Source organism: Shewanella sp. 125m-1 (assembly GCF_052977065.1).
Map to the genome: position 1 here is coordinate 1 of NZ_JBRILT010000021.1, position 57,671 is coordinate 57,671.

Below are 57,671 nucleotides of genomic sequence, written 5' to 3' on the forward strand. Positions count from 1 at the left end.
CAGAACAGTAAAACCAAGGCCTCAACGGTATGCCAAAAATAAAAATGCCGTTCACCTTAAGTGAACGGCATTACAGCCTAGGGCTGCTTTTTATTACACTTAAAACTTTCCGCAAAATTTTAGCTTTTTAACTCAAGAAACCTTTTCAACTGTCACAACCTGACTTGAATCATCTTCAGATTTTGGTACCGGCCAAGCGTTAATCACGGCCTTAACTAAAGAAGCTAAAGGTATTGCAAAAAAGACTCCCCATACTCCCCATAATCCACCGAACACCAACACCGCAGCGATAATAAATACTGGGTGTAGATCGACCGCATCAGAGAACAAAATAGGCACTAACACATTACCATCTAATGCTTGAATGATCCCATACCCTACCATCAGGTAACCAAACTCAGGACTGAAGCCCCACTGGAAAAAAGCCACCAATGCTATTGGAAGTGTGACTAAAGTGGCGCCTACATAGGGAATAAGTACTGACAGTCCGGTTAATACACCCAGTAAAGCTGCATATCGTAAATCCATAAAAGCAAAGAAGATGTAACTGACAACACCAATAATCACAATCTCAATCACCTTGCCTCTAATGTAATTGAAGATCTGCTGATTCATCTCATTCCAAACTTTACGGGCTAACTCTCTATTGGTTGGAAAGAAGCGTTTACTGCCTTGAATAAGTTGATCTTTATCTTTTAAGAAGAAAAATACTAATAGAGGGATCAAAATCGCATATACCATCAACACAAGTAACGATGCTGAATATCCTATCAATTGCTTACCGATATCAAGTAAGTGTTGGGTATCCAACATCTTTTTCAACTCTGCAACCATGGTATCTAACTGGCTGGGGTTCACAAATTGGGGGTACTGATTGATATAACTTTGCGCAGTAATGAGGCCTTTATCAATCATACTCGGAAGATCGGCAATTAGACTCACGCCCTGCTTCCAAATACTTGGCATTAAGCCAAAGCTAATCAATAGCATTAAGCCAATAAACAATACTAAAACTAAAGATGCTGCCGTTGTTCGATTGATACCTATTCGCGACATTTGTGCAACAGGCCACTCAAGTAAAAACGCTAGAACGAGTGCAATTAATAATGGAGCGAGTAAACCACCAGCAAAATAAATTGCTAAGGCTAAACCCGCAAGGATGAGGACTAAGGTAACGGCTTGTGGATCACTAAAACGTTCTTTATACCAACGGCTTAAAACAGATAACATTCAAACTCCCTAGTTCGACGACCTTTCTAGTCCTTGGTAGCCATCGTTATAATGATATTTACTTTATGTAAAATTTTATAAAGTCTCTTTTACTTGGTCACAGTTAGCGACAAAATGGTGTCATTATCTTCAGTTACTGTATAACAGAATCCCACTTTTTTTAAATAGCGGGGAACATCTTGCCTAGAACCGGGGTCGGATAATAAGACACGCATGCACTCCTCCGCTGAAAGTTGCTGCAACGCAAGTTTGACTTTGACTAACGGTAACGGACAACGGTATGGAGTTAAATCAATAATAATCATAATGAACTTGCTATAAACAATCTAAGGCTATTATCCTAATAAGCGACACAAACCACAAGTAAGCATTGTGACTAAGTGATAACAGAAGCATAGCCCAAATTAAGGATCCGCTTGAGTAAATTAACATTGTCTAAATCCGTCATTGCTGGTGCCCTTTCATTTATTTTATGCACTAGTTCACCTGTAAGTTATGCAAATAACGATTTACCTGACCTAGGTACAGCGGCAGTTAATACATTCAGCTTAGAAAAAGAAACTGAGTATGGTGACGCATATATGCGAGTTATCCGTGGCTCAGCGCCTATGCTTAATGATCCCGTTTTAAATCAATACCTAACTGAACTTGGTAATAAACTGGTAGCCCATGCAACAGGTGTAAAGACGCCATTTTATTTTTTCTTGCTACGAAATGATGAAATTAACGCATTTGCATTTTTCGGTGGCCACGTGGGTGTTCATACAGGATTATTCTTAAATGCCGACACCGAAAGTGAGCTAGCTTCAGTACTTGGGCACGAAGTAACTCACGTTACTCAACGTCACTTAGCACGCTCACTAGAAGCGCAGCAAAAAAGCTCCACTGCCACTATCGCTGGTATGCTTGGCGCTATCTTATTAACCATTGCCTCTCCGCAAGCGGGTATGGCGGCATTAGCAACAACTCAAGCCTTGGCCACTCAGTCTCGAATTAACTATACCCGTTTACACGAGAAAGAAGCTGACCGAATAGGCATGCAGATCATGGTCGACGCCGGATTTGACCCTAATGGCGCTGCTGACTTTTTTGGTAAACTGGCCACACGCTACCGATTTACCACTAAACCGCCACAAATGCTTTTGACTCACCCGTTACCTGAGTCTCGCATCTCAGAAGCCCGTATTCGTGCCGAACGCTACCCTCTAAGGCATGTACCAGATAACCTAAACTTCCAACTTGCTAAAGCACGGATCCAAGTGCGCTTCTCCGGCTATAGTGAACAAGCTGCCCTTTCTATATTTGAAAAACAGTTAAAACATAACCGCTACAGTTACAAAAGTGCAGCACAGTACGGTAAAGCATTGGCTTTATTTAGATTGAAGAAGTTTACAGAATCTGAAAAAATTATTGATGAGTTATTAGCTAAGAGTCCTAATAACTTATTTTACATTGATACTAAGACCGATCTGCTCAGCCAAAGAGGTGCTAATAAGGATGCGATTACCTTATTATTAGCGCAAAAGCAGCTAAAACCGACCTCTTCAGTTGTGAATACCAATCTGGCCAACATTTACCTGGAAGATAATCAGGTCAATAAAGCGATCCCCTTGCTTGAAGACCTTATTTTCCTCGATAAACAAGATCAGCTTGCTTATATCTTGCTACATCAGGCATACAAGAAAAATGGTAATAAAGCGATGGAGTACTTTGTTAAAGCAGAGTCTCTAGCGCTCGTAGCGGATTATAAAACCGCTATCGACCAACTCAATTTTGCATACCGAGAAGCTAAAGGAGATTCTCTGCAGCTAGCTCGAATAGAAGCCCGGATCAGGCAATTTAGACAAGCTGACAGGGCACTAGAGCAGCTACAATAAGCACAGTTAATTTGTGACTCCAGTCACAAATTAACGTATCATTAGCGCAACTTTTAATAACAATAAAAAGACTATGACAAACGTTAGTATTTATCACAACCCAAGATGTTCAAAAAGCCGCCAGACCTTGGCGTTATTAGAAGATAACAACTGCCAAATCGACATTATTGAGTACCTGAAAACACCAATATCAGTAGAGCAAATTACCGATATTTTAACAAAGCTCAATATCGCGCCAAGAGATATGATGCGGGTTAAGGAAACTGAATATAAAGAACAAGGTTTAAGTGATCCGTCTTTAACTCAAGCGCAGTTAATTCAGGCGATGATCAATACCCCTAAACTTATTGAACGCCCTATTGTTCTCGCCAATAATAAGGCTGCAATTGGACGTCCGCCAGAGAATGTTCTTACAATTTTATAAACGAGGTAAGTAATGAACTCGACCACCCTATTTAAGCTTTGCCGCACTGGTTATGTGGCATTGGTAATGTTGTTAGGGGCATGGTTCATACGCCAAGGGTTAACCGGCGAATACTCCATGCTATTTAGTCTACTCTGGCTTATTCCTCTATTGTTGCCACTGAAAGGCATTTTAACAGGTAAGCCATATACCTATGCTTGGGCAAGTTTTATTCTTTGCCTTTATATGTTGCATGCACTCACTTTGGTTTATGTTACCGAAACCGACACACTTTTTGCTGTCGTGGAGTCCTTGCTGATTGGCAGTTTACTCATTGGTTTTCCTTTTTACGCCAGGATCCGAGGGCGTGAGCTAGGGCTTGGATTGAAAAAGAAAAAGTAAGCTTTTTAGCACTGGCGGTTCCGGACCTACGCCAGTGCTCTATTCACCAATACTTCATCTTCTCTCGTTATAAAGCCTTGTTATACTCTTGTTCCCCTTGATCTTCAGCATTCAACATTCAATATTCAATATTCAATATTCAATATTCAACATTCGATATTCGATATTCGATATTCGACAACAATTTATTAAACAACACTTTGTTTGCGCAACAACTCACATGCTATATTCAGATGAATAAATTTAAAGCTTGTCGCTGAACATAATAAGAATAAAGGATAAATAGATGAAAAGGTCCTTAGGTTACGTGTTAATCGGTGTCATTAGCCTTACCGCATGTGGTGGCAGTAGTAACAATAATGACTCCTCTGGAGAGCTCACTCCTCCTCCCGTCATTCCTCAAGGTTTAGCTAGGTGTGATATACCCACTGAACTCAATCCTGTTGCAACAACCTCAGCGATTACCTTTTATACTGAAGACCAATACCTTGCCGAGCAACCAGGAGCAATAACGGTAACGCTTAACGGAAATAATGTGAGTGACTTTAGCTTTAACTGGACTCAACTATCCGGCCCTACGTTAATCTTAAAAAGTATTAAAAGCCCAGTATTAGCCTTTACCGCCCGCGAAAGTGGTAGTTACAAATTTGAAGTAACGGCTAGTAAAAATGACATAACCTATATTGAGTCAATCGAAATAAATTTAACTGCTGCCAGTGCAGAACAATTATCAGCTCGTGTTGATCATCAAGCAAGTGAAGGTAACTCGGTTAGCTTTAGGCTTGATACTCCAGAGACAAATCCACCCACTGAGATTAATTGGTGTCTAGCAGCGGGTCCAAGCTTAACAGTCGACATCAGTACGCCGGAACAAGCCTTACTTACCGCTCCAAGTGTCAACGAAGACACCATCAGTATCCTTAGAGCCACTGCTGTCATCAACGGCGAAACTGTAACCGATGACGTGCAACTTTTAATCACGAAAGAGGCCGCTATTACGTCCTCTTATTTCGATGAGAGAGTGGCTAAGACCTTTGCCTATAATGCTGATTCTCCCTATAAAAACGAACTACAACCCTGCGTTTATTCAAATCAGTTACAGCAGAGCTGTAACATTTCACGCCTGCCTCTGATTGGACAAAAATCAGGGATAGATAAACAAGCAATCTTAGACAGAGTATTGGTTTCGCACCAATGGATGGGGGAGAATTTCGAGCACTTTCTTGAAAACCTAGATCCGAATAGTGATTTTGCAACACTATTACAGTCGGTAACCGCTGTAGTTATTAGTTATGATGTAAGGCCATCATTTTATTGGGTAGTCACTGGGGCAATTTATCTAGACCCAAACGATCTATGGTTACTTGCACAAGAGCGGGACACCATTAATGAAGCGCCTGATTATCGAAGTGCCTTTGGTAATGATTTGAATTTTTTAATGCCATGGCGATATGTTAAAAACAACAGCTATACATCCTATATAACGCCTAGAAATGTAAGAGTTGACCGCACGGCCGAACAAATGATGCCGGATTTAGCATCCTTGCTCTATCATGAATTGGCTCACGCCAACGATTTCTTCCCAAATAGTGTACATGCCAGCCTATCAGGTCCAACATTACTCGATGATTACTTCCGTCGAAGTGATGCAAAGCAGTTAGTATCAGATCAACTTACTGCTCTTTACCCTCTAAATAGCCAGGAAATGACAAATTTAGCAGAGGTCAGCTTTAAAGGGGAAACGGCTAATGATCCCCAAAAAGCCTACATCGCTGCAGATATCACCAGTTTCTTCTCTCCCGATAGAGCCAGTGACTATTACGCCTATTCGACCAAACGCGAGGATGCCGCCATGCTGTTTGAAGAAGCCTTAATGAGTCATAGATACTCAATCCAGCGTGATGTAGCCGTAACAGATAAACCTGATAATCCCACAGCAAGCTCAATTAGTGTTAACTGGGGACAGCGTGGACGAATTGGTGATGCAAAACTTGAAAATCGCGCTGCATTTGTTATCAATCAAATGATGCCTGACCTTGATGGTGCAACATTAGTGAACCAGCTCCCAGACCCCATTGCCATGAAGCAAGGACAATCATGGGCGGATAACTTAGCCATATCACCAGTCAATAACGCATTAGAAAAATCTTTAGCCTTAAGTGGTAACGTCTCAGAGCCTACTTTTGTACACAAGCTTAGATTTAGTGGAGACCGACACACTAAGCCCATGGATTAGAACTTGTATTTGAGCAATAGCAGACACAAAAAAGCCCAGACATCTCATCTGGGCTTTTTGTTATATCTGTTCAGTCTCATTAGGCAGAGGCTTTAATATCTGTTTATTAACTATTAACCTAATGCTTAGTAGCACAAAGTTAAGTTTAGCAAACTCAAACCCATCAAGCTTATGTTCATCAAGCTAGGTTCTCAGTTTATAAACGCAGCATCTCTTTAATAAAAGGGATAGTCAATTTACGTTGATGCACCATAGATGCTTTATCGAGCCTATCTAACACGTCAAACAATGTTCTTAAATCTCTGGCTAAGCGGTTTAATAAAAAGCGCCCTACATCTTCAGGTAACTGTAAGCCTCGCATCGCAGCACGGCGTTGCAGTGCCGCGAGTTTTTCTTCATCAGCCATAGGTTGTAGCTGGTAATTAAGCCCCCACTGCATTCGAGAGACTAAATCCGGTAAAGAGAAACCGCTATCACTTGGTGAAACACTTGCACTAACAATCAGCGAGCAGGTCTTCTGCTCAGAAATCCGATTATAGAGATCAAATATCGCCTCCTCCCATAAAGGGTGTCCTGCAATCGCATCGACATCATCAATACAGACGAGATCGAGTTTCTCTAAGCCTTCTAATAACGCTGTAGAAATACTCGCATGGATCCCTAAAGGAATATAAAAGCTACTTCGGCCTAGATCATTTGCATGAGCACAGGCGGCGTGCATAAGATGGGTGCGTCCGGACTTTTCTGGACCCCATAAAAAAACTGCACCTTCTGACCTACCCTCGGCACAAGCTTGTAAACTTTGAATAAGCTCATCGTTACCCGCTGCAGGATAATAACTATTGAAGGTTTCATCATCAGGTAGATGAACTGGTAATGATAACTGTAAAGGAGAGTTTGACTTCACTCAGGTGCTTCTCAACGACGCAATATTTCTATATTAGACATACATGGTAGCATGTGTGTCACTTGATTGGGAGTTATTGACCTTTCCAATAATAGATCTGTGTCTCTTTCTGAGCTTGAACTTGGGTCTCTATTGTTGAATAGTCCAAGTTTTGCTGGCTATTGCTCGATACCGACTCAATTCGAGGGTCAAGAGCCATTAATCGATGCAAGTCTGCTTCATTACCAAAAAGGCGCAAATTAAATTCAATCGTCTGTCCTTCAATACGGCTAATGCTTGCCGACTTAATGGCACTTAGCTGATCTAAGTAACGCTCAATCGCAACTAATTGCTTCATATCAGATATATCAGCAAAAGAAATCTTGGTGGTTTTCTGCTCCCCAGAGTCGGCTATCGCATACTGCCCCACATAATACTCACTGGTCGCTGCAACCATAGCGGCAACAGCCTCATCAATCGTAGCAGCCTCGCCACTCTTATTAATAACAGCTGTTAATTGCAGCGATTGAGCCGCTTTTTCACGTGGGTAAAGACTCATTTGATAACGGTATGTACTGCCTTGTGGCTCAATCGCAGCCATGATGAAGTAATTGGATTGATAACGTAAAGAGGCATCAGCCACATTGTCGCTAAAGTTACCACGAATATCATTTACACCGACCTTCATCGAGTCATCAAGATCCATTAACGGAAACAACACTGGCGCGCCTCGAGTCGCTGACTCACGATCAAAAACCTGGCGGCTAACATTGCTAGATGCATCACTTATTATTTCACGTTCACCATGTTCATTGATAACTAACCAGACTAAAGTCAACGGTCTCTGTTTGCCCCAAACTGGCAACCCCGCTTCTCGTAACAGTGCAATAATACGTTTGTGGTCAAAGTTTACTTTCAAGAACAGTTCACCATTATCTTCAAAATAACCGTATTGCGTCATCAATGAGCTCGCATTACCAAGCTGCTTTTTTATTGCTTCGTTTGAAAGCGCGCTCTGAGTCCCTGAATTTTTTAAAATCACTTCTTCAAAGGCTTGTTTGATCCCTTGACTTCTAAGTGCCGTAGATCTTGAATCGATGGGCACAACACCTTCATCGAGGAACTTTACCTCGGCCGCAGTAACATGCGTTGAGAAGCCAACGAGAAAAGAGACAGTAATAAAAGTACGTAAAATGAGTTTTAACATGTTTTAGATTCAAAGACGGCTCGATAAATAAAATTGTATCACATCTATTATCACTTTTGCCGAGATAAAGAGACATCCTCATTAAAGGCTAAACCCCACTTTCATGTTCCACTTCACATACCAAAACATTAAAAACAGTTATCATTGATAGGTTTACTTAAAATAAGAGAGAAATAATGAAAAACCTGACAATGCCTTTGCAAGGAGCACAAATGCTGTTCGTAGCCTTTGGCTCGCTGGTATTAATGCCCTTGCTAACAGGCCTAGATACTAACGTTGCACTCTTTACCGCTGGTATCGGCACTCTGCTTTTCCAATTAATCACAAAACGTCAAATCCCCATCTTTCTAGCGTCTTCTTTCGCTTTTATCGCACCTATTATGTACGGCGTACAAACTTGGGGGATCCCATCGACCATGGGCGGTTTAATGGCTGCAGGTGTTGTTTATGTAATTTTAGCAACCGTCATTAAAGTTCGTGGTGGTGGCTTCATTAAACGCTTGTTGCCTCCAGTTGTTGTAGGGCCAGTCATCATCGTTATTGGCTTGGGCTTAGCGCCTGTTGCTGTCAACATGGCTGTCGGTAAAAGCGGCGACGGTAGCCTTGTGCTTATCGAGCAAAATACTGCATTACTTATCTCTCTAGCATCTTTATTTACCACCATCGCCGTCGCTATATTTGCCAAAGGCATTTTAAAACTAATGCCAATATTAGCCGGCATTACGGTAGGTTATGGATTAAGTTTGGCTTTCGGTATTGTTGACTTTACGCCAGTTAAAGAAGCAGCTTGGATTGCTATGCCCAACTTTGTGGCGCCAGAATTTAACTGGCATGCTATTTTATTTATGATCCCCGTTGCAATTGCCCCAGCGGTTGAACACATTGGCGATATCTTAGCTATCTCAAATGTAACAGGTAAAGATTACCTCAAAAAGCCAGGCTTACACCGCACCTTAGCAGGTGACGGTGTGGCGACTATTGCCGCATCAGCATTTGGTGGACCGCCAAACACAACCTACTCCGAAGTGACTGGCGCTGTAACACTTACTAAGAATTTCAACCCAGTGGTAATGACATGGACAGCTGTTACAGCCATTTTATTCTCTTTTGTCGGCAAGCTAGGTGCACTACTGCAAACGATTCCAGTACCCGTTATGGGCGGGATCATGTGTTTGCTATTTGGCTCTATTGCTGCTGTCGGTCTTAACTCTTTAATTAAGAATCAAGTAGACATGAATGAGCCACGCAACCTTAGTATTGTTGGCGTGACGTTAGTGTTTGGCATTGGTGGTATGGCATTTGGTATCGGCTCATTTAGCTTAACCGGGATCAGCCTTTGCGGGATCTTAGCTATCGTTATGAACCTCGTACTGCCAGATAATGCGGCCTCGCATACAAAAATTATTAATGAAGAGATCAATCCATCTTTGTAAAAGTCTAGACGTTTGCTCATATACGTTTAAGCCATAAAAAAGCCCCTAACGACTCACATCGTTAGGGGCTTTTTACAGACATAATCAAAGTTAAGCTTGATCGTCTTCTGTTTTATATTTAGCAGCAGTTTCTTTAATAAGCGTTTGTAGCTCACCTTTTTGGAACATTTCAGTCAGAATGTCACAACCACCAATTAGCTCGCCTTCAATCCAAAGCTGAGGGAAAGTCGGCCAGTTAGCATATTTTGGTAGTTCAGCACGGATATCTGGATGCTGGAGGATATCAACAAATGCAAATTGCTCTTCACAATTAATCATGATTTGAGCTACTTGAGAAGAGAAACCGCAGCTTGGTAACTTTGGTGAACCCTTCATATATACAATAATTGGATTTTCGGCGATTTGCTGCTTGATCTTTTCTACTGTTTCCATTTTTCTTTCCTGATTAGAACTTCATTACAATCTCGACATTGTACGCCAGTCTTTGGCAGAACAAAAACCTACTTTTAATAGGGACAATAACTAATAGAAATAAACGATTAAGATAATCGCTCAATTTGAATAAACAATGATACACTTCACAAGTTTATTAGGTAAAATGTTCCGCAGTGAGCAAGAACGCACAAATAACAAACTAGAAGTTAACGGAGAAAACTAATGGCTTTTGAATTACCAGCATTACCTTACGCAAAAAACGCACTTGAGCCACATATCTCAGAAGAGACCATTAACTACCACTACGGTAAGCACCACAACACTTATGTTGTTAAGCTTAACGGTTTAGTTGAAGGTACTGACATTGAGCAAAAGAGCCTAGAAGAGATCATTAAGACCTCTACTGGTGGTATCTTTAATAACGCAGCTCAAATCTGGAACCACACTTTCTACTGGAACTGTCTATCTCCAAATGGCGGTGGTGAAGCAACCGGTCCAGTTGCAGATGCAATCGTAGCGGCTTTCGGCTCATTTGAAGCATTTAAAGCACAGTTTACTGATTCTGCAGTCAACAACTTCGGTAGCGCTTGGACTTGGCTAGTAAAGAACGCTGACGGCACTGTTGCTATTGTTAACACAAGCAACGCAGCGACACCTCTTACAGATGAAGGTGTAACTCCAATTATGACTGTTGATGTATGGGAACATGCTTACTACATCGACTACCGTAACGTGCGCCCTGACTATTTAGCGCATTTTTGGGAACTTGTTAACTGGGAATTTGTTAACGCAAACTTCGCTGGTTAATCATTTAATTTCTCAGATAATAAAGAGGAGCCTTTAGGCTCCTTTTTTATTGTGTATTTACATCCCCTGCTTGCTTTATCTCAAGTGCAACTATTGCAAATGCAACTATTTCTTATTGTTTTTATTTACTTTTTTACTACACGGCTCACATTTAACGTCTAACATTAAAGATAGGGGGCCAAATTAATTAGCCTCTAAACTTACCATTTGTGCGTTTCAGGGGGCCGGTTATGAGTATATTTGAGCATTACCAACAGCGCTATGAGAGAAAGCTTGATGAAGAATATTCATTAGAAGACTTTTTAACCATTTGTAAAAATGATAGAAGTGCATATGCATCTGCTGCAGAGCGCTTATTAATGGCTATTGGAGAGCCAGAATTCGTAGACACATCTAAAGATCCCATACTTAGTCGACTATTTTCCAATCGACTTATTTCTCGTTATCCAGCATTTAAAGATTTTTACGGTATGGAGGAAGCGATTGAGCAGATCGTTGCTTATTTAAAACACTCGGCTCAAGGTCTTGAGGAGTCAAAACAGATCCTTTACTTACTTGGACCAGTAGGGGGTGGTAAATCTTCACTTGCCGAAAAACTTAAAGCTTTAATGCAAGATGTACCTATATATGTACTGACTGCCGATGGCGTGCGCAGTCCTGTTAATGATCACCCATTTAGTTTATTTAATCTTGATGAAGATGGAAAGCTGTTAAAAGAAGAGTACGGCATTCCCGATCGGTATTTAAAAACAATCATGTCTCCTTGGGCCGTCAAGCGCTTACATGACTTTGGTGGTGATATATCCAAATTTAAGGTGGTAAAGGTCTACCCTTCTATCCTAGATCAACTCGCCATTGCTAAAACGGAACCCGGCGATGAGAACAACCAAGATATTTCATCATTAGTTGGTAAGGTCGATATTCGACAGTTAGAACACTTTGCTCAACATGATGCCGATGCCTACTCTTATTCCGGCGCATTATGTCGAGCGAACCAAGGTATGATGGAGTTTGTAGAGATGTTCAAAGCCCCCATCAAGGTGCTTCACCCATTACTGACGGCGACACAGGAAGGTAACTACAACGGAACAGAAGGGTTATCAGCCCTACCTTTTAGTGGCATTATTCTGGCTCACTCGAATGAATCTGAGTGGACAACCTTTAGAAACAACAAGACCAACGAAGCGTTTTTAGACAGGGTCTATATTGTTAAAGTACCTTATTGCCTCAGAATGACAGAAGAGGTACGGATTTACCAAAAGCTGTTGTCCAATTCAGAACTGGCTAACACCCCTTGTGCACCTGGTACACTAGAAACCCTCGCACAATTTAGTGTCCTTTCACGTGTAATTGCACCTGAGAACTCATCAATCTATTCAAAAATGCGGGTTTATGACGGTGAAAGTCTAAAAGACACCGATCCTAAAGCTAAATCCTATCAAGAGTACCGCGATTACGCAGGTGTAGACGAAGGGATGCAAGGTCTATCAACGCGCTTTGCCTTTAAAATCCTCTCTAGGGTGTTTAACTTCGATCATACCGAAATTGCCGCAAACCCAGTGCATCTGTTTTATGTATTAGAACGACAAATAGAGCAGGAGCAATTTCCATCAGAAACTGCTGAGCGTTATTTAGAGTTTCTAAAAGGTTATCTCATCCCTAAATATGTGGAATTTATCGGCAAAGAGATCCAAACGGCTTATTTAGAGTCCTACTCAGAATATGGTCAAAATATCTTCGACAGATACGTGACTTATGCAGATTTCTGGATCCAAGACCAAGAGTACCGCGACCCTGAAACCGGTCAATTATTCGATAGAGCAGCGCTAAACTCAGAGCTTGAAAAAATAGAGAAACCAGCAGGAATTAGCAACCCTAAAGATTTCAGAAATGAGATCGTTAACTTTGTCCTGCGTGCTAGGGCCAATAATGAAGGCACTAACCCATTATGGACAAGTTATGAAAAGCTCAGAACGGTCATCGAGAAAAAGATGTTCTCAAATACTGAAGATCTGTTACCCGTCATTTCTTTCAATGGCAAAACCTCTACTGATGATCAACGTAAGCACGATGACTTTGTGAATCGAATGATGGAAAAAGGCTACACCCAAAAACAAGTAAGACTACTCTCAGAATGGTATTTAAGAGTTAGAAAGTCTTCTTAATAAGCCCTAAGGGGAGTTTACTCCCCTTCTAATAGGCTAGGAGGTGCGCATGACAAGTTTCATTGATAGAAGACTCAATGCTAAAGGGAAAAGCACTGTTAATCGACAGCGCTTTATTAATCGATATAAGAAACAGATTAAAAAGGCGGTAAGCGACGCCGTGACTCATCGTAGCGTTACCGATGTTGATAAGGGCGAGAAAATTAGTATTCCGACCCGAGACATTAGTGAACCCACTTTTCATCAGGGTAATGGCGGCGTTCGAGAACGAGTCCATCCAGGAAATGACAAGTTTGCCAAGGGTGATCAAATTGAGCGACCACCTTCAGGACCGGGGCAAGGTGCAGGTCCTGGAGAAGCATCTGACTCTGGTGAAGGTGAAGATGACTTTGTATTTCAAATTTCAAAAGATGAGTATTTAGAATTGTTGTTTGAAGATCTTGAGCTACCTAATCTTCAAAATAACCGCTTAAATAAATTAGTAGAGTACCAAGTTTACAGAGCAGGCTTTACTAATGATGGCGTGCCCGCAAATATCAATATTGTACGATCTCTTCGTTCATCACTTGCACGAAGAACCGCAATGACGTCAACGAAAAGATCTAAATTGAAACTTCTAGAACAAGAGCTTAATGAATTGGAAAATACGCCAGGCTCTGAAGCTGAACGAATTTTAGCTCTAAAGTGTGAAATTAAAGACTTAAAAGAACGTATAAAGAAAGTACCTTTTATTGATACTTTTGATTTACGTTACAACAACTATGCCAAACGTGAAGTGCCTTCAAGCCAAGCGGTAATGTTTTGCTTAATGGACGTGTCTGGGTCAATGGATCAAGCAACCAAAGACATGGCAAAACGCTTTTATATTCTACTTTACCTTTTTCTCACCCGTACCTACAAAAACTTAGAAGTGGTATACATACGTCACCATACCCAAGCAAAAGAAGTTGATGAGCACGAGTTCTTCTACTCTCAAGAAACCGGCGGAACGATTGTATCGAGTGCACTTAAACTTATGCATGAAATTCAACAGAAGCGTTATCCAGAAAATGAATGGAATATTTACGCAGCTCAGGCATCTGACGGGGATAATTGGGCCGATGATTCCCCTTCATGCCATGAACTCTTAGAGAAGAAGTTACTACCTGTTGTTAGATACTTTAGCTATATAGAGATCACTAACCGCGCCCATCAAACACTGTGGCGCGAATATGAAGATCTTAAAAAGTCTCATGCCAATATTGCAGTACAACACATAAAACAGGCAGAAGACATTTATCCCGTTTTTAGAGAGTTATTTAAGAAACAGGCTGTTTAGGGGGCGTTTATGGATAGTCCAAATAAAAGAACACCAATGGATGATGGACCAGATTGGAACTTTGATCTGTTACAGACCTACCTTACCGAAATTGAACGAGTAGCGGGTATTTATCGTTTAGATGCATACCCAAATCAGATTGAAGTTATTACTGCTGAGCAGATGATGGATGCCTATGCCGGTATTGGTATGCCTATTGGTTACACACACTGGTCATTTGGTAAACGCTTTATAGAGACCGAGCAAGGTTATAAACGTGGCCAAATGGGGCTCGCCTACGAAATTGTTATCAATTCAGATCCATGTATCGCCTATCTAATGGAAGAGAATACCATCACTATGCAAGCGCTGGTGATGGCACATGCGAGTTTTGGCCATAATAGTTTTTTTAAAGGTAATTACCTTTTTAAAACCTGGACCGATGCAAGTTCGATCATTGATTACTTAGTGTTTGCTAGAAATTACATTAGCGAATGCGAAGAGCTCTATGGCATTGAAAAGGTCGAAAGTATCATCGACTCTTGCCATGCACTCATGAGTTACGGTGTCGACAGGTATAAGCGCCCTAGTGAAATCTCATTCAGGGAAGAAAAGATTCGCCAAAAAGACAGAGAAGCTTACCTACAAAGCCAAGTCAATGAACTATGGCGAACCATACCCGAACTTCCGCAAGAAGAAGCAGAAGAGAAGCAAGCTTGCTTCCCTGCTGAGCCGCAGGAAAATATACTCTATTTTATAGAGAAAAATGCGCCTCTGCTTGAGCCTTGGCAACGGGAAATAGTGCGTATCGTCAGAAAAATGGGCCAGTACTTCTACCCTCAAAAACAGACGCAAGTCATGAATGAAGGCTGGGCCACTTTTTGGCACTATACCATTCTCAATCACCTATATGACGATGGACTGGTAACAGACCGTTTCATGTTGGAGTTTTTACAAAGCCACACTAACGTTGTCGCACAGCCTAGCTACAACAGCCCTCATTACAGCGGGATCAACCCCTATGCACTAGGCTTTAATATGTTTGTCGACATTAGACGGATCTGTGAAAACCCAACAGATGAAGATAGACAGTGGTTCCCGGAAATTGCTGGAAGTGATTGGTTAACCACGCTGCATTTTGCAATGGAAAACTTCAAGGATGAGAGCTTTATCAGTCAATACTTATCGCCAAATATTATTAGGCAATTCAAGTTATTTTCTATATTAGACGATGATAGGAAAAATCATATCAGTGTTTCAGCTATTCACGATGAAGAGGGCTATAAAGAGATCAGGCACAAACTATCTCAACAATATAACTTGTCCAATCTGGAACCTAATATTCAAGTTCAAAAAGTTGAAGTGACTGGGGATAGATCTTTAACGTTGAGATATATCCCAAGCGCTAGGATCCCGCTAGCAGGCACTTGCCAAGAAGTCGTTAAACACCTCCACCGCCTTTGGGGCTTTGATGTAAAACTCGAGCAATATAACGATGAGAGTAAAACGACTATCATCGCAGCCTGCCCTGAAGTCCTTGAGGAACAAAAAAGCTAAGCCTAGCTGCAGGTATAAAAAAAGCGCCTAATCAGGCGCTTTTATCAAATCAACTTAAAACTTAAGCGAATTTGAAGTCAACGTGTTCAATCATTGGCTTGAACGCGTGGCGTTGCATGTCTTGAACGCGAACTTTAACATCTTTACCTTCTAGAGCGATAGTTAGCTCAGAAGTGTAGAAATCTTGGTTCTCTTGAATGTTGATGATATCTTTGTGATCAAAAACAATAGCGATAGGCTCTTTACCTGGACCATAGATAACAGCAGGTACTTTGTTCGCGTGACGTAGGCGGCGGCTCGAACCTTTCCCGATTTCAGTACGAACTTGTGCAGCGATAGTGTAAGACATATTTAACTCACTTAATAAAAAATAACATAAAATTTAAGGTTATGATTTTCGACCAACCATGACCTGCTAAACGCGGGGCGGATTCTACCATAGAATATCCCGTTTAACAAAGATGATAATGCCCGTATTCTTTCACCACGCTAAAGCGACCTTACCAGTGTCTTACGGGGCCCGTATCAATATGGACAAAGCCTGAACTTGGGTAGTAACCCACGCCGCCAAGCTTAAGCTCAATAGCAGCCTCGCGTATATCAGCCAACTTTACGCCGGGCAAAGCAAGATCGAGTGCCATACCTTTCATATGGTAGCTCTTTTTCGCTACACCATTGCTTCTTTTCGCTAACATGGCATTCGTTTTTGGCGAACGATAGCCTGATATTACGTGTAATTCATCTTCAAAACTAAGTGACTCTCTCAATTGATAAGCAAAATCAAATAAGCGCTTATCCATTGGCGCAGCTTCATTTTGACGATGATCACGAAGAACTTGACTGAAGTCTGTCAATATTTCGTTTTGATAATCACCATCTATCCAGTAGCTTCCCTGCCCGCGTTCACCTGTATGGCGGTTATAAAAACCTAAATTTCTAACGCCTTTAGTTGAACGACTTGCGTGAGCTTTAGATGGCAACATTGAAAACATTGCAACACCACCTAAACCCAATAATAACTGTCTACGAGAGGAACATACTACTGACACACTTTCACCATCGATTACTTTTCCAACAACTGGCAGGCAAATTAACCCGAAGAATTGAAGAAAGCAAGTAATCAGGGTAAATTAGTTAAAACTGTTTTATAAGTCTTTGATTTCAGCAGTGGCACTGCCCGCAAGGGTATTTGAAGTTTGTAAATGGTAGATGTCATTTCTAAACTGGGCTTGATTGTCATCGTCGATCCAAGCGGTCCAATACACTAAATGAACATTTAATGTCGAATTTAGCGCAAACCACTGCGTTCGCGTTCTCTCTGCATGCCTATCAACCCAAGTCTGCTTATCCTTTATTAAATGAGCAGCCATCCAATTAGCAAGCCCCTCCACATTTTCCACACGTATACACCCTGACGATAGAGCACGATTGCTACGCTCAAATAGCTTGGGATCTGATGTGTCATGAAGAAAGATACTAAAATCATTGGGAAAGTAGAATTTATAACGACCTAATGTATTATTATTGCCCGGACGCTGTACAAATCGATACGGGAATGGACCTCTAGCTAAGTCACTCCATTGCTGAGCAGTCCTTACAACTAAATTATTATTACGGTCAAATACATCAAAATTTCTGTTTGTGATGTAATTACCATCTAACCTCACTTGCGGTAATAAGTCCTTATAAAGAATATTTTTCGGTACTCGCCAACTTGGATTGATCACAACATTTGATATTGCGCCGCTTAGTAAGGGCGTTGCTCTATAAGGTTTACCGACGATGACTCTGGACTCCAGTTCAATTTTACCTTTATTAAACAAAGCCATTTCAAATGCAGGTATATTAATAACTAAAAAGCGCTCATCTCGCTGAGCCATAAATTCAGCCTTCAACACAAAGTTGCTAGCTAACATCCTCGCCCTTTCATTGGGTTGAACATTTATCCATTTCATTGTTTCCGGGCCAATAATACCGTCTGGTTGTAAACCATGCCTTCGTTGAAATCGTTTTATAACCAATGCTAGCTCTTCATCAAGCATAGTAGATGTTGTTGCAGAGCCCTCTGCGTCCCCGAGTAACCACAAACGTTTAGCGATAGTTGGAATACTCGGGTGCTTTTTTCCTGGGCGGATCAGCTCGTCGATGATTATCGGTTGCCACCAGCCCTGCTGCGCTAACCATTGTAAATGACGAATTCTGTTTTGAATCTCAAGGTAACCATTGAGCTCTGGCTCTAATGCCATAGCCCTCATGAATGGATCTTCGAATTGATTTGCTGAGGAATTGCGAATGGGAATATGCCGCGTCAACCAAAATTGCGCAACCTCATGCTCAATCGGTTGCAACTCGGATTGAGAAAGGTCAGGTTGAGAAAGTAGTTGTTTATATTGGTCAAACTTGCTTTCACTGCCGACTAATGCCATTAAAGACACTTGCTGATACAGCATGTTTTGAGCCCGCATGAGTCGCTCATCAGCAACGCTAACAAAGGTGACGCAATACAAGGTAAAACAGCATAAATAACTACAAAAGCGCATCAAGCCCCCTTTCAATATCTCTATTTCAAGTATGGCAAACAATTATGTTTTGTATATGACGTTAGGCAGTATATAAGTAAGCAAATTTTCTATCTGACAAAAAATAAAAAGCCCCTTATATAAAGGAGCTTGATTTTATTAACTTTTAAAGAATATGTAAGCTGATTAAATACTCAAAGCACTTCGACCAACTTCGGTCTTTCCTGTTGCTGGATAGTATTTCAATTCCCAGTTCTCAGCACCTTTAGAGCGGTCATCTGCAATATAGTTGTAGTAGCAGTAAGTATTAGCATCAGTCATAGGCCCACCAGAGTACCAGTAAATAATATCATCGCCTTTATCAAAGGTATTGTTGATGTGGCTTTCTAATGTATATTCATCATTATCAAGCAAGCCCTGCCAAATTTCTTTGCAATTATCACCGTTTAAAAGTGTACCGTTTTTACTGGTAGAAGTATCTGTGCCTAAAGGATAACCAGTAACAGAAGAATCTAGAGTTCCATCACCATAACAAGCTAAATTCATTTGATAACCGCTTTTACCTGAAGTGAGCCAACAGCTATGATAGAGCTTCACCCCCGTGGTAAAACTAGCAAATGCACTCTTGATTGATGCATCGTGAGCATCCTGAGTCAAATTGATAAACCTTGGCGCTGCTACAACTGCTAATATCCCTAAAACAATGATCACAACGACAAGTTCAATTAGGGTAAAACCTTTAGCCATTACTTTCATAACACACTCCACGGCATTAAGATGGACGAGAATTTAACGAGTAAACACCACCATATAGCGTGTAATTAACTCATTTCAGATTAACCTACATGAGATTAAGTCATTTCAAAGTAGGTCATTCTATGTGATTTTAGCAACATAACACTCGCATGAAAACGGTACAAAAACAAACCCAGCTTCTAATGTGTTAGCTTTCTCTGTTGATGACTTGATGAAGACAGTCCCCGTGCCAGACTCGCTTTTATCAAAAAGAGTGACACGTTTATTCAGTGAGGGCGTCTGGATTTTAAGGTATACCATTATTTAACGAGCTAAATTTTAGGTACAAAAAAGCCCCGACATTGTCGAGGCTTATCTGCAACTCTCCGTAGAGAATTATTTGGTACCCGTGGCCAGACTTGAACTGGCACGCTTATTCAGCGAGGCATCTCTTATAAAAAATAAATCCCTTGTCGATTATTTCATGCTTCAGAATTATCTACTCAAACTCTAGACGTAAAATAAACAGCTCAATGGCTGGTTTAGTCACTCTTCGTATGCAGATAGTCCCCGTGGCCAGGCCTGTTTTATCAAATGAGTGGCACGCTTATTCAGGGCTTAATTTGAAATACAAAAAAGCCCCGACATTGTCGAGGCTTATCTGCAACTCTCCGTAGAGAATTATTTGGTACCCGTGGCCAGACTTGAACTGGCACGCTTATTCAGCGAGGCATCTCTTATAAAAAATAAATCCCTTGTCGATTATTTCATGCTTCAGAATTATCTACTCAAACTCTAGACGTAAAATAAACAGCTCAATGGCTGGTTTAGTCACTCTTCGTATGCAGATAGTCCCCGTGGCCAGACCTGTTTTATCAAATGAGTGGCACGCTTATTCAGGGCTTAATTTGAAATACAAAAAAGCCCCGACATTGTCGAGGCTTATCTGCAACTCTCCGTAGAGAATTATTTGGTACCCGTGGCCAGACTTGAACTGGCACGCTTATTCAGCGAGGGATTTTAAATCCCTTGTGTCTACCGATTCCACCACACGGGCAAACTCTTTGACTTTGACGATACGTATTGTCGGTATCAATACTGCCTGACTTCTTAATGATTAAGTGTCAAACTCACCAAACTCTTGTTCTTTATAACTATAAAAAGTTATGGAGGCGCGACCCGGAGTCGAACCGAGATCGACGGATTTGCAATCCGCAGCATAGCCATTCTGCCATCGCGCCATAACTTTAAATTGGAGCGACATATCGGGTTCGAACCGATGACCTATACCTTGGCAAGGTATCGCTCTACCAACTGAGCTAATGTCGCTTTTCAATTTAAACTGTATTCAAGTTCTTGCTTAGTTCGCTTCCCCTTGACTACGGAATGGCATTCTACCGATAAAATACCAAGAGTCAACGCTATATTTATCGATAAATGACTGTTTGCCCACTTATTGATCTCATTATCCCTTTAACGAGCTATTCCGCAGTTAAATCGGCCCAAGCGGCCAAAATATAACTTACCATTGACCAAAATGTCAGTACAGCTGCAATATAGAACAAGCCGAAAGCTGCATAAGTTATCAACTCGTTTGGCTGCCAAATTAAACCGGTAATGGCCGCCATTTGAGCAGCGGTTTTATACTTGCCAATCCAAGAAACTGCAACTGCACCTCGTTTACCTATCTCAGCCATCCATTCACGCAATGCTGAAATGACTATTTCGCGGCCAATCATAAATAAAGCCGGTAATGTTAACCAAATATTGCTGTATTCGGAAATAAGTAAGACTAACGCCGTTGTTACCATGATTTTATCGGCAACGGGATCAAGAAAAGCGCCAAAACGAGTCGATTGCTTCAACTTTCGCGCAGCGTAACCATCTAGTGCGTCAGTCACTGCTGCGAGCCAAAAGACAAATGCAGCGGCAAAAGGAGACCAGGGTTCTGGTATATAAAAAAGTACAACAAAAACAGGAAGCAGAGCTAACCTGAAAAGTGTTAACGCAATAGGAATGTTAAACGGCATTGTAGAACCTAATATTCAAAAGCAGCGCCAATCTTGCCTTAATTTTGTTACCCTCGCAATGCATCATGTATCGTTTGTGCCATTTCTAAGCTAATACCGGGAACTTTTACCAATTCAGACACACTTGCGCCTTTCACTTCTTGCAAACCACCTAAATATTGCAACAAAGCTTTACGTCTCTTAGGACCAACGCCAGCGATGGACTCTAACGTTGAAGTGTTACGCGTTTTTTGTCTTTTATTACGATGCCCTGTGATCGCAAAGCGATGGGACTCATCACGAATGTGTTGGATTAGGTGTAACGCGCCAGAATCTGCAGGTAAAGTGAATGACTCCTCATTCTCGCCATAGATTAATGTTTCTAAACCTGGCTTTCGTCCTTCGCCTTTAGCGACACCAATTAACGTTGGGGCATTGTCCAGTGCCACAAACTTTTCATCTACGACTTTTTGAGCAATCCGCAACTGCCCTATACCACCGTCGATAAACAGAATATCGGGAATTTTCCCGCTGCTACTGATTTTGTCAAAACGACGACTAATAGCTTGCTTCATCGCAGCATAATCATCACCAGGGGTGATACCAGAGATATTATAGCGCCGATAATCAGCCTTGCTTGGTCCCTCTCGATTAAACACCACACAAGATGCTACCGTGCTCTCTCCCATAGTATGGCTAATATCGAAACATTCCATTCGCTGGATTTTATTGGTCGACTCAATTGCTTCTTCTAACAATAAGAAACGTTGCTCTACCGTGTTTTTATGGGATAAGCGAGTATTGACCGCATTGGTCGCATTAGTGAGTGCTAGGCGTAAGAAACTGGCTCTTTCACCACGAACCTGAGTCTTTATTTCCACTTTCTTATGTTGCGCGGCCTCTATCGCCTCGGCCAATTCTGCTTGTTCTTCGAAAGCATTGCTGATCAAAATTTCTTTCGGTGTTATGCGTTGGCTATCCGAGTTTAGGTAGAACTGCAGCATAAACGAGCGTAAAACTTCTGAGACTTCCGTATCAACAGGTACTTTCGGATAATAACTGCGGCTGCCAAATATTTTTCCTTCCCGAATAAATAACAGATGAAAACACGCTACGCCGGATGCATAGTAAGCGCCGATAACATCCATATCACCAGTGGCATTCGACACCTCTTGCTGCTCTGACACCCGTCTTAATGCGGTAATTTGATCTCTAAAGAGTGCCGCCTGCTCATAGCGCATATCACTGGCCGCTTGCTCCATTTTACCCACCAGAACAGACATAACTTGGTGATCTTTACCTTTTAAAAATAAGGTTGCCAACCGCACCTGCTCTTGATAATCCTCAGCAGACACCTTACCTACACAAGGCGCACTACAACGACCTATTTGATATTGCAAACATGGACGTGAACGTGACTTGTAATAGAGGTCATCGCATTGCCTTATGGGAAAGAGTTTCTGCATTAAGTGCAAGCTTTCTCGCACCGCGCCACCATTGGGATAAGGCCCAAAGTACAAACCTTTATCTCGTTTGGGACCACGGTGATAGGCTAAGCGTGGATGCTTATGATTACTGAGTAAAATGTATGGATAGGATTTATCATCTCGGAGCAATACATTGTATTTAGGCATGTACTGCTTGATATAGTCATTTTCTAAAATTAACGCATCAGTTTCACTGTGTGTCAGCGTCACGTCAATATTAGCGATATGTGACACTAAAGCTTGGGTTTTCACATTGGCGAGGTTTTTGCGAAAATAGGAGGAAAGCCGCTTTTTTAAGTCTTTGGCCTTCCCCACATAAATCACAACAGCTTTGGCGTCATACATCCGATAAACACCGGGTGATGATGTCACTGTTTTTAAAAACTCATTTGCATTAAACGCTTCAGGCATAAATTTGTAAGCCAGTTATTTAAAATTGTCCTGTATCCAACATTTTATATCGAATAGCTAAACGAGTCAGCTCTACATCTCCCCCAATACCTAACTTGGCAAATAAGCGGTATCGGTAGCTATTGACCGTTTTGGGGCTAAGGTTTAACTGCTCTGAGATCTCACTCACCTTTTCACCATTGGTGATCATCAGCATTATTTGCAGCTCTCTTTCTGATAAAGACTTAAAAGGGTTCTCTTCAGATTGGTTAAACTGACTCAGTGCCATCTGCTGTGCGATTTCTGGTGACAAATACCTTTGCCCATGAGCAACCTGTCTAATGGCTTGTAGAACCTCTGGTGAAGTCGCTCCTTTTGTTAAATAGCCAGAAGCACCTGCTTGCATCACTTTTGTAGGAAAAGGGTCTTCTGTATGAATAGTAAGTACGATTATCTTAGCATGGGATTGAAAGCGAAGAATTTTGCGAGTTGCTTCTAACCCACCAATACCCGGCATATTCATATCCATCAAAATCACGTCGGCTTCGTTTTTTCGACACCACTGGACTGCGGTTTCGCCATCACCAGCCTCACCCACGACTTTAATGCCTCGTTCATCTTCGAGGATCCGTCTAATACCCGTTCTCACTAATTCATGGTCATCAACTAAATATACAGAAATCAAAGCCGTCTTACCTTTAGATGCTTGATTTAAATCCATGTAAAAAGATTCAAGTCAATAATGTTATAAAGGTTAATTTATCGCATCTAACTGCATATAGAAAGTAAAATCTCTCTAATCCTATAGAGATAGTTACAGAAAATATCACCAAATAACAATGACTTAATATAAAAAGCAAAAAGGCAGCCATAAGGCTGCCTTTTCTAAATGTGGCGGAGAGATAGGGATTTGAACCCTAGATGGGCTATAAACCCATGCCGGTTTTCAAGACCGGTGCATTCGACCACTCTGCCATCTCTCCGAACGAAGTAGATATTATTCGTTTCCGATAATCTTGTAAACCCATTTCCAACAAAATAGCGACTCAACCCGCTCTACCGCTTAACTATTGGACGACAGATAAGAACCGTTATCTGGGCAGCTTAAATGAGCCTAGAGAAAGTTAACCCTTGTCTTAAACACACTGGCAAATCGTTAACTGTCAAAGCCTGTCGAAAAATGTGCTAGTATCACCCTACTAAAAATAGACATATACTTTTATGAACTCAAACGTCATTCCTGCTTCTGCTCTTGTTCCCAGTTTCAACCTTCCAGCTGAACAGGCGTTCACCTCCAGCCCAAAGGCCGATCTTCTAGGTCAAGAACGCAGTCTCGATGCATTTCGACTACTTACTGTAACCGATAATCAGCACATGTTTTTAGCTGATTATTTTGGTTGCAATCGAAAGCGGATTATCGATGCCTTAGTAAAAGAACAAGGCCAGTTCCCTCCCCTTAGCTTAGTACTTGATGATAAAGTTACAGCTTGGGTTGAGCATGATGAACATAGCGACAATCGCCTTGCGACTAAGACTCACGAGTATCAGTATCTGTCCGGTTCAATACGTAAAGTCGATTTAGTCGGTCGCTACCATAGTGAATCACAAACTTATGAAGCTGGCTTACTTGCCAGCTGTCATTATCTGTTTATCTGTGCGGACTCCCTTTGGAAGAGGGAGAATTTGTGGGACCTATTACTTGAGATCCTCGATAAACAGACTTTTCAAGTCCACTCGCAGTTACCGGCTCTAGCATTAAACTGCAAAATCATCCTGATTGGGTCCAGCCATCAATATGGTAGCTGTTGGTTAGGTGAACCTAGCTTTTCAAGGCACTTCCCACTTCTTGGGGAGTTAATCAATGAGGTAGATCTCACTGAGCATTCAGCATTAGAGTACTGCCATTGGTTAGCGAGTATATTTAATAATCTTAATGTCAGTTTGACTCGCTCTGCTTTACTGTTATTACTGCAATACAGTGCAAAACTTGCCGACCATCAGCAGCGCCTTAGTCTAATGGCTGTCAATATTGAACACTTGTTGGCTCAAGCCAAAGCCTATGCTCAAGATTATGAGATCTCAGAGCCGGTATTACTGCACAGTATTACCATGATTAACCAACGTCATAATGCATCTGAACAACTTTCTGCACAAAACTTTGATGACCTATTTATTAACCTACCCACTCAAGATGAAATCGTAGGCCAAATTAACGGGTTGACCGTAATTGAAAACGCAGAATTCAGTTACGGTGAGCCAGCCAGAATCACAGCTTCTGTTCATTACGGTGATGGTGAAGTGGCCGATATTGAGCGTAAGTCTGAATTGGGCGGTAATATTCATGCCAAAGGTATGATGATCCTGTCGGCATGTCTGTACCGGATCTTTGGTAAAGATGCCCCACTCCACCTCAATGCTAATATCGTATTTGAACAATCTTATCAGGAGATTGATGGTGACAGTGCCTCTCTTGCTGAATATTGCAGTTTAATTTCAGCTATTTCAGAAAAGCCAATTAAACAAAGTTTAGCCGCTACCGGTGCCATCGATCAATTTGGTAATGTACAGGCCATCGGCGGTGTTAACGAAAAAATTGAGGGCTTTTTTAAACTATGTAAACGTCGAGGGCTCACTGGCCAACAAGGCGTGATTATCCCTAGCTCTAATATGCAACAACTGAATCTACATCACGATGTTGTTGAAGCCATTACTGCGGGTAAGTTCACCTTATACCAAGTAAAGCATATTGATGAGGCTGTGGAGATCTTAATGCAGACGCAGGCTGGTAATGCTGATGAAGATAATCAGTTTCCAGACGATTCAATCTATGGATTAGTGCAATCTCGCTTAGAAAGCTTGGCGGGCTACCAGGAAGAAGAAAAAGGTCTTTTTGCAAGATTGATCGAAAAACTAAGATTTTCTAGCTGATCGGAGTTGTTTAGCGTACACGTGTTCGCTAACCTTGGCAGCTCAAATTGCTGGAGTATCAAAAATAATGAGTAACGCAAATAGTTTTACCAAAGAAGATCTTATTGCCTGTGGACTTGGCAAACTATTCGGGCCTAATTCTCCGAGACTGCCAAAAGACAATATGCTGATGATCGACCGAGTGTTAAAAATTAACTCTGACGGTGGTGAATTCAGTAAAGGTGAGATTATTGCAGAGCTCGATATTAACCCAGACCTTTGGTTTTTTGACTGCCACTTTGCAGGCGACCCTGTTATGCCAGGCTGTTTAGGTTTAGATGCGATGTGGCAGCTAGTAGGCTTTTTCTTAGGCTGGGAAGGTGCGGAAGGCAAAGGAAGAGCCTTAGGCGTTGGCGAAGTGAAATTTACAGGCCAAGTTCTACCTGACGCTAAAAAAGTCACCTATAAGCTTACCATTAAGCGTAAGGTCTATCGTAAGTTGGTTATGGGTATTGCAGATGCCACGATGGAAGTTGATGGTAGAGAAATTTATAGCGCTAAAGATCTTAAAGTCGGTATATTTACTGATACAACAAGCTTCTAATTCGCTCAAAAACCAAGTTAGATTGCTAAAAGAAAAATGCCCTCTTTAACAGAGGGCATAATATTGTTTAAATCATTCAATTGTTAAAGTGAAAAGTTTATTAGAATAGGTTACTCAGTCTTACTTATTAAATAAGCCGCTCAGCCGACCGTCAATGCCCTCACGCCACCCGCCAAGCCATTGTGATTTAGAATCAAGCGTCGAATAGGGACATATCTCTTTCGACCGGCCTCCAACTCCTGCTTGAAAGCCTTTTGAAAAAGCTCTATCTAATCGATCTCTTTTCTGTCTTTTCATGCAAGCACCCTCTCTTCGATAACAAAAGAAGCTAACGCTTCACCTACATTGATAAAGCTTTTTTAAGTTGAGATCAATCCTAAAAAACGGCCTTGTATACGGTTATTATTTAAGCTACTGAGATATCTTACAAATTTATTGCAAAAAAAATCGAGGCCGTAGCCTCGATTATTGATTACTTAAACAATATCAATTGAATCGACGTCTAAACCACAATAGAGGCAACATCAAGACCCACGCAAAGCTAGCTGCGCCTTTACGCTCATAGTTGTCATTGCTACCATCATCATCAATAACAGTACACGCTTCTGCGCCTGAGACTGCAGGCTGTAATACCACCATACGTGGTAAGAAAGAGGTCACAGGATCGCCATAGCCGTTTAATTCAAAGAATGGTAAGCCATTATCACCAATCACTATGTTGCCTAAAGCATCAAACTTATACGATGGTTTACGGATAAACGCGGTACCAACAATCGTACCGTCTTCATTGATGCTATTGCCTTCAACAACAAGGATTTCGCTCTTATAGGTTAGTGTCTTGCCTGAACCATCTTGTACTTCAACCAGGTGACGTTGCCAGTTTCCTTCAGCGTTCTTCTCATAACCTTTCGACTCACAGGTCAGTAGATTATTGACGTTGTTAAACTCGCCATCAGGAAACTCTCTATTTGGCAGTTGATACAGGAAACCAGCCTTTGGACGCGGCTTTTCCTTGTCATGAGTGGTGTCAATATAACCAACAACCTGGCCCTTATTGTTTATATCACGGCCACGGCTACTTAAATCAGAGATATTGTTATAAAAGTCGTTTGGTGTCACCAGTGCAGTTTCTGGGGTGTTGGTGTCAAAGTAGAAGAATTTATCTCTACGGTAGCCATCGATATATTTGTTATAGCTACCAACTAAGATCCCGGCATCATTGATGTCATAAGCGATAGAGGAATACACATCTCGAGCCTCATCGACATTGACCCAGTTGTACTTGTACTCACCATTAGCATCTTTAGTCCAGTAGGCTGCGTCATAATATAATCTGTCTTTATCATTTTGACGGTATACATAAGAGCGACCTGCAACAACGCCCTCAATATTTACACCAAGACCCTGTGCGCTATAAACACTGTCATTAGTCACTTCAAGACCTAATGGTAGCATGGTCGCTGTCGGTGTATTGTTACCAGCTTCATATTGCCAAACATAGCCACGGATCTGATATTGAATATCACTATAACCATATTGATTTGGAAATTGTGCTGATTGAATACAAATATTCTGCGGCGCGGTATCGCTATTATTATCAACACAAGAATTGATGATATTTGCGCTATTATCACTAATGTCTGTACTGGCGTAACCGGCGACTAAACCGCTATCGTTAACGGCTGCAGCACTTGAGAAACCACCAACGATAATCGTTTGTTCTTCGGCCTCACCCGCTTTATAGACATACTCGGAATAAGCTGGAATTAACGCAATTTCGGCATCGGCTCCTTGTTTTACAAAGCCACGCTGCTCATAATCACGGTAATACCAAAACTCTTGTTCTTCATTACTTCCATCATAAGGCAGTGTTTGCTGCTTTGACGTCATAGCGCCCACTTGAAGGCCACTATCATTGATATCGTAGAAGAAAGTATCAATCGAGTTGACTGTCGCATCATCTTCAGGAAGAGCTGGCGGCGTGGTGCCGTTAACACTTTCAAATGTTGGGATCCAAGCGTTACCATTTGAAGTGAAAGTAAAATTATTTGCGATAATTGGAAGGTTAACTGAATAGGTAATGGTTTCAGAATCGGCAACACCGTCTTCGATATCAATAACACCATCATCATCTTCAGAAACCGTTAGTTTCTTTTTACCTTTAGCGGCACCGACGGCTTCATTCTTAATATTAACGGCCATCCCATAACCGTTACGCGTGTTATCAATAGTGCCGTTTAGGTTATAAGTGTCTAGATCGATATTAATAATTTCATAAACAGGTGCAGCTTGAACACCTTGAAGTACGCTTAATACACCAACAGCTACTAACGATAGGGTTTTATCCAACTTAAACTTCATTAACTCGCTTCCTATTTCTTATTTTTAGCTTATACCAATCATATTAATCATCTGGCCGCTTTTAATCGTTAAAATGGGCTTTGTTACATCGTAAATTCATAACTAGCAAGCTAGTAATTCGAACCACATTGTATATAAGCCCATTTTGTCATCAACACACCATCAGTCTAATTAATTAGTATTACTTCAATGATTCGAGCTCTTCCCATCGCTCAAAGCAACTTTCAAGCTGACTTTCCTTATCGGACAATGCTTTCAAGTTTTCATTCACTATTTTTTGCTCCTGAGCGTAAAACTCAGGTGAACTGACAATGGCTTGTAAATTTTCAAGTTCTTGCTCTAACTGCTCCATCAAAGCAGGTAGAGACTCTAATTCGCGTTGTAATTGATAAGAAAGTTTCTTTTCTACTTTCTTAGCAACAGGCTGTACTACTGGCTTTACTTCAACAACAGGAGCTTTGACAGCATTTATGCCTTGAGGTTCCTCAGAGTAAAATCTTGCACCTTGAGAAACTGCATCTTCGTAACCACCAACGTACTCACTCCAGCCGCCATTGCCGGTAAACCACCAACTACTGGTTACGGTATTATCGATAAAGGCACGGTCGTGGCTGACCAACAACAAGGTACCTTTATAATCCGCAAGCAGAGACTCTAGCAATTCCAGTGTCTCGATATCAAGATCGTTGGTTGGTTCATCGAGAATAATAAGGTTTGCAGGTCTTAGTAATAGACGTGCTAACAACAAACGATTTTTCTCGCCACCAGACAAGGCTTTAACCGGTGTTCTAGCGCGCATAGGCGAGAACAAAAAGTCTTGTAAGTAACTTAAAATATGACGGTCTTGGCCATTAATCGTTACCGTTTTCTTACCTTCGCCAACGTTGTCTTCAACCGTTTTTTCAGGATCTAATGCTTCACGGTATTGGTCAAAATAAGCGATTTCGAGCTTAGTACCGACTTTAACACTACCCGATTGTGCTTCTAACTGACCAATAAGCAACTTAACTAACGTCGATTTACCACAACCGTTAGGGCCAATTAGCGCTATACGGTCACCACGCATCACTGTTGTACTGAAATTCTTAACCAGATTCTTCTCTGGTAAATTGTATTCAAGATTTTCAATATCAAAAACGAGCTTTCCTGAGCGGTCTGTATCAGCAACGGCCATTTTAGCACCGCCTTGGCGATTAAGACGAGCCATACGTTCTACACGCAGATCTTTAAGTGCTCGAACACGGCCTTCGTTACGAGTACGACGCGCTTTAACGCCTTGACGGATCCACACTTCTTCTTCAGCTAGCTTTTTATCGAAGTGGGCATTTTGCTCAGCTTCAACACGTAGCCATTCCGCTTTACCATCTAAGTAAGCTTGATAATTGCCGGGCCAAGAGGTGACTACGCCGCGATCTAAATCAACAATTCGAGTCGCCATACGTTGAATAAAGCCACGGTCGTGACTGACAAATACTATCGCGCCACGGTAGCTCAGTAGAAACTGCTCTAACCACTCAATTGTATCGATATCTAAATGGTTGGTCGGCTCATCAAGAAGCAATAGATCTGGATCGCTGACTAAAGAACGCGCTAGTGCCACTTTACGTTGCCAACCACCTGATAATTCAGATAGTGCCGCGTCGGGGTCTAATCCTAATAGCTCACAGTTTTGATTAATGCGGTTATCAAGCTGCCAGCCATTAAGATGATCGATATCATCTTGCAAACGTTCCATCTGCTTTAGCATTCGATCCATTTCATCTGGAGACGCAGTGCCGACATCATGAGAAAGTTGATGATATCGTTCTAACTTTTCTCCAACCTCTTGCAAGCCAGCAGCAATATATGAATATACAGAGCCCTGCTCAGCTTTAGGGGGATCTTGCTGTAAACGGCTCACCTTAACGTCAGTGGCAATGTTAAACTCACCTTCATCAAGCAGCACATCACCGCTCAATACTTTCATCAAACTAGACTTGCCTGCGCCATTACGGCCTACGATACAAACACGTTCACCGGGTTCAATGGTAAAATCAGCTTTTTGCAATAATGGGGTGTAACCGTAGGCTAAAGAGCCGTTATTAATACGTACTAGACTCAACTTACGCTCCTAAAAATTTTTTTAATGCTGCGAGATCAAACGGCCAATTTAGTTCATTTTGGGTGTCGACTATTTTGACAACAGGAATACGAATGCCGTACTGCTCTGCTAGATTTTGATCATCACAAATATCAATCATGCTATAAGCAACATCGGTTTGCTCAAGCAGCTCAGCTGCCAGCTCACACAGATGGCAAGCATCTGTGTGAAACAAGACTACTGAAACATTACTTGGCATGAGTAATTAGCCAAGTATTATGGATATGCGGGTTTCTCTTGAAATCCATTGGCAGAGTTTGGCTATCAATATTCTTAACTGACATACCAAAGGCTTCAAGTTGCTCAACTTCCATCTTAAATTTACGCTTGTTGTTTGAGAAAATGATTTCTCCACCCGGATTTAGCAACTTAAACACATTCGCTAACATATCCACGTGATCACGTAGCACGTCAAATGAGTCTTCCATACGCTTTGAGTTTGAGAAGGTCGGTGGATCGATAAAAATCAGATCAAACCTGTCGTGTGTGCGCTTCATCCACTGTAGGCAGTTCGCCTGAACAAACTGATATTTATCGCTATTTAAGCCATTTAATGCGAAGTTTTCTTTTGCCCAATCAATATAAGTGTTAGACATGTCAACAGTTGTGACAGAAGCCGCACCGCCTAAAGCTGCGTGTACCGATGCTGAGCCGGTGTATGAGAACAGGTTACATACACTGCGACCTTTTGATTTTTCACCCACTAACTTACGCGTTAATCGATGATCTAAAAATAAGCCTGTATCTAAATATTCTCTCAGGTTTAGTTTGAATTTAGCACCATATTCTGTCGTGATGAGCTCAAGCTTACTCGCGGCTAATTTCTCATATTGATTAGTACCCTTCTTGCGCTCACGGGTTTTCAAAATGATGTGATTAGGGTCAATACCTATCGCACTAGGTAAAGAGATCAATACGTCGGTTAATCGACGCTTAGTCACGGCTTCTGGAATTTCAGAAGGTGCTGAGTACTCTTGAATAACGACGTAATCAAGGTATTTATCAACCGCAACATTATATTCCGGCAGATCAGCATCATATAAACGGTAGCTATCAATACCCTCTTTCTTAGCCCACTTCTCTAACTGCTTAAAGTTCTTTTTAATACGGTTAGCAAAAGGCACTGCGATGTCACTCACATCACCTTCAATCTTGATATTGGTAGGATCGACTCGACGAGTATTTTCAGCATGAACAGTATAAAGGTTAAACGCACACTCTAAAGCGCCGTTATTCATCTTCATCTGCTTATCTGCTTTCAATTTAAGTGCAGATAAAAGCTCTACATCACTATTTAAAATAGCGATACTCCAGCCACCGAAGTCGGCCTTGAACTTATCACCCAGTTGATAATAAAGCTGAAGCAATGAGGTTACATTACCTAAACGTTCACCATACGGTGGGTTAGATATTAGGAAACCAGATTCAGCTGGAACCTTAATATCTAATGCGTTTGCCACGCTGAAGTCGATTAAATCAAGCACGCCTGCATTTTCAGCATTGCGCTTCGCAAGCGCAACGAGTCTAGAATCGATGTCTGAGCCGTAGAACTTAATTTCGCAACGGGTTTTACCGATGGATGCGCGAGCACTTGCTTCGTTTAATAACTCTTCCCATACCTTTTTGTTGTGAGGTAACCAATGGTCAAAACCAAAACGCTCACGGTGAATACCAGGTGCAATATCACAAGCCATCATCGCCGCTTCGATTAAAATGGTACCACTACCACAGAAAGGATCGAGCAAATCTACTTGTGCCGCCTGCCAACCACTTCGGACCAGCATATTGGCTGCAAGGTTCTCTTTTAGTGGTGCTTCACCTGTAGTAGAACGGTATCCACGCTTGTGTAGTGCAGGACCTGAGAAATTAATACCAATAGTGATCTCGCCACGTCTAAAGTGGGCATCAATTCTAAAGTCGGCATCAACTCTTTCAACGTTTGGACGAGAAAAATCATCATCGCGAAAACGATCTACAATCGCATCTTTAATTTTTAACGCACCAAACTGAGTGTTCTTAATAAAACCACCCAAGCCATGGAAGTCGATACTAAAAGTACTGCGATTTGAAAACTGCATCTGCCAATCGATACCGTAAGCGGCGTTATATAGCTGCTCAGGTGACTCGCATGGACCTTTATAAATGACAAAAATGATTCTGCTCGCCAAGCGTGACCATAGCGTAATACGATATCCCAGCTCTAGCGAAGCAGAAAAATAAACGCCCGCTACACTTTCTTTAATATTAGAAGCGCCAAGCTCAGCGAGTTCAAGTGATAACGCATATTCATAGCCCCGAGGAGCTGCAGCAAAAAAATTTAACATTGATTAAGTCGACACACAGTAAAAATTAGTTCGACATTATACCTGTTAGTACTACTAAATGATAAAAGTTATTGGCTAAAGCGAAATTTAATCCCTTAAGCAACTGATTGAGGCAACATATGCCTTGATTCGTTTCTTTCAAATCACCGGCAAAAAAACTGAAAGTTTGGCTTCTAGAAGTTGAGGTATTGCTCAGGTATCAAAGACTTGCCATATCATGTATCTCGCAGCACCTCATAAAGTTCCAAGTTTTATGCAGATACTTGCAAAATATCCAGCTGCCGTGCAATGCACACTTATAAGCAGCGCTGAGCTTGGCTTAATATAACTGACTGCAAGGCCTAACGTTGCCAGCCGCCACCACTAGAACACAGCTAAAAAGAAGGCCAGCCGTTTTGACACTCTCCAGAAATATCCAGAGATACATGATCGCCGAACCCGCAAGGGTATATTGTTAAAACATACGCCGCCAGCTCATTGGCCGCATAAGCCTTACCTCTATTAACACCAAGATGCGACACTTTGTAACCATTACCGGCATTTGATTGATCTATAGACTGAAATAGATAAAATCACACCAGCACCACAATTAACACACAAAAACAACAACAAACACACTTTCACTACATGCGTGGTGCGAGTTTTAAAAGTGAGTACTTTTATGAAAACAACACTTCCTCTACTACTTTGTCTTGGATTAACCGCTTGTGGCGGAAGCGATAGTAATGAAACAACTCCGCCTCCAGTACAAGTGCCTGAGCTACAAGCCGATGCCTGCTATATCATGTCTACAACGATGGGAGAGATGACATTTGCCATCGATTTAACCAATATGCCTATTACAGGGAATAATTTTAAAGATTACGTCGATAGTGATTACTACCCAGGAACACTATTTCACCGCAGCATAAACAACTTTGTGATCCAAGGTGGTGGCTTTAACACTGGCTTAGTCGCCAAACCGGGAAAAGAAGCAATTGTTAATGAAGCTCATGTTGGCATTAGCAATGTACGCGGCACGATTGCAATGGCGCGCACAAACGCACCGGACTCTGCCACGACTCAGTTCTTCGTTAACGTACTCGATAATCCACAACTTGATGCCTCTGCCTCAAATTATGGATATGCGGTATTTGGGAAAGTCATTGAAGGAATGGATGTGGTCGATCAAATAAGCATTGTAAAAACTGGAGCCAATGACGTACCTTTATCAGAAATCTTGATTAACTCAGTTATTGAAACGAGTTGTTCAAGTAATTAAGCAGTAATAATGAGGCGTTTAATTATGCTGCAAGCGCCTCATTAATATTATCGTCAGTTATGTTGGCTCATAATCATTAAGGGAACGGGCAAACAATTTTTGTTATTGGATGGCCAATAATCTATCTAATGGATTAACAGTCAACTGGATTCGACTTTTCATAAGCAAGGCACCGTGAAAGTCTCCTCGGCATAAAAATTCCCCAAAACTATCCAAGCTAATTTTCAAAGCAAACTAGTTATCAGACAAGCTAGTTATCTTGGCTAATTATTAAAGGCTGTAGAGAAAATCCTGCCAAAAAACAGCTTAAGTTCAAGAGTAAATAATGCTATGAATCGTTCTAAGCTGCGTTAACTTGTCTTTGAGTTGACATAGGTGAAAGCCTGTCATGCATCACTTTTATCGTGTCAAATTGATCAAGCTTTTTAGAGTCGGTTAATCGACATTCTGTCGACATAATCATCACCAATGAGGCTTGCAAACCAGACTCGATAACCATAGCAATGACAGTATGCTGACTCGTGGTTAACTGAAAGAGTTTACCCACTTCACTATAAGCACATTGATGTGAGACATTAAAAAACCAAGATTTAGGCATCTGAGGTTTCAGTAAGAAATGAGCAGCGGTAGCATTCAATGCAATTTGCACTAATAGTGCATCATTTAACGACATTGACTTTGATAAACGGTCGACCAAGTCAATATAGAACTTAGCGTGCTCTACGCTAAACTCCATTGTTTCTTTGGCATCAGGTATTAAGGATTTTAATTTATAAGGCGATAAAAATTCCATATCATCCCCTAACGAAACGCTTAATACTCCGTACGCTTCATTATATCCCCACTGCCAATCCCTTTTTGGCATTAATAACATAACGTTTACCTTTATTTAGATACAATTGAATAATAGATGATTATTTCACCAATATCAAAATAAATTTAATTCGAGATAATAATTAATAGTGGAGTAAAAACGATCACTGAGATCCTTTACGGATCTTAATGATCGTTTTATGATCTAATAAATAATATTAGATCGAAGTCAGATTACTTAATTCGATATGCTTCTACAATATCTTTAATTAGTTTTGGTCCTTGATAAATAAATCCTGAATAAATCTGGACCATTTCAGCACCAGCATCTAATTTATCTAATGCATCTTCAGCCGCATTAATACCACCGACGCCAATAATCGGAAGTTTACCTTTCAAACAGTCAGCCAATTGCTTAATAACCATTGTTGACAATGAATTCAATGGCTTACCACTTAACCCACCAGCTTCATTAGCATTCAACAAACCGCTAACACCGTCACGAGTTAGCGTCGTATTGGTAGCAATAGCAGCGTCAAATTCACTCTTTATAAGTGCTTCAGCGATTTTTTCAATCTCTTCAATTGACAAGTCTGGTGCAATTTTTAAAGCAATGGGTACGTACTTACCATGTTTTTCAGCGAGTTCTTTTTGTTTTGCCTTTAGAGAGCCAAGCAGATCATCTAATAGATCGCCATATTGAAGCGATCGCAAACCAGGCGTATTTGGCGAAGAGATATTTACTGCAATATAAGCTGAATAAGCATACACCTTATCCATACAGATTAAGTAATCCTCTTTACCCAGCTCTACAGGTGTATCTTTGTTCTTGCCAATATTGACGCCGACCATCGCATTAGACTTAACTGCTTTGAGGTTTTCAACTAGGTTATCTACCCCTTTGTTATTAAAACCCATGCGATTAATAATCGCTTTAGCAGGCTTTAGTCTAAAGCAGCGTGGCTTATCATTACCTGGCTGTGGACGCGGTGTTACTGTGCCGACTTCAATATGGCCAAAACCCATAGCATGAAATGCATCAATACATTCACCGTCTTTATCCATGCCAGCGGCAAGACCTACTGGATTTGGAAATGTCAGTCCCATCATAGTGACAGGCGCTGGCTTGATATTTTGCGCATAAAAGCAATTTAAAGGCGTATTACCAGTAGATTTTAAACTGCCAATAGCGAAATTATGCGCCAGTTCTGGATCCATCTGAAACATGAACTTTTGTGCGATTTTATAAAACATGTTTTCTCCTAGACCGAAAAAAGCCCCGGCATTTGCCAGGGCTTCTGATTTAAATCAGATTACTTTTGACCTTCACAGTGAAGGATCAAAAGATTAAGTTCACGTAGGGCTACAGAGAACTTTGCAAACTCATGGCTTTGCGAAGTCTTGAAGTCAGCAAGCATATGGAACCAACGCTCCAATAGGCTTTGATTTGACTCAATCCATTCTGAAATGATCTTATTCGCATCACATGTTTCAGTACAAGTTCTTAAAACGACTGAACTTAATGAACGCTGCTGCCAATCAAGCTCTTCTCTAAAGGCCGCTCTTGCTAATGCTTGCCAATGGTTAGTCACAGGCTGCGCACTAATTTGCTCAAGGAACCAGTGTAAATCAACACTAGCACCAAGCTTAAAGTACGTTTCAGCAACTAATGGTACGGGCTTGTTTTCTAGAGCACAGATTTGTGCAATATCCAATGCAGAGAACAAGGTGCTGACATTAGCCACTACCATAGCGACATCTTCAGGTACACCTTCTTTGATCAATGCGTTCGATTCAGCTCGAATACCCTCAACCTCTTCATTAACCATATATTGGTGAACACTTGCTTTTAATTCATCAAATACAGGTTTAAAGAACTCAATTGTTTGTTCAATATTCAAGCTACGATTACGATGACGCAAGAACCAACGACTCGCACGACGGATATTACGGCGCAACTGATGCAGCATTTCACACTGTACAACGGCTGGAATAACACCATTTAAATCAGTAATAGATTTAGTTAAATCAGCTAAACCAAATACTTCGCGAGCCATAGTATAACAAATGGCAGCTTCTGCTACTGAGGCACCTGTCTCATCTTGCATACGTTGAACGAAATTAAGTCCCATATCATTAACCAATTCATTGGCTAAAGACGTGGCGATAATTTCACCGCGTAACGGATGCGCAGCCATGTTGTCGATATACTTCTCTTGCAGTTGCTTAGGGAAGTACTCAACTAAAAGCTGACTTAAGAAGCTATCTTCAGTAATTTCTGATGTTAGCAACTGCTCTTTTAGGACCATCTTAGCGTAAGCAACAAGTACAGATAACTCTGGACGAGTAAGAGACTTACCATTTACTAGGCGATCGGCAAGCTCATCTTCATTTGGCAAGAACTCAAGAGCCCTATCCAACTTACCTTCTTTCTCAAGATAGTGAATGAAGCGAACTTGCTCTTTTAGTTGCTCCGCACCTCTTACTTGTGTGACCGAAATCGTACGAGTTTGATCTTTACAGTCTTGCAGTACGATGCGGCTAACTTCATCAGTCATCTCTTCTAGCAAGCGATTTCGCTGTTTAAGCGTCATCTCACCGTCAGCGACTAAAGCGTTAAGCAAAATCTTAATGTTAACTTCATTATCAGAGCAATCGACACCACCTACGTTATCAACAAAATCAGTGTTCATACGGCCACCATTAGCGCAGTATTCAATACGGCCTAATTGGGTACACCCTAAGTTTCCACCTTCACCAATAATTTTAGCTTGAACTTCATTGCCGTTAACACGAATTGCGTCGTTAGCTCGATCGCCAACTTCAACATGCGATTCACTTGTCGCCTTAACGTATGTGCCAATACCGCCATTCCAAATAAGATCAACTTGCATCTTAAGTAGCTCTTTGAGTAACTCAAGTGGCGCCATTGACGCTTTTTGACTACCCAGCATTTTCTTCATTTCTGCAGACAACGGAATTGACTTAGCAGAACGCAAGAATATGCCGCCACCTTTAGAGATAAGCGCTTGGTTGTAATCTTCCCAACTTGAACGAGGTAGCGCAAATAAACGCTCACGTTCAACATAGCTAGTCGCAGCATCAGGATTCGGATCGATAAAGATATGCATGTGGTTAAAGGCAGCAACTAAACGAGTGTGCTTAGATAACAACATGCCATTACCAAATACATCACCCGCCATATCGCCTACTGCTAAACAGGTGAAATCAGTCGTCTGACAATTAACCCCCATCTCGCGGAAATGGCGTTTAACCGATTCCCACGCACCACGTGCGGTAATACCCATTTTCTTATGGTCGTAGCCGTTACTGCCACCGGAGGCAAATGCATCACCTAACCAGAAGTTATATTCGATAGCGATTTCATTGGCGATATCAGAGAAGGTTGCCGTGCCCTTATCGGCCGCAACAACTAAATACGGATCGTCTTCATCGTGTCTAACCACATTTTCGGGGGCAACCACTTCACCATTGATGATGTTATCGCTGATATCAAGTAAGCCACGAATAAATAGACGATAGCACTCTTGTCCTTCTGCGAAGAAAGCTTCACGACCGCCATCCGTTGGCAATTGTTTACAAACAAAACCACCTTTTGCACCAACAGGAACAATAACCGTATTTTTTACCTGCTGCGCTTTAACCAGACCCAGTACTTCGGTACGGAAATCTTCACGTCTATCAGACCAACGTAGACCACCACGAGCCACTTTACCGCCACGAAGGTGCACACCTTCAACGCGTGGTGAATAGACAAAGATTTCATACTTAGGCAGAGGCTTAGGCATCTCAGGGATCAATGCTGGCTCAAACTTGAATGAAATGTATGCTTTAGGTAAACCCGTTTCAGCTAACTGATAGAAGTTAGTACGACTGGTCGCATTAATTAAATCGAGATAACGGCGAATGATACGGTCATCATCTAGGCTAGATACATCGTCAAGACGAATGTCTATCTGCTCTATAAACTTGTTTAGTGTCCGTGTTTTCAGCTTAGGATTAAACTTTCGTATGTACATTTTAACTAGCAGATCAGCAATTTGCGGATAGCTTGAGAATGTTTCTTCAATGTAAGCTTGGCTAAATGTAGAGTCGATTTGACGCATATATTTAGCATATGCACGCAGCACAGAAACTTCACGGCCAGTTAAACCGGTAGACAGTACTAAGCGGTTAAAGCCATCGTCTTCAAGCTCTTTCTTCCATACTTGAGACAAGGCAGTTTGGAAGCGTTCTTGACTGTCTGCTAAATCATCTGAGGCAACATTTTGGGTTGTCATCAAGAAATCTAAGATCCAGTAAGTCGCTCCATCAGCTGTTTTAACTTCGTACGGTCTCTCATTGATAACCCGTAAGCCGAAGTTTTCTAACATAGGCAACACATCAGAAAGATGGATAGGCTCATCTTTATGGAAAAGTTTTAAGCGAACTTTGCTGTTATTGAGAGCAGTCTCTTGCGGCTGATAAAACAGCATTCCCAACTTATGGTCATCATCAAGTTCTTCTAAGTGCTGAATATCAACAACTGATGAACTTGGTAACACATCTTCTTTATAACTACGTGGGAACGCGTCTACATAACGCTTAATTAGGCTATTACCTAACTCTTCACCTTGAGCGCTGTATACAGCGCTTGCAAGTTTATCTTCCCAAGAGCGAGCTGCTTCAGTCAAATTATTCTCTATCGCTGCCACATCGACGTCCATATTATTGTTGTCAACTTTGATGATGTAATGGGTTCTTGCCAAAGTAGACTCTGAGAAATAAGTTGTAAATTCAACGTCCTCTGAACTATTAAAGTGTTGAGCAAGGATGCGTTGAGTATCTTCACGTAATTTAGTGTTATATCTATCTTTTGAGACATAAACGAGACAAGAGAAGAACCGGCCGAAGCCATCCTTACGGACAAACAATTTAAGTTTGTCGCGATCTTGCATCTCTAAAACACCATGAGCAATTGAGGCTAACTGTTCAACACTTGCTTGAATAAGCTCATCACGTGGCAAGGTCTCAAGGATATGCATCAGTGCTTTATAGTCATGCGAACGTGGGGTAAGACCGGAGTTGTCGAGTACACGTTGAACTTTTTGAGCTAAAAGCGGAATTTCACGAGGACTGCGGTTATAAAGGTTAGATGCGTAAAGACCTATAAATCTGTCTTCACCAATCACATTACCTTGCTCATCAAAACGCTTTACACCGATATAATCAACATAAGCAGGACGGTGAACTCGGCTTTTCTCGCTACTCTTGGTTAATACTAATAAACTCTTATCAAGTGCTTCTTTACGGGCACTTTCAGAGAAATTAGACAGCAGTAAGCCTGTTTCTGTTTTAGCTTTGGCTGATTTAGTCATTAAACCTAAACTGGTCGACTTATCAGCGACTAACTCTAAATCACCCTCAACTTTATGCAGATCATAGCGACGATAACCAAGTAAGGTGAGGTGGTGATCATTTAGGTAAGATAAAAAGTTCTTCGCTTCGTTAAGCTCTTCTTTAGTGCCAGGGTACGGACGCTCGTCGAGCTCAGCAATTGTATCGCAAAGCTTAGTAGACATAGCTTGCCAGTCATTGACCGCGGCGCCTACGTCACCAATTACCGATTCAATCTCTTTAGTGAGTGCTTTAATGTCAGCGTCGCTACTTTGTCTATCGATTTCAATTAGAAATACAGCGACTTTATCAACATTACTTTGATCATCTGAGCTATAGCTTACATGCGTCACTGAGCCGTCTTTTCGCTCAATTGCCATCGGTGTATGCAACATCATATGTGCCGTAATACCGAGACGATTAATTGCCATGCCAACAGAATCAACAAGAAATGGCATGTCGGGTTGAATGATCTCAATAATTGAATGGCTTGACTGCCAACCATGCTTAGACTGGCTAGGGTTAAATACTCTAATATGACCTTCCCCGACGGCGGTCTTATTTAGTGCATTCCATTGACTCAAAACAGCACCATATAGGTCACTGTCATTACGCGCGTTGAGGTCATCTTTTGACATGTGCGCATAGAGGCAAGTAGCGAACTGTTCTACTTGTTTTGCTTGTGAATTGGGTACTTTAGCGTGAATTAGGTTGACTACATTTTCGAGCAGTACTGAAGGCATTGCATCTTTCAAGGCCATGTTGCTATTTCCTTAGGGGGCTATGGCAGCGCTTTTTAATTTTTATGGATGCTTATCAAACGGACCTGAGCTATTTCTGTGACCTAGGTCATAGCGCGAAGTTTATTACTAAATCCCCTATATTTCGAGAACTATTTTAGTGGTACATCCTCATCAATATTAACCTTGTACCGATTTTATTCACACTGATGACATAACAATCGTATATAACGTTTTTTTATGCATAAAAAAAGAGGAGCTAATGCTCCTCTTTAGTCGATTCTACTTGGGCTGCCGCCAAAACATCGCGGCGATGGCCGGTAGGATAATTATTGCCCCCAACATATTTACCAAAAACATAAATGTTAGCAATATTCCCATGTCCATTTGGAACTTAAGCGCCGAGAAGAACCAAGTACTCACACCTATTGCCAAAGTCAGGCCTGTGAAAATAACCGCACTCCCGCGTTCAACTAATGCTTCATAATATGCTTGCTGAACTGGCATGCCGTCTCTTAAACGAACCGCCATCGTCGATAAAATATAGATCCCGTAATCGACCCCGATACCAACACCGAGTGCAATAACAGGCAAAGTACTTACCGCAAGGCCAATATCGAGCTGAGTCATCAATGCCTGAGCTAATGTAGACACTACATATAGCGGTAAAATCACTGCTATCGTGGCACGTAATGAACGGAAGCTAATTAGGCAAAGAATAAAGACCGCGCCATAGACATATAACATCATAGGCAATTGCGCTTCAGCTACCGCTTCATTAGTTGCAGCCATCACACCAACAGGACCAGATGCTAACTTAAATTGGATCTTTTCGTTATCCATCTGCTTTTTAAGCTGATTAACTTTATCAATAACAACTTCTATGGTTTCAGCTTTATGATCTTTAAGAAACAGATACACAGGCATTACCGAGCAGTCGCTATTAAGTAAACCTGAAGTTGTAGGAACCCGTCCAACGGCTTGTACCAAACTCGCAGTTGTACGCGGCAATACACTCCATTTAGGGTTACCTTCGTTAAAACCAGCATTAACACGCTTAGCGACAGATGCCAGGCTCGCTGTCGCCTCAACGCCTGGGGTATTACTCACTTGCCATTCAAAGTCATCAATTTGCGTCAATACCGAGTGATAAGTACACGCCTCAGGGAATGCTTCCACAATAATGGTCATGACATCGGTAGTAATTGAAAACTTATCAGTAATAAAAAACGTATCTTGATTATATCGAGAGTCTAAATGCAAAGCTGGCGCGCCACCTTGCAGATCACCAATCTTCATCTTGTTGGCCTGCTGTAGGCCCACTCCGTAAAGGATCCCTGTAATGATAAGCACCCAAACCGCATATTTTGGCGTGGCAAAATTTGATAGTGTTATCCAGATTTTACTCGGCTGTGCATTTTGCGCATCTTTGTTTGGCGTTACCGTAGTAAATGAAATAAGCAGCGGCAATAACATTAAGTTGGTTAAAATAATGACAGCGACACCAAGCGATGCAGAAATAGCCAACTCTCTGATAATTCCAATATCAATGGCCAGTAGTGTCATAAAACCAATGGTGTCTGATAGCAATGCGACACCACCTGGGATCAACAAGCTTCTAAAGGCTAATGCCGCCGCAGCTTTCGTCGTTTGCCCGTCTGTTACCCGCCTCCTCACCGCATTGATCATCTGCACACTGTGGCTGACACCAATCGCAAATACCAAGAATGGTATGAGTATCGACATTGGATCTAAACCAAAACCAACAACGGTTAATAAGCCTAATTGCCAAATAACCGCGATTAAACTACAAACAAGCGGTAAAATAGTCAGTGCAACCGATTTTGAAAAGAAGTACACCATGACTGCCGTCACTAGGATGGCTATTAAGAAAAACAGCAGCACACCTTTTGCGCCATCAGCCACGTCACCAGCCATCTTTGCAAAACCGATAATATGAATTTTTATGTCATCAGTTTCATACTGCTCACGTAACTCTTTTTCAAGTTGCGCGGCAAATGCTAAGGTATCAAGCGCCTCACCCGTCTGTGGGTCAAAATCCATTAATTGGGCGCTAACCATAGCCGCTGAATAATCTTCAGCAATTAAACGACCAACAATGCCTGCCTTTTCAATATTTCCACGAACAATTTTTAAGCCCTGCTCTGTGGTTGAGAAATCTGCAGGAATAACAGGCCCCCCAGCAAAACCATCTTCAACCACTTCAGTAAACCGAGTCGAGGGAGAAAACAGCGATTTAACCTGAGCTCTATCTACGCCGGGAATAAAAAACAGTTGGTCATGTACGTTCTTTAACGCATCAAAAAAGTTAGCGTTAAAGATATCACCGCTAGTATCTTCGACTGCCACCATAATGCTATTAGCACCACCAAATTGCTTTTGGTGCTTAAGGTAGGTCTGCATATAACTATGATTAAGCGGGATATTCTTTACAAATGCCGCATCCATTTTTAGGTTACTTGCTTGTAAGCCTAAAAAGAGGGTTACTATAGCAAATAGAAATATGACAAAAGCTCTATGACGAAATAGATAAGATTCAAATCCATTAACTAATTTATCTAACATAGTAAGGTCCTATTTTTTTTGTTCTAATTTGATGAGACCTTTATTACCTGCGACCCATAAGTTTCCTTCTGAGTCTTCAGCAATAGCGACTAGATTTTCACCCTGTCGTTGCTCCACTAGCTGGCTTTCACCAGAGGCTGAAATATCGATAATGACTCCTGCATTACCAATAACCCGTAATGTGCCCTCGCCCAACTTAATACCTGCATTAATGGTGGAATCAACTGGAAGCGCTACTTTTCTCCAATCAATAAGAGTTAAGTCAGAGGTAAAAACATTGCCTCTAAGGCCCATTACATATGCAGTGTCATCGACAATAGCGGCGTTAAACAATGAACCTTCGTAGATAAAATCCTGTTTAATCCAGCTGCGACCTTGATCAACTGAGGTGGCAACTAAGCCAAGCTCGCCAACCATAATCAGCATATCGTCCGTTACCGGGATAATACGGTTAAAGTGCGGCAATAATGTACTACGTTCAGATAAGTACAATGCTTCATCTTCGGCTTTAAGCTCTTCTAAATAGGCGACATCCTCCTCGAATAGTAATTCTTGATGATATTCGCTGTTCCAGCTGTTTCCACCATCTTCAGTACGGTAAAACAAACCGTACGCACCGACTGCGACACCTTGTTGCTCATTAAAGAATAAAATATCTAACAATGGCTTTTCTATCTCTGCTGACTGCATTTGCAACTGCCAAGATTGGCCTGCATCTTCGGTATGCAAAATTGTGGCGTCATGCCCTACGGCCCAACCTTTTTTGGGCGTGATGAAAAACGCTTTGGTTAATAAAGCTTGTGTGGGAGTCTCAACCTGTTTCCAGGCATCTTGATAAACAAAGGCATGGCCTCGCTCACCAACTGCAACTAAGGTATGTTGATTTTTTGTAATATCTAAAACGAGTGAGTCTGCGGCAAGAGGCTGTATTTGTTGTTCGAATGTTGCCTCTTGTGCTAGTAACGAAAAAGACTGAAAAAGGCTTAATACACTCAATATTGAGATTAATCGAAGCATGCTAAACGACATACAAACTTCCTTTAAATAGAGAGGGGCTTGCGCCCCTCTTTTATGGTGGATTAACGAATACCTGCACGGCGCAATGCAGCTGGAGTAAAGTTTGCTTCACTCAATTTTGCATCGAAGTCGTACATACGGCCTTCATTATCTAGACCCATAGCAATATAACGACGTGACTGAAGATCATGGAACACTTCCAATGTACTCCACTGAGTCGGCACTTCGTAATAGTTCAAGCCATGGGCTATTGCCACGCGATATAGCTCATCACGGTTATCGTAAAGATCGGCAACGGATACCTGCCATGAGTCTTCATCGATATAGAAAGTACGTGCCTTATAGATATGACGCATTCCTTCCTTAAGCGTTGCTTTTACGACCCACACACGGTGCTTTTCGTATCGCACGTGGTCAGGATTAATATGTCCAGGCGTAATGATTTGGTCATATTTAAGCTTATCCGAGTGCAACTTGTAGTCATTGTATGGAATAAACAGCTCTTGCTTACCTACTAACTCCCAGTTGTAGCGCACGGGCGAGCCGTTAAACATGTCAAAATCATCTGTTGTTCTCAGGCCGTCTGACACGGTACCAGGCGTATCAAAAGCAACATTTGGCGCCTTACGCACTCGACGTTGGCCGGTATTGTAGGTCCAGGCTTGGCGAGGCAATTTTTCCTGATCCATGGTTTCTTTAACTAACAATGCGGTACCCGCTAAACGTGCAGGCTGAGTAACAACTTGTTTAAAGAAAAACAGCGTATTATCTTTGGACAGCTTATCCAGTGTCATTTCTGGACGAGAGTATTGGAAACGAATTTCTTCTGCCGTTTCAACTAAGGTATAGCTACCCCCAGCAGTCGGTGCAGCCTGACTACGAGATGTTTTAATATCTACACCGCGAAAGCGAAGTACATGGTTCCAGATAACTTCTAAACCATTTTCAGGCATTGGGAACGGAATACCAATTGAGGCTCCCGTAATACCGTTGCCACCATCAATTAACTCTGCACGGGTTGCATTTTCTTTAGTCGCATCATAGACGAACTGCGGTACAGAAGCTGAGCGGCGAGTCTGATAGACATTCATCTTGAATGTCTCAGGATACAACTCAAACAACTTAATTTGACCATCAGAGAGAAACTCTTTGTACTGATCTTTATTTGCATTAGTAATAGTAAATTCTATTTTATCGCTTGGGAATGGATCTGGGTGATGCATTCCTTGGCTATATCCTGCAACAGGTTTAGTGATGCCACCGTCCCATGCAGGAATAGAACCATCTGCATTTGCCGCTTTTTCTCCGCCAAGTGGCGTCAACTCAGTGCCTAATTTAGCTGCATCTGCTTCAGAGACTTTAGCCAAAGCACTTGGAGCACTTAAAGCAAACATCACTGCTACAGGCAATATCGCAAGTTTATTCATTGTTATTGTCCTTGTGATTTAGATTGAATACTTAAGGTTGAACGAAACGTAATCTCGGTCAGCTAATGAATTTGTCGTGCCGACGCCACCAAAGAAGGTGTTATAAGAGATATCTGCGCCCCAACGACTTTGATAATCAAAGTTCACGCCTAATGCCACTGATTTTTTGCCTTCGGTAAACAGGAACATCGGATCTGGCGTAATACCATCAACGTCATGAGAGAAAATGATCCGAGGCGCAATATTTACCCCACCCAACACGTTGTTATAGTCCGCTTTAGCAACGAGGCGATAACCCCAAGCAAAGTCAGTAGGGAAAGGGTTCGTTTCAGGTCCGTTATGAAGTGCCTCAATGATCCCCGGCATATCTGGGTTACCACCTGAGCGCGCAGTACCAGGACCATTTAATCTAAGTTCATCATGGCTTGGCATATCATGGATCCACACGCCACCAACTTCAGCTAACATAGTAAGATTATCGGTGCCCAATGTCGGGCCAAATAGATGGGTAAATGTCGTCTGTGCTTGAGTGGTATCTAGGCGGATAAAGCCTTCTGCATATTCGCCTGGGCCGTAATTTTCAACTTGAGAAATACCGTCCAAATCTGGGCGCAAACCTGCATTCGCTAACTGCTGTGGCATTGCCGCAAATAGTAACTCTACATCATCAATTTGTAATGGTTCATCTAGGCGGTGAGCAATTTCTCCCGCAACAGAAGTGTCACCAAGCAGTGTATTAAAGCTCACACCCATTAATTGGATATCTTCAGGGTAAACAATCTGCGCCTTAGAGAATGTTTCTAACGCTAACAAGTCTTCGCGCGTCATGGCTTCGCCAGACTGTGCTTTGCCGCCTAGACGTTGTAAGTCGCGGCCAATAGCCTCTTCAGAGAAGTTAGCAGTAGTACCACTAATGAGTGGACGACGACTGTGGTAATTCATGTAATACAAACCGAATTCAGTCTCGCCCAATTCTGGTGCGTAGTAACCGAGCTTTATACCCCATTGACCATCATCACTTGCCGATGCAGGATCTTCAACTAACGTTGCTTTTGTTGGATAAGCCAGTGCAAGTTTAGCCAAATCTGCGGGATCAACAGCACCTGAGCCGACCATACCAACGAGGGTATTGTATTCAGACAACAAGAAGTCGAGATCCATATCTGGGTTTGCGTTAAAACCTAGCTGTGCATTTTGGTAATAGCCGCCATAGCCGGCGAAATCATTAGTTGATAAGAATGAGCCTGGTGTTGGTACCCAAACAGGCTCCCAATCATATTGGTAGAAACCTTCAACAGATAAATTGTCGGTCACCCCAAGAGAAACCCAAACCATACCTTGTGGTCTAAATGCTTCTTTAAGTTCTGCACCTGGTGCATTAAGAATATTTAAATCAACTGGATTGATGACACCAATTCCGTGTGCAATCAGTGTGCTTTCTCCCCAAGAGACAACCTGATTACCCACACGAATTGAAAGAGGATTTGCACCATCATTAAAGTCAAAGTCAGCATAAACAAACGCATCTAGTAGACGTATATCTTTACATTGTACTTCTGAAGCTTTTTTATCTTCACAAGGATCGTACTCTTTGCCTGTTAATGGATTGCTATAGCCATAATCTCCATCATTTGCCTTACGATCGTAAAAATACATACCACGAGCAAATACACCGAAATTCTTATACTTTAAAGAAAGCTCATGTAGTCCTTTAACAATCTCTGCAGTCGTATCACCTTGCGTATATAGCAGATCGGCTAAATCGCCATTACTAGAATAAGAACCTGGTTGCGCCCAAATCTCAGCGGCACTGTATTTAGTGTTACCGAATGCTGAATATCCAGACCAATCAAATTGTGGGTGATTCACCTTACCTATTTGATTATCCCAATCTCGACCTTCAACACGCCAACTAGCACCAGCAGTCCATGTCGAATCGAATGTTCCTTCTACTTCTCCCCAATTAAATGAGACCGCATTGGCCTGATTTGTTATGCCAAAACCGAGCGCCGCGACTATCCCCAAAGCAAGCGTCGACTTATTTAAGCCGTTTTTAACCTTTTTCATTTTAGCTTCTCTCCGTAACCTGCTGGATTCTTTTGTTATAGGAATTGTTAACCAACATGCTGTTAGCTTACAGGTAACACTATTGTTACAGCATTTTTACGAGGCGAGCAAGGTTGAAACATGGAAAATCTTTAAAAGATTTCGTCACTTAAGGGAGGTAAGCAAGCAAGAATTTGTTGCTGTATTTAAATCAGTAATTGATGAAGTGGTATGCGTCTACTTTTAAGCTTATATACAATGTAATTACAATAACTTATAAGTTAGATAGCCAATAAAGAATTCATGTTTAAAGCAATCGACCGTTTGAAGTAATTACTCTAACATTTAATAAGGCTAATTAGGTTTCCTTGGCTATCTACAGTCATAGTAAAATATGCCTTTATACCCTCACGAGTCAAAAAGGGCCGAAAATGTCTAGCGTTAATCCATAATGTTTGGCCATTAAGGTCGATGACTTCAACTTTATTTATCTCGCCTCGATAATAAGGTAAGAATGTTTGATAACTGATATTGAGTGGGAAATTAAATACTTTATTGGGTGCCACGGTGACATTCTCATTAACATAGGGGCTTAGACCTGCAGTAATCGTCTTAACAGGCTAAGACCCCATAACTTTATCGAAGATTAAACCAGTGCTTTAGTGACTTTCTCATATAGATCTTTCGAAAGTGCTTTAATTTCTAAGATTCGCTGCAGTTCGTTCTTCATCAATGCTTGTCTTTGATTATCAAACTTTTTGAATTGGATCAGCGGCGTAATAATCCTAGCTGCGACTTGCGGGTTAAGTTTATTTAACTTAATAATGGCATCGGCCAAAAATTGATAGCCCTGCCCGTCTTTTCTATGGAACTCAAGCGTATTGCCAGCTGCAAAAGCGCCGATTAGAGAACGAACTCTATTCGGGTTATTAAAACTAAATGCTTGATGCTCAAATAAAGACTGCAACTTTTCGATGCAATCATGGCTATTTAAGGTCGCATGTAAAGCAAACCATTTATCCATGACCAAAGGAGTATCAATCCACTCTTGTTCAAATTTCCTCATCAATTCATTACGAATAGCTGACGACTCACAATTTAATGCCGATAGAGCGCCTAAACTGTCAGTCATATTATCAGCCGAATCGAACTGTGACTTAGCCACTTCGCCGTAACTTTTCTCTATTTTTAAAAGTAAGCTTAGGCAGATATTTTTTAATGAACGAGCTGCAGCCTCATCGATACTGCTTAACTCACGCACTTTAGCCAATAACTCATCTTCACCGTCTGACGCAATCTCAAGCACAACAAACTCTCTTGCTAATGCGAGGTTATCTAGGTCAACGGCACTTTTCTGTTCAATCAGTGAACCAGCGCTTGGCAGGGTTAGGATCTCAGCCATGAGTGCTTTATCAAGATCTTGTGCCAGGATGACCCCTTTAAAAGCATCAAGGATCCTTGGGTCGATAAACATTGCTTGCTTATGTTGTAATCGTTCAACATTTTGCCACACAGATTGACTAAATAGTGAAACTGATGCTTCCCATTTGGCGACTTCGCTAGTAGCAAAACGCATAATATGAACAAGTTGTTCAATGGAGTAATCAAAACTCAGTTTAACTGGCGCAGAAAAATTTTGCAGTAACGACGGTATAGGCTTTGAAGTCATGCCACTAAAAGTAAAGGTTTGTTGTTTATCAGTAAAATTCAGAACTTCGCTAATAACTGAATCACCATGAGCACTGATCATCTCCACATCAAATGGGATATGTAAGGGCTGCTTATCAGTTTGGCCAGGTGTATCAGGGGTCGACTGAGACAATGTTAGCTTGTAGCTGTTATTTGCAGCATCATAGTGCTCTTCGACTTCAACTTGCGGTGTGCCTGCTTGGCTATACCAGCGTTTAAACTGACTTAAATCAACTTGACTTGCATCTTGCATTGCTGACACAAAATCATCACAAGTCACAGCCTGTCCATCATGACGCTCAAAATATAAGGCCATGCCTTTTTGGAATGCCTGTTCGCCTAATAAGGTATGCATCATTCTAATAACTTCAGCACCTTTATTGTAAACAGTAACCGTATAAAAGTTATTCATCTCAATCACTGACTCGGGTCTGATAGCGTGTGCCATTGGCCCAGAGTCTTCTGCAAACTGTTGGTTCTTCATTACTTTAATGGCATGAATACGGTTTACCGCGCGAGAACCAAGATCAGAACTAAACTCTTGGTCTCTAAATACGGTTAAGCCCTCTTTCAAGCTTAACTGAAACCAGTCTCTGCAAGTTACCCGGTTACCAGTCCAGTTATGAAAGTACTCATGCCCTACAACAGACTCTATTCCATGGTAATCATCATCAGTCGCAGAAGCTTTATCCGCCAATACAAACTTAGTATTAAATACATTGAGTCCTTTATTTTCCATGGCACCCATATTGAAAAAATCGACCGCCACAATCATGTAAATATCTAAGTCATATTCTAAATTAAAGCGACTTTCGTCCCAAGCCATCGACTTTTTAAGTGATGCCATTGCATGGTGAGCTTTATTTAAATTACCTTTATCAACAAATACCTGCAACTTAACCTCACGATTACTACAGGTAGTAAAGCTGTCTTCCAACAGGTCAAAGTCACCTGCTACTAGCGCAAACAGATAAGCAGGCTTTGGGAAGGGATCATGCCACAGTGCGAAATGCCGACCATCTTCTGTGTCACCTGAATCGACCAAGTTTCCGTTACTCAATAAATAAGGGAAGGCCTGTTTATCTGCTTCAATACGCACAGTATAGATAGCCAATACATCTGGGCGGTCTAAAAAGTACGTTATACGCCTAAACCCTTCAGCCTCACACTGAGTACAGTATGCACCATCCGACATATATAAGCCTTCCAGACTGGTATTTGCCTCAGGATCTAACTTAGTCGTTATTTTTAATTCAAATTCATTAAGCTTGGTATCAACAATCAGCTCACCCGACTGCTGTTGAAAAGCAGTATCTTTCCCATCGACGGTAACACTTAGCAGCTCAATCTCATCACCGACGAGGACTAATGCCTCATTATGTTGTCCGTGACGAACAACCTGACTGGTCGCAATGATCTGTGTTTCTTTTCCTGCAAGTGAAAATGCTAAATCGATATGGCTGATCTTAAATTGTGGTTGTTGATAATCTTTGAGGAATTTTGCTTGGGGCTGTGACATGAATAAACCTCTAATTTATTAATTTTGAATTAAAAAAAACGCGCATAAAGCGCGTTTTTTTATTGAGTCGATTTTACTTTTTTTGATTCTTTGCCAATTTTTCAATATCCGCTAAATCTAGCGTGATAAAGGCTGTTTCATCTAAGAAAGCATCGGCTACTTCGACATCATCAGAAATATCATCCAATGACTTAACTTTTTCTTGGCCTTCTCTTACGAGTCGGTCGTTAGCACGATCAAGTTGTTTCTTGTCGTTTGCTTCTCGTTCAGCTAGACGTTCCGTCTTAACTAAAGAAACCGTTTTATCATCATGGTTTTCTTTAAACTCAGCAATATCTTGGAAAATATAACTAAATTCAACATCAGATTGAATACGATCTTTATGCTTACCGTCCAAGTTCTGAATAAGCTGCGGATAAATTTCACCAAGTGTACCGTATTGTGCTACTGGTACTTTGTCCCATGGTAATGCATTTTCTTCTTCAGCTTCACCATACTCGCCTGGCTCTAAAGCGCTCGGGAATGGAATATCTGGTGTAACACCCTTAAGCTGAGTACTTCCACCGTTGATGCGGTAAAACTTAGCAATCGTGTACTGCACATGCCCGATAGGCTTTTCGTACATATCATAGATACGACCAAGGCTCTTATGTTGCTGCACCGTACCTTTACCAAAGGTAGACTCGCCAACAATAAGTGCACGGTCATAATCTTGAAGTGCTGCAGCAAAAATTTCAGAAGCCGATGCACTGTATCTGTCAACCATCACGGTTAACGGACCATCATAAGTGACTCGTCCATCATTATCGCGATTTTGTGATACTCGACCGTTCGCATCTCGAATTTGAACCACTGGACCCTGTTCAATAAACAAGCCTGTTAACAACGTTGCTTCAGTTAATGCACCGCCGCCATTGCCACGAAGGTCAATAATAATACCTTCGACTTTAGCTTCTTTTAATTCGGCAAGTTCTTTAGAAACGTCTTTTGACAAATCCATATAAAAACCGGGTATTTGAATCACACCCACTTTACGATTTGCATAAGGGCCGTCTGTTGGCTCAATCACTTTAGACGTTGCAGCTCTATCTTCTAAACGAATTTTATCGCGAACAATTGTCAATTCGAACGTTTTCGCGTTGGTGCCGCCTTTCTTTGGTAAAATCTCAAGAACAACCTTACTGCCCTTTGGACCTTTAATCAGTTCGACAACATCATCAAGACGCCAGCCGATGACATCAACGATCTCTTTGCCTTCTTGACCTACACCAATAATTCTATCTTCAGGTGATAATTTTTCGCTTGATGCTGCCGGGCCGCCTGCAACCAGACTCTTGATCACTGTATAGTCATCATCGACTTGAAGCACTGCACCAATGCCTTCTAAGCTCAAATTCATTTCCATTTGGAAACGCTCAGCATTTCGTGGGGAAAGATAGCTTGTATGAGGTTCCACTGTGCGGGCGAATGCATTCATTACGCCTTGGAAGACATCTTCGCTATGGGTTTGGCTTAAACGTTTAATCGCATTGTTATAACGTTTCTCAAGGACTTCGACGATTTCATCCCAATTCTTACCAGTAAGAGAGAGGTTTAATGCATCGTATTTTACACGTTGACGCCAAAGCTCGTTTAACTCAGCTTCGGTTGTTGGCCAGTTTGCATCTTCGCGGTCGTATTCATAAACGTCATTAGCAACGTCAAATGCCATCTCTTCATCAAGCAAAGACAATGCATAAGCAAATCGCTCATAGCGACGCTTTTGAACAAGCTCAAACATCTTATAAGCTTGATTCAAATCACCACTTTTCAACATATCATCAAATTCAGATGAATAGCCTTTGAAACTATCGATATCAGACTGCAACAATACATTCTTGCGATAATCTAATTGCTTTAGATATCGATTAAATACCTGTTCAGAGAAGGCGTCATCCATATCAAAACGATGATAGTGGGAGCGAGTGAATAAACCTGTCACTCGTTTACTGGCAACCTTATGTTGCGGTTCCTGCTTAAGAGCGGGCAACTCGCTGAATTGAATAGTAGGGCTTACGGCCCACGCCGAGAATCCGACAAAAATACCGGCAATGGATACAGCCAGAGAAAGTTTTCGCATCAACAAGTTACTCCTTTAGGTGCTAATAAGCCATTACAGCAGTATATGTTCAGCTCTAACTTTGATGGTTAAACCAGAGTCTAACTGAACTTGAACATCTTCTTTTTTGATGTCCAAAATCACACCAGCTACTGGTGCCTTACCTAATTTGACATTAACACGCTGCTTTGGTTTCAGTTCAGCTAAAACCGCAGGTACTAAATTTTCTGCCACAACAGGCTCTTTTGCAGGTTTGCTGCTTTGAGCTTGCTTAGGACGTTTAGCAACTGGCTTCTTAACAGGCTTCTTAGCCGTTTTTGCAGCTGGGTTAGCACTCTTGGCCTGTGCAACTCTTTTCGCCTTAGCTTTGTCTTGGCTCTCTTTTAGTGTAGCTTGAGCATGATCAATGTGCTCTTGCTCTAATTCACCACAAGCATTACCGTCTAAATCAATACGCTGTACGCCTGCTTTCACGCACTTTAAGTAGCGCCAGCTACTCGTGTATCTTCTTAACGCGATTCTGAGCTGAGTTTTACTGACTTTAGAATCATCAGCTAACCTTTCCGCTAAATCTTGAAACAACCCAATTTTTAATGGCTTAGTTTCACCTTCAGCTATAAAGCATAAAGGAAATGTTTCGTACAAATACGCAAGAATAGCGTTGGTATCGGTCAACTTTTCTGTTGATTCCATCTTTACTTCCACAGTTTAAAAAAGGGACACCACCGTAGAGCTTTATCACTCGTATCAGTTAAGTGTCGTTTATATTTGTCTGATCTGCGCATAAACAACAAATGAAAAATCGTTAACATTTGTTTTTATACCTAAAATCAAACCTACCTTAGCAACAATAATACACAAACTCTAAGCATTCATATCTTGAATGTAAACGTGTTTGTTTTTTTCATTACTCAAACCGCTTATTATAGAGAGGCTTCAAATGATTGCGACCTCCAATTAGCGATAATTGGTCGTAGATTAACCAAATAGGCAAAATTCGAGACTTTTTACCAAAGTTTCGACCCCTTGTTGATCAATTTTACTGAACCTTGATAACGATGGGCTATCAATATCCAGCACACCGATAACAGATCCGTTTTGCCGTAAAGGTACAACCAATTCTGAGTTACTGGCACTATCACATGCAATGTGACCTGCAAACTGGTGAACATCATCAATTCGTTGTGTTGAATTTAATGCCACCGCGGTACCACAGACACCTTTACCGACTGGAATGCGAGAACAAGCTACCTTACCTTGAAACGGCCCTAATACTAATTGATCATTTTTCAATAGATAGAAGCCAACCCAATTAAGATCATCAAGGTTGTCATTGATAAAAGCTGAAAAATTTGCCAATGCTGCAATAGTGTCATCTTCATCTGTAAATAATGCCCGCACCTGACGTTCTAGCGTGCCGTAAAAAGCGTCTTCCATTAATACTATCCAACCGTTATATCTAAAACAAAAAAGCATACTTACAACATTCTAACAACAAACCTACCTGCATTAACAAGGAGTTTTATTTTTCTGCCTTGTCCTCAGCTTTTTTAGCTGTTTTCTTAACCGATGCTTTTTTCTCTAGTGATCCACCTTTAAGTAACACTTGCAGGTCATCTTTGTTCTCGGCCAAGAAAAAGCTTAACTTTTCAATATTAACCTCCTCCAAACCTAAGTCACTCTTACTTAAAAACGGGATTAGGTTATCAGCGATATCTAGCATCTTATCGTAGGCATCAGCCTCCTTCTTAGATGTAAAAGTCATCTTTTCAACCCCTTCTCTAACAACTACAAATTGAGTTACAACGGCCATATTCAACCTCACACTGTTTTTATATACAGTAGAGAGTCTCATAGATTGAACTTCTTATGCAAGTTTTCTTGAATATCTGATAAACTTATTCGGTTAATGGCTCTGTATTTTCAATCGCATACGTGAAAATACTCACCTTGCGTACTCGATTAACCGTTTATATCGCAAACTTGGATATTAAAAAAAGATGGCTATGGAAGCAGTAGATAATAGTATTACTTTGTGTCAGTCCTGCGACTTAGTCATTAGGAAGCGAGCACTGCCAACTGGCGTACGTGCTATCTGTCCAAGGTGCCACACCCCTCTTTACGATACGCCATACTGTTCTATCAACGGTATGTTAGCCCTGTGTTTAACGGCGGTTTTCTTTTTCGCACCTGCAAATTTATACCCGGTCTTAGAGCTTGAGTTTCTTGGAAGTATTAGGACAACTACAGTCATAGAGGGGGCGTTATCTGTTTACCAGCAAGGTTATTGGTTAGTGGGTATTGCGGTGTTGGTTTCTGCCGTTGTCGCTCCGGGGCTATTGTTATTATCCATTTTGTCTCAAACACTCATTATTAAGTTCGGGCTCAGTTCTGTCATACTGAGGACGACACTCAAACAATTACTAAAAATTCAAGGAATGCTCACCCAGCTCACCATGCTTGAAATCTATGTCATCAGCTTCCTCGTCGCGGCGTTCAACCTAGCAGATTTTGCCAGTGTCTCTTTTGGTTTTGGTACATTCTGTTTCACCATGTTATTTGTAATGACGTTATTTTTAATGCGCGAGTACGATTTAGAACATATGTGGAGCTTTCTTGATGAACACAAATGACTCAGCAACGCTTGGGAAAGATATCGGCTTAACCTCGTGTCCAACATGTCACAAGGTGACCTGCAGTAAGTCTGCAACATGTAGTCGTTGCGATGCTCCACTTAAGGTTAGAGATTATGACAGTGTCCAAAAAAGTTGGGCGCTGCTAATCACCGCAGCTATTTTGCTGATCCCTGCCAATATTTACCCCATTACAACGCTGACGAATCAGGGACGAGTGACCCAAGACACCATTTTTTCTGGGATCGCTCACCTCGTTAAAACGGACATGATCCCCATCGCAATCATTTTGTTTACTGCGAGTATTTTGGTACCGATCTTAAAAATTGTAGGCTTAACGATTTATTTATCTGCAATCAGTTTCAAACTCCCTATTTCGAAAAAGAAGTTAATGACTGGCTTTCATATTATTGAATGGATTGGTCGATGGTCGATGCTCGACTTATTTGTTATTTCACTTACTGTAGCTGTCGTTAATATGGGACAGTTACTCGACGCTAAGCCGGCTCCAGCAGCAACTGCATTCGCCTTAGTTATTTTACTCACGCAGCTCGCTGCAAAAGTTATAGATACCCGATTACTCTGGGATAGATTGGAAACAAAAGATGACTCAAGTACAAACGCCTAAAGTCGTAAAGAAAAAGTTATTCTCACCGATTTGGTTATTACCCATTATTGCACTTGCATTAGGCGCGTGGCTTGGGGTGAAGAGCATACGCGAGTCGGGAATTGAAATTACGATTCATTTCCCTAGTGCCACAGGAATGGACATAGGTAAAACCTTAGTCAAGTACCAAGGGCTTACAGTGGGTAAAGTCGTTGATATGAGTATTGATGATGATCTTCAAGGCGTAAACGTCTCAGTTCTCATGGATTATCGTGCCGCACCATTTATCAACCAGGGGACCAAGTTTTGGTTGGTTAAACCTAAAGCAACAATCACCGGCATCGAAGGTCTAGATACCCTTTTTTCTGGTAATTACATTAGTATGTTACCCGGTGGCGGCGACTCAAGATCCTATTTTGAAGCAGAA

The 57,671-nt window shown here is 41.5% G+C and carries 45 protein-coding genes and 4 tRNA genes (1 of these 49 running past the window's edge); 15 read left to right on the forward strand and 34 right to left on the reverse strand.

From position 1 onward, the window contains the following. Positions 1 to 132: 132 nt before the first annotated feature. Together ACVBIK_RS11015 and ACVBIK_RS11020 are read right to left on the reverse strand one after the other, a co-directional pair. Positions 133 to 1,230, reverse strand: coding sequence for an AI-2E family transporter (locus tag ACVBIK_RS11015; protein WP_447169682.1), 1,098 nt, complete (start codon positions 1,228 to 1,230; stop codon positions 133 to 135). 89 nt (positions 1,231 to 1,319) lie between these two features. Further along, a complete protein-coding gene (locus ACVBIK_RS11020; protein WP_447162712.1) occupies positions 1,320 to 1,535 on the reverse strand; it encodes a sulfurtransferase TusA family protein in 216 nt (71 codons plus the stop codon). A 111-nt stretch (positions 1,536 to 1,646) separates the two neighbouring features. Here ACVBIK_RS11020 and bepA point away from each other — a divergent pair, with 111 nt between their 5' ends. From bepA to ACVBIK_RS11040, 4 genes are all read left to right on the forward strand, one after another. Further along, positions 1,647 to 3,107, forward strand: a complete 1,461-nt coding sequence (gene bepA / locus ACVBIK_RS11025) for a beta-barrel assembly-enhancing protease (protein ID WP_447162713.1) — start codon at positions 1,647 to 1,649, stop codon at positions 3,105 to 3,107. 73 nt (positions 3,108 to 3,180) lie between these two features. Further along, positions 3,181 to 3,531: an arsenate reductase (glutaredoxin) gene (gene arsC, locus ACVBIK_RS11030; RefSeq protein WP_447162714.1), complete on the forward strand. Its 351-nt coding sequence runs from the start codon at positions 3,181 to 3,183 to the stop codon at positions 3,529 to 3,531. 12 nt (positions 3,532 to 3,543) lie between these two features. Further along, on the forward strand, positions 3,544 to 3,912 hold the full coding sequence (locus tag ACVBIK_RS11035; protein WP_447162715.1) for a DUF2069 domain-containing protein: 369 nt from the start codon (positions 3,544 to 3,546) through the stop codon (positions 3,910 to 3,912). Positions 3,913 to 4,198: 286 nt separating this feature from the next. Continuing rightward, the gene (locus ACVBIK_RS11040; RefSeq protein WP_447169683.1) at positions 4,199 to 6,148 is read left to right on the forward strand and encodes a hypothetical protein; all 1,950 of its coding nucleotides are present in this window, start codon (positions 4,199 to 4,201) and stop codon (positions 6,146 to 6,148) included. Between the two features lie 196 nt (positions 6,149 to 6,344). Here ACVBIK_RS11040 and hda read toward each other — a convergent pair whose 3' ends face one another. Together hda and ACVBIK_RS11050 are read right to left on the reverse strand one after the other, a co-directional pair. After that, the gene (gene hda / locus ACVBIK_RS11045; RefSeq protein WP_447161303.1) at positions 6,345 to 7,055 is read right to left on the reverse strand and encodes a DnaA inactivator Hda; all 711 of its coding nucleotides are present in this window, start codon (positions 7,053 to 7,055) and stop codon (positions 6,345 to 6,347) included. A gap of 73 nt (positions 7,056 to 7,128) precedes the next feature. Then, positions 7,129 to 8,241 carry a DUF2066 domain-containing protein gene (locus ACVBIK_RS11050; RefSeq protein WP_447169684.1) on the reverse strand — a complete coding sequence of 371 codons (1,113 nt, stop codon included), beginning with the start codon at positions 8,239 to 8,241 and terminating at the stop codon, positions 7,129 to 7,131. 176 nt (positions 8,242 to 8,417) lie between these two features. Here ACVBIK_RS11050 and ACVBIK_RS11055 point away from each other — a divergent pair, with 176 nt between their 5' ends. Continuing rightward, positions 8,418 to 9,674, forward strand: coding sequence for a uracil-xanthine permease family protein (locus ACVBIK_RS11055; protein ID WP_447161305.1), 1,257 nt, complete (start codon positions 8,418 to 8,420; stop codon positions 9,672 to 9,674). A gap of 90 nt (positions 9,675 to 9,764) precedes the next feature. Here the strand turns inward: ACVBIK_RS11055 and ACVBIK_RS11060 are convergent, their stop codons facing one another. After that, positions 9,765 to 10,106, reverse strand: a complete 342-nt coding sequence (locus tag ACVBIK_RS11060) for a Grx4 family monothiol glutaredoxin (RefSeq protein WP_447161306.1) — start codon at positions 10,104 to 10,106, stop codon at positions 9,765 to 9,767. A gap of 225 nt (positions 10,107 to 10,331) precedes the next feature. On the opposite strand from ACVBIK_RS11060, the gene sodB reads away from it, so the two are divergent. The 4 genes from sodB (at position 10,332) to ACVBIK_RS11080 (ending at position 15,935) form a co-directional block, all read left to right on the forward strand. Next, positions 10,332 to 10,916, forward strand: a complete 585-nt coding sequence (gene sodB / locus ACVBIK_RS11065) for a superoxide dismutase [Fe] (RefSeq protein WP_447169685.1) — start codon at positions 10,332 to 10,334, stop codon at positions 10,914 to 10,916. Positions 10,917 to 11,146: 230 nt separating this feature from the next. Next, a complete protein-coding gene (locus tag ACVBIK_RS11070) occupies positions 11,147 to 13,081 on the forward strand; it encodes a PrkA family serine protein kinase (RefSeq protein WP_447161308.1) in 1,935 nt (644 codons plus the stop codon). 49 nt (positions 13,082 to 13,130) lie between these two features. Next, a complete protein-coding gene (locus ACVBIK_RS11075) occupies positions 13,131 to 14,399 on the forward strand; it encodes a YeaH/YhbH family protein (RefSeq protein WP_447169686.1) in 1,269 nt (422 codons plus the stop codon). Between the two features lie 9 nt (positions 14,400 to 14,408). Further along, entirely contained in the window at positions 14,409 to 15,935 is a 1,527-nt protein-coding gene (locus tag ACVBIK_RS11080; RefSeq protein ID WP_447162826.1) for a SpoVR family protein, read from the forward strand. A 61-nt stretch (positions 15,936 to 15,996) separates the two neighbouring features. Here the strand turns inward: ACVBIK_RS11080 and rplY are convergent, their stop codons facing one another. From rplY to ACVBIK_RS11135, 11 genes are all read right to left on the reverse strand, one after another. Continuing rightward, the gene (gene rplY / locus ACVBIK_RS11085; protein ID WP_447169687.1) at positions 15,997 to 16,284 is read right to left on the reverse strand and encodes a 50S ribosomal protein L25; all 288 of its coding nucleotides are present in this window, start codon (positions 16,282 to 16,284) and stop codon (positions 15,997 to 15,999) included. Positions 16,285 to 16,435: 151 nt separating this feature from the next. Further along, entirely contained in the window at positions 16,436 to 16,927 is a 492-nt protein-coding gene (locus ACVBIK_RS11090) for a DUF882 domain-containing protein (protein ID WP_447161378.1), read from the reverse strand. 153 nt (positions 16,928 to 17,080) lie between these two features. After that, positions 17,081 to 18,361 (reverse strand): L,D-transpeptidase family protein, encoded by a 1,281-nt coding sequence (locus ACVBIK_RS11095; RefSeq protein WP_447162827.1) that lies wholly within the window; start codon positions 18,359 to 18,361, stop codon positions 17,081 to 17,083. A gap of 279 nt (positions 18,362 to 18,640) precedes the next feature. Then, entirely contained in the window at positions 18,641 to 19,210 is a 570-nt protein-coding gene (locus tag ACVBIK_RS11100) for a type II secretion system protein (RefSeq protein WP_447161313.1), read from the reverse strand. Positions 19,211 to 20,160: 950 nt separating this feature from the next. Then, positions 20,161 to 20,246, reverse strand: a tRNA-Leu gene (locus ACVBIK_RS11105). Between the two features lie 110 nt (positions 20,247 to 20,356). Next, a tRNA-Cys gene (locus tag ACVBIK_RS11110) sits at positions 20,357 to 20,430 on the reverse strand. A 12-nt stretch (positions 20,431 to 20,442) separates the two neighbouring features. After that, positions 20,443 to 20,518: transfer RNA gene (locus ACVBIK_RS11115), tRNA-Gly, on the reverse strand. 152 nt (positions 20,519 to 20,670) lie between these two features. Beyond that, positions 20,671 to 21,219 carry a CDP-diacylglycerol--glycerol-3-phosphate 3-phosphatidyltransferase gene (gene pgsA, locus ACVBIK_RS11120; RefSeq protein ID WP_447161314.1) on the reverse strand — a complete coding sequence of 183 codons (549 nt, stop codon included), beginning with the start codon at positions 21,217 to 21,219 and terminating at the stop codon, positions 20,671 to 20,673. A 47-nt stretch (positions 21,220 to 21,266) separates the two neighbouring features. Beyond that, positions 21,267 to 23,096 (reverse strand): excinuclease ABC subunit UvrC, encoded by a 1,830-nt coding sequence (gene uvrC / locus ACVBIK_RS11125; protein WP_447161315.1) that lies wholly within the window; start codon positions 23,094 to 23,096, stop codon positions 21,267 to 21,269. 19 nt (positions 23,097 to 23,115) lie between these two features. After that, positions 23,116 to 23,760, reverse strand: a complete 645-nt coding sequence (gene uvrY, locus ACVBIK_RS11130; RefSeq protein WP_447161379.1) for a UvrY/SirA/GacA family response regulator transcription factor — start codon at positions 23,758 to 23,760, stop codon at positions 23,116 to 23,118. Positions 23,761 to 23,967: 207 nt separating this feature from the next. Beyond that, a tRNA-Ser gene (locus tag ACVBIK_RS11135) sits at positions 23,968 to 24,058 on the reverse strand. Positions 24,059 to 24,296: 238 nt separating this feature from the next. Between ACVBIK_RS11135 and ACVBIK_RS11140 the strand changes: the two genes are divergently transcribed. Together ACVBIK_RS11140 and fabA are read left to right on the forward strand one after the other, a co-directional pair. Then, positions 24,297 to 26,003, forward strand: a complete 1,707-nt coding sequence (locus ACVBIK_RS11140) for a S16 family serine protease (protein ID WP_447169688.1) — start codon at positions 24,297 to 24,299, stop codon at positions 26,001 to 26,003. Between the two features lie 67 nt (positions 26,004 to 26,070). Continuing rightward, positions 26,071 to 26,586, forward strand: a complete 516-nt coding sequence (fabA, locus tag ACVBIK_RS11145) for a bifunctional 3-hydroxydecanoyl-ACP dehydratase/trans-2-decenoyl-ACP isomerase (protein ID WP_447161317.1) — start codon at positions 26,071 to 26,073, stop codon at positions 26,584 to 26,586. A 120-nt stretch (positions 26,587 to 26,706) separates the two neighbouring features. On the opposite strand, the gene rmf is transcribed toward fabA, so the two are convergent. The 5 genes from rmf to rlmKL all read right to left on the reverse strand — a co-directional run bounded on the left by rmf (position 26,707) and on the right by rlmKL (position 33,411). Continuing rightward, complete coding sequence (gene rmf / locus ACVBIK_RS11150) at positions 26,707 to 26,883, reverse strand: ribosome modulation factor (protein ID WP_202289406.1); 177 nt, start codon at positions 26,881 to 26,883, stop codon at positions 26,707 to 26,709. A 189-nt stretch (positions 26,884 to 27,072) separates the two neighbouring features. Further along, positions 27,073 to 28,947, reverse strand: a complete 1,875-nt coding sequence (locus tag ACVBIK_RS11155; RefSeq protein WP_447169689.1) for a DUF3466 family protein — start codon at positions 28,945 to 28,947, stop codon at positions 27,073 to 27,075. Positions 28,948 to 29,128: 181 nt separating this feature from the next. Beyond that, positions 29,129 to 31,048 carry an ABC transporter ATP-binding protein gene (locus tag ACVBIK_RS11160; protein ID WP_447162831.1) on the reverse strand — a complete coding sequence of 640 codons (1,920 nt, stop codon included), beginning with the start codon at positions 31,046 to 31,048 and terminating at the stop codon, positions 29,129 to 29,131. 1 nt (position 31,049) lies between these two features. Continuing rightward, positions 31,050 to 31,286, reverse strand: coding sequence for a glutaredoxin family protein (locus tag ACVBIK_RS11165; protein WP_447161320.1), 237 nt, complete (start codon positions 31,284 to 31,286; stop codon positions 31,050 to 31,052). Further along, a complete protein-coding gene (gene rlmKL / locus ACVBIK_RS11170; protein ID WP_447162832.1) occupies positions 31,276 to 33,411 on the reverse strand; it encodes a bifunctional 23S rRNA (guanine(2069)-N(7))-methyltransferase RlmK/23S rRNA (guanine(2445)-N(2))-methyltransferase RlmL in 2,136 nt (711 codons plus the stop codon). The genes ACVBIK_RS11165 and rlmKL overlap by 11 nt, the downstream gene beginning before the upstream one ends. Positions 33,412 to 34,072: 661 nt before the next feature. Between rlmKL and ACVBIK_RS11175 the strand changes: the two genes are divergently transcribed. After that, complete coding sequence (locus ACVBIK_RS11175; RefSeq protein WP_447162833.1) at positions 34,073 to 34,672, forward strand: peptidylprolyl isomerase; 600 nt, start codon at positions 34,073 to 34,075, stop codon at positions 34,670 to 34,672. 340 nt (positions 34,673 to 35,012) lie between these two features. On the opposite strand, the gene ACVBIK_RS11180 is transcribed toward ACVBIK_RS11175, so the two are convergent. From ACVBIK_RS11180 to ACVBIK_RS11240, 13 genes are all read right to left on the reverse strand, one after another. Further along, positions 35,013 to 35,546: a cell division protein ZapC gene (locus ACVBIK_RS11180; RefSeq protein WP_447161323.1), complete on the reverse strand. Its 534-nt coding sequence runs from the start codon at positions 35,544 to 35,546 to the stop codon at positions 35,013 to 35,015. 173 nt (positions 35,547 to 35,719) lie between these two features. Next, positions 35,720 to 36,739: a quinone-dependent dihydroorotate dehydrogenase gene (pyrD, locus tag ACVBIK_RS11185; protein WP_447161324.1), complete on the reverse strand. Its 1,020-nt coding sequence runs from the start codon at positions 36,737 to 36,739 to the stop codon at positions 35,720 to 35,722. 59 nt (positions 36,740 to 36,798) lie between these two features. Then, complete coding sequence (locus tag ACVBIK_RS11190; protein WP_447162834.1) at positions 36,799 to 41,643, reverse strand: NAD-glutamate dehydrogenase; 4,845 nt, start codon at positions 41,641 to 41,643, stop codon at positions 36,799 to 36,801. Between the two features lie 261 nt (positions 41,644 to 41,904). After that, the gene (locus ACVBIK_RS11195) at positions 41,905 to 44,208 is read right to left on the reverse strand and encodes an efflux RND transporter permease subunit (RefSeq protein WP_447169690.1); all 2,304 of its coding nucleotides are present in this window, start codon (positions 44,206 to 44,208) and stop codon (positions 41,905 to 41,907) included. A 9-nt stretch (positions 44,209 to 44,217) separates the two neighbouring features. Continuing rightward, positions 44,218 to 45,237 carry a YCF48-related protein gene (locus ACVBIK_RS11200; RefSeq protein ID WP_447161327.1) on the reverse strand — a complete coding sequence of 340 codons (1,020 nt, stop codon included), beginning with the start codon at positions 45,235 to 45,237 and terminating at the stop codon, positions 44,218 to 44,220. Between the two features lie 50 nt (positions 45,238 to 45,287). Next, the gene (locus ACVBIK_RS11205; RefSeq protein WP_447161328.1) at positions 45,288 to 46,652 is read right to left on the reverse strand and encodes a DUF1329 domain-containing protein; all 1,365 of its coding nucleotides are present in this window, start codon (positions 46,650 to 46,652) and stop codon (positions 45,288 to 45,290) included. A gap of 18 nt (positions 46,653 to 46,670) precedes the next feature. Next, positions 46,671 to 48,719 (reverse strand): DUF1302 domain-containing protein, encoded by a 2,049-nt coding sequence (locus ACVBIK_RS11210; RefSeq protein WP_447162837.1) that lies wholly within the window; start codon positions 48,717 to 48,719, stop codon positions 46,671 to 46,673. A 317-nt stretch (positions 48,720 to 49,036) separates the two neighbouring features. After that, complete coding sequence (locus tag ACVBIK_RS11215; RefSeq protein WP_447169691.1) at positions 49,037 to 49,264, reverse strand: DUF2835 domain-containing protein; 228 nt, start codon at positions 49,262 to 49,264, stop codon at positions 49,037 to 49,039. An 80-nt stretch (positions 49,265 to 49,344) separates the two neighbouring features. Further along, positions 49,345 to 51,906, reverse strand: a complete 2,562-nt coding sequence (gene pepN, locus ACVBIK_RS11220) for an aminopeptidase N (protein ID WP_447161330.1) — start codon at positions 51,904 to 51,906, stop codon at positions 49,345 to 49,347. 73 nt (positions 51,907 to 51,979) lie between these two features. Then, positions 51,980 to 54,025, reverse strand: coding sequence for a carboxy terminal-processing peptidase (gene prc / locus ACVBIK_RS11225; RefSeq protein WP_447162838.1), 2,046 nt, complete (start codon positions 54,023 to 54,025; stop codon positions 51,980 to 51,982). Between the two features lie 33 nt (positions 54,026 to 54,058). After that, positions 54,059 to 54,697: an RNA chaperone ProQ gene (gene proQ, locus ACVBIK_RS11230; RefSeq protein ID WP_447161332.1), complete on the reverse strand. Its 639-nt coding sequence runs from the start codon at positions 54,695 to 54,697 to the stop codon at positions 54,059 to 54,061. A gap of 285 nt (positions 54,698 to 54,982) precedes the next feature. After that, on the reverse strand, positions 54,983 to 55,441 hold the full coding sequence (locus tag ACVBIK_RS11235) for a GAF domain-containing protein (protein WP_447161333.1): 459 nt from the start codon (positions 55,439 to 55,441) through the stop codon (positions 54,983 to 54,985). Positions 55,442 to 55,526: 85 nt separating this feature from the next. After that, positions 55,527 to 55,817, reverse strand: coding sequence for a YebG family protein (locus ACVBIK_RS11240; protein ID WP_447161334.1), 291 nt, complete (start codon positions 55,815 to 55,817; stop codon positions 55,527 to 55,529). A 187-nt stretch (positions 55,818 to 56,004) separates the two neighbouring features. On the opposite strand from ACVBIK_RS11240, the gene ACVBIK_RS11245 reads away from it, so the two are divergent. The 3 genes in view from ACVBIK_RS11245 to ACVBIK_RS11255 are tightly spaced (each overlapping or abutting the next) and all read left to right on the forward strand, a layout consistent with a single transcriptional unit that may run on beyond the window. After that, positions 56,005 to 56,637, forward strand: coding sequence for a paraquat-inducible protein A (locus ACVBIK_RS11245; protein WP_447161335.1), 633 nt, complete (start codon positions 56,005 to 56,007; stop codon positions 56,635 to 56,637). Further along, positions 56,624 to 57,265, forward strand: a complete 642-nt coding sequence (locus tag ACVBIK_RS11250) for a paraquat-inducible protein A (RefSeq protein ID WP_447169692.1) — start codon at positions 56,624 to 56,626, stop codon at positions 57,263 to 57,265. The genes ACVBIK_RS11245 and ACVBIK_RS11250 overlap by 14 nt, the downstream gene beginning before the upstream one ends. Continuing rightward, positions 57,243 to 57,671 carry the 5' portion of an MlaD family protein gene (locus ACVBIK_RS11255; protein WP_447169693.1) on the forward strand. Its footprint extends 2,202 nt past the window's final position, so 429 of the gene's 2,631 nt are visible here — the first part of the coding sequence; its start codon is at positions 57,243 to 57,245; its stop codon lies off the right edge, out of view. The genes ACVBIK_RS11250 and ACVBIK_RS11255 overlap by 23 nt, the downstream gene beginning before the upstream one ends.

Bases quoted from the DNA above. Each gene is read 5' to 3' on its own strand.
- ACVBIK_RS11060 (WP_447161306.1), bottom strand. From the start codon at position 10,106: ATGGAAACAGTAGAAAAGATCAAGCAGCAAATCGCCGAAAATCCAATT.
- ACVBIK_RS11140 (WP_447169688.1), top strand. From the start codon at position 24,297: ATGAACTCAAACGTCATTCCTGCTTCTGCTCTTGTTCCCAGTTTCAAC.
- ACVBIK_RS11245 (WP_447161335.1), top strand. From the start codon at position 56,005: ATGGCTATGGAAGCAGTAGATAATAGTATTACTTTGTGTCAGTCCTGC.
- arsC (WP_447162714.1), top strand. From the start codon at position 3,181: ATGACAAACGTTAGTATTTATCACAACCCAAGATGTTCAAAAAGCCGC.
- prc (WP_447162838.1), bottom strand. From the start codon at position 54,025: ATGCGAAAACTTTCTCTGGCTGTATCCATTGCCGGTATTTTTGTCGGA.
- ACVBIK_RS11015 (WP_447169682.1), bottom strand. From the start codon at position 1,230: ATGTTATCTGTTTTAAGCCGTTGGTATAAAGAACGTTTTAGTGATCCA.
- ACVBIK_RS11050 (WP_447169684.1), bottom strand. From the start codon at position 8,241: ATGTTAAAACTCATTTTACGTACTTTTATTACTGTCTCTTTTCTCGTT.
- ACVBIK_RS11195 (WP_447169690.1), bottom strand. From the start codon at position 44,208: ATGTTAGATAAATTAGTTAATGGATTTGAATCTTATCTATTTCGTCAT.
- rmf (WP_202289406.1), bottom strand. From the start codon at position 26,883: ATGAAAAGACAGAAAAGAGATCGATTAGATAGAGCTTTTTCAAAAGGC.
- proQ (WP_447161332.1), bottom strand. From the start codon at position 54,697: ATGGAATCAACAGAAAAGTTGACCGATACCAACGCTATTCTTGCGTAT.
- pgsA (WP_447161314.1), bottom strand. From the start codon at position 21,219: ATGCCGTTTAACATTCCTATTGCGTTAACACTTTTCAGGTTAGCTCTG.
- ACVBIK_RS11075 (WP_447169686.1), top strand. From the start codon at position 13,131: ATGACAAGTTTCATTGATAGAAGACTCAATGCTAAAGGGAAAAGCACT.
- ACVBIK_RS11180 (WP_447161323.1), bottom strand. From the start codon at position 35,546: ATGTTATTAATGCCAAAAAGGGATTGGCAGTGGGGATATAATGAAGCG.
- ACVBIK_RS11200 (WP_447161327.1), bottom strand. From the start codon at position 45,237: ATGTCGTTTAGCATGCTTCGATTAATCTCAATATTGAGTGTATTAAGC.
- ACVBIK_RS11210 (WP_447162837.1), bottom strand. From the start codon at position 48,719: ATGAAAAAGGTTAAAAACGGCTTAAATAAGTCGACGCTTGCTTTGGGG.
- ACVBIK_RS11080 (WP_447162826.1), top strand. From the start codon at position 14,409: ATGGATAGTCCAAATAAAAGAACACCAATGGATGATGGACCAGATTGG.
- ACVBIK_RS11205 (WP_447161328.1), bottom strand. From the start codon at position 46,652: ATGAATAAACTTGCGATATTGCCTGTAGCAGTGATGTTTGCTTTAAGT.
- pyrD (WP_447161324.1), bottom strand. From the start codon at position 36,739: ATGTTTTATAAAATCGCACAAAAGTTCATGTTTCAGATGGATCCAGAA.
- sodB (WP_447169685.1), top strand. From the start codon at position 10,332: ATGGCTTTTGAATTACCAGCATTACCTTACGCAAAAAACGCACTTGAG.
- ACVBIK_RS11055 (WP_447161305.1), top strand. From the start codon at position 8,418: ATGAAAAACCTGACAATGCCTTTGCAAGGAGCACAAATGCTGTTCGTA.
- ACVBIK_RS11100 (WP_447161313.1), bottom strand. From the start codon at position 19,210: ATGAAAGTAATGGCTAAAGGTTTTACCCTAATTGAACTTGTCGTTGTG.
- ACVBIK_RS11235 (WP_447161333.1), bottom strand. From the start codon at position 55,441: ATGGAAGACGCTTTTTACGGCACGCTAGAACGTCAGGTGCGGGCATTA.
- ACVBIK_RS11095 (WP_447162827.1), bottom strand. From the start codon at position 18,361: ATGGCATTAGTCGGCAGTGAAAGCAAGTTTGACCAATATAAACAACTA.
- fabA (WP_447161317.1), top strand. From the start codon at position 26,071: ATGAGTAACGCAAATAGTTTTACCAAAGAAGATCTTATTGCCTGTGGA.
- ACVBIK_RS11035 (WP_447162715.1), top strand. From the start codon at position 3,544: ATGAACTCGACCACCCTATTTAAGCTTTGCCGCACTGGTTATGTGGCA.
- ACVBIK_RS11090 (WP_447161378.1), bottom strand. From the start codon at position 16,927: ATGTTTTCAATGTTGCCATCTAAAGCTCACGCAAGTCGTTCAACTAAA.
- ACVBIK_RS11190 (WP_447162834.1), bottom strand. From the start codon at position 41,643: ATGGCCTTGAAAGATGCAATGCCTTCAGTACTGCTCGAAAATGTAGTC.
- ACVBIK_RS11175 (WP_447162833.1), top strand. From the start codon at position 34,073: ATGAAAACAACACTTCCTCTACTACTTTGTCTTGGATTAACCGCTTGT.
- ACVBIK_RS11020 (WP_447162712.1), bottom strand. From the start codon at position 1,535: ATGATTATTATTGATTTAACTCCATACCGTTGTCCGTTACCGTTAGTC.
- pepN (WP_447161330.1), bottom strand. From the start codon at position 51,906: ATGTCACAGCCCCAAGCAAAATTCCTCAAAGATTATCAACAACCACAA.
- ACVBIK_RS11155 (WP_447169689.1), bottom strand. From the start codon at position 28,947: ATGAAGTTTAAGTTGGATAAAACCCTATCGTTAGTAGCTGTTGGTGTA.
- ACVBIK_RS11250 (WP_447169692.1), top strand. From the start codon at position 56,624: ATGAACACAAATGACTCAGCAACGCTTGGGAAAGATATCGGCTTAACC.
- rplY (WP_447169687.1), bottom strand. From the start codon at position 16,284: ATGTCTTACACTATCGCTGCACAAGTTCGTACTGAAATCGGGAAAGGT.
- rlmKL (WP_447162832.1), bottom strand. From the start codon at position 33,411: ATGTTAAATTTTTTTGCTGCAGCTCCTCGGGGCTATGAATATGCGTTA.
- ACVBIK_RS11070 (WP_447161308.1), top strand. From the start codon at position 11,147: ATGAGTATATTTGAGCATTACCAACAGCGCTATGAGAGAAAGCTTGAT.
- uvrC (WP_447161315.1), bottom strand. From the start codon at position 23,096: ATGCCTGAAGCGTTTAATGCAAATGAGTTTTTAAAAACAGTGACATCA.
- ACVBIK_RS11165 (WP_447161320.1), bottom strand. From the start codon at position 31,286: ATGCCAAGTAATGTTTCAGTAGTCTTGTTTCACACAGATGCTTGCCAT.
- ACVBIK_RS11040 (WP_447169683.1), top strand. From the start codon at position 4,199: ATGAAAAGGTCCTTAGGTTACGTGTTAATCGGTGTCATTAGCCTTACC.
- ACVBIK_RS11240 (WP_447161334.1), bottom strand. From the start codon at position 55,817: ATGGCCGTTGTAACTCAATTTGTAGTTGTTAGAGAAGGGGTTGAAAAG.